Annotated in this window: 57 protein-coding genes (2 of these 57 only partly in view); 26 read left to right on the top strand and 31 right to left on the bottom strand. The window is 61.8% G+C overall.

Going from position 1 to position 55,451, the window contains the following annotated elements; all coding sequences use genetic code 11:
* Together HWE17_RS09515 and cls are read left to right on the top strand one after the other, a co-directional pair.
* Positions 1-1,849, top strand: partial view of a site-specific recombinase gene (locus tag HWE17_RS09515; RefSeq protein ID WP_035826217.1) — the 3' portion only. Its footprint begins 263 nt before the window's first position; 1,849 of the gene's 2,112 nt are visible here — the last part of the coding sequence; its start codon lies beyond the left edge, outside the window; the stop codon is at positions 1,847-1,849.
* Entirely contained in the window at positions 1,846-3,237 is a 1,392-nt protein-coding gene (gene cls, locus HWE17_RS09510) for a cardiolipin synthase (protein WP_176388609.1), read from the top strand. The genes HWE17_RS09515 and cls overlap by 4 nt, the downstream gene beginning before the upstream one ends.
* A 152-nt stretch (positions 3,238-3,389) precedes the next feature.
* On the opposite strand, the gene HWE17_RS09505 is transcribed toward cls, so the two are convergent.
* Genes HWE17_RS09505 through HWE17_RS09495 form a run of 3 tightly spaced genes read right to left on the bottom strand, consistent with a single transcriptional unit; the run spans position 3,390 to position 5,892 of the window.
* Positions 3,390-4,208, bottom strand: coding sequence for a metallophosphoesterase (locus HWE17_RS09505; RefSeq protein ID WP_035826214.1), 819 nt, complete (start codon positions 4,206-4,208; stop codon positions 3,390-3,392).
* A 4-nt stretch (positions 4,209-4,212) separates the two neighbouring features.
* Complete coding sequence (locus tag HWE17_RS09500; protein WP_176388630.1) at positions 4,213-5,121, bottom strand: diacylglycerol kinase family protein; 909 nt, start codon at positions 5,119-5,121, stop codon at positions 4,213-4,215.
* 12 nt (positions 5,122-5,133) lie between these two features.
* Positions 5,134-5,892 (bottom strand): phosphatase PAP2 family protein, encoded by a 759-nt coding sequence (locus tag HWE17_RS09495; RefSeq protein ID WP_225243621.1) that lies wholly within the window; start codon positions 5,890-5,892, stop codon positions 5,134-5,136.
* Between the two features lie 141 nt (positions 5,893-6,033).
* Here HWE17_RS09495 and HWE17_RS09490 point away from each other — a divergent pair, with 141 nt between their 5' ends.
* Positions 6,034-6,258, top strand: coding sequence for a hypothetical protein (locus tag HWE17_RS09490; protein ID WP_010396348.1), 225 nt, complete (start codon positions 6,034-6,036; stop codon positions 6,256-6,258).
* A 92-nt stretch (positions 6,259-6,350) separates the two neighbouring features.
* Here the strand turns inward: HWE17_RS09490 and HWE17_RS09485 are convergent, their stop codons facing one another.
* From HWE17_RS09485 to HWE17_RS09475, 3 genes are all read right to left on the bottom strand, one after another.
* A complete protein-coding gene (locus tag HWE17_RS09485; protein WP_176388608.1) occupies positions 6,351-7,487 on the bottom strand; it encodes an AI-2E family transporter in 1,137 nt (378 codons plus the stop codon).
* Positions 7,488-7,576: 89 nt separating this feature from the next.
* Complete coding sequence (locus HWE17_RS09480) at positions 7,577-8,761, bottom strand: DUF1501 domain-containing protein (protein WP_176388607.1); 1,185 nt, start codon at positions 8,759-8,761, stop codon at positions 7,577-7,579.
* Between the two features lie 21 nt (positions 8,762-8,782).
* Positions 8,783-10,327 carry a DUF1800 domain-containing protein gene (locus HWE17_RS09475; RefSeq protein ID WP_176388606.1) on the bottom strand — a complete coding sequence of 515 codons (1,545 nt, stop codon included), beginning with the start codon at positions 10,325-10,327 and terminating at the stop codon, positions 8,783-8,785.
* A gap of 249 nt (positions 10,328-10,576) precedes the next feature.
* On the opposite strand from HWE17_RS09475, the gene HWE17_RS09470 reads away from it, so the two are divergent.
* A complete protein-coding gene (locus tag HWE17_RS09470) occupies positions 10,577-10,954 on the top strand; it encodes a cytochrome c (RefSeq protein WP_176388605.1) in 378 nt (125 codons plus the stop codon).
* 42 nt (positions 10,955-10,996) lie between these two features.
* On the opposite strand, the gene HWE17_RS09465 is transcribed toward HWE17_RS09470, so the two are convergent.
* Positions 10,997-11,911: a LysR family transcriptional regulator gene (locus tag HWE17_RS09465; RefSeq protein WP_176388604.1), complete on the bottom strand. Its 915-nt coding sequence runs from the start codon at positions 11,909-11,911 to the stop codon at positions 10,997-10,999.
* Between the two features lie 170 nt (positions 11,912-12,081).
* Here HWE17_RS09465 and HWE17_RS09460 point away from each other — a divergent pair, with 170 nt between their 5' ends.
* Positions 12,082-13,098: a zinc-binding alcohol dehydrogenase family protein gene (locus HWE17_RS09460; RefSeq protein WP_176388603.1), complete on the top strand. Its 1,017-nt coding sequence runs from the start codon at positions 12,082-12,084 to the stop codon at positions 13,096-13,098.
* Here HWE17_RS09460 and HWE17_RS09455 read toward each other — a convergent pair whose 3' ends face one another.
* Positions 13,099-14,367, bottom strand: a complete 1,269-nt coding sequence (locus HWE17_RS09455; protein WP_176388602.1) for a glycerate kinase — start codon at positions 14,365-14,367, stop codon at positions 13,099-13,101. It abuts the gene before it with no gap.
* Between the two features lie 37 nt (positions 14,368-14,404).
* Entirely contained in the window at positions 14,405-15,736 is a 1,332-nt protein-coding gene (locus HWE17_RS09450) for an MFS transporter (RefSeq protein ID WP_176388601.1), read from the bottom strand.
* 113 nt (positions 15,737-15,849) lie between these two features.
* Between HWE17_RS09450 and HWE17_RS09445 the strand changes: the two genes are divergently transcribed.
* Together HWE17_RS09445 and HWE17_RS09440 are read left to right on the top strand one after the other, a co-directional pair.
* A complete protein-coding gene (locus tag HWE17_RS09445) occupies positions 15,850-17,091 on the top strand; it encodes a sugar diacid recognition domain-containing protein (protein WP_255206176.1) in 1,242 nt (413 codons plus the stop codon).
* Positions 17,088-17,441, top strand: a complete 354-nt coding sequence (locus HWE17_RS09440) for a YnfA family protein (protein ID WP_035826192.1) — start codon at positions 17,088-17,090, stop codon at positions 17,439-17,441. Before HWE17_RS09445 ends, HWE17_RS09440 begins: the two co-directional genes overlap by 4 nt.
* 6 nt (positions 17,442-17,447) lie before the next feature.
* Here the strand turns inward: HWE17_RS09440 and HWE17_RS09435 are convergent, their stop codons facing one another.
* Together HWE17_RS09435 and HWE17_RS09430 are read right to left on the bottom strand one after the other, a co-directional pair.
* Positions 17,448-17,849, bottom strand: coding sequence for a TerB family tellurite resistance protein (locus HWE17_RS09435; RefSeq protein WP_035826189.1), 402 nt, complete (start codon positions 17,847-17,849; stop codon positions 17,448-17,450).
* 71 nt (positions 17,850-17,920) lie between these two features.
* Positions 17,921-18,883, bottom strand: a complete 963-nt coding sequence (locus tag HWE17_RS09430) for a TerC family protein (RefSeq protein WP_303624547.1) — start codon at positions 18,881-18,883, stop codon at positions 17,921-17,923.
* Positions 18,884-19,042: 159 nt separating this feature from the next.
* Between HWE17_RS09430 and nhaR the strand changes: the two genes are divergently transcribed.
* Positions 19,043-19,942, top strand: a complete 900-nt coding sequence (gene nhaR / locus HWE17_RS09425; RefSeq protein ID WP_035826183.1) for a transcriptional activator NhaR — start codon at positions 19,043-19,045, stop codon at positions 19,940-19,942.
* A 100-nt stretch (positions 19,943-20,042) separates the two neighbouring features.
* Positions 20,043-21,377, top strand: coding sequence for a chloride channel protein (locus tag HWE17_RS09420; RefSeq protein WP_176388600.1), 1,335 nt, complete (start codon positions 20,043-20,045; stop codon positions 21,375-21,377).
* Here HWE17_RS09420 and HWE17_RS09415 read toward each other — a convergent pair.
* The 5 genes from HWE17_RS09415 to HWE17_RS09395 form a co-directional block, all read right to left on the bottom strand.
* Positions 21,367-21,861 carry a MarR family winged helix-turn-helix transcriptional regulator gene (locus HWE17_RS09415; RefSeq protein WP_176388599.1) on the bottom strand — a complete coding sequence of 165 codons (495 nt, stop codon included), beginning with the start codon at positions 21,859-21,861 and terminating at the stop codon, positions 21,367-21,369. The genes HWE17_RS09420 and HWE17_RS09415 overlap by 11 nt on opposite strands.
* Before the next feature lie 79 nt (positions 21,862-21,940).
* On the bottom strand, positions 21,941-23,068 hold the full coding sequence (locus HWE17_RS09410) for a toxin-antitoxin system YwqK family antitoxin (RefSeq protein WP_176388598.1): 1,128 nt from the start codon (positions 23,066-23,068) through the stop codon (positions 21,941-21,943).
* A gap of 143 nt (positions 23,069-23,211) precedes the next feature.
* Positions 23,212-25,047: a lipid A export permease/ATP-binding protein MsbA gene (gene msbA, locus HWE17_RS09405; protein ID WP_176388597.1), complete on the bottom strand. Its 1,836-nt coding sequence runs from the start codon at positions 25,045-25,047 to the stop codon at positions 23,212-23,214.
* 108 nt (positions 25,048-25,155) lie between these two features.
* On the bottom strand, positions 25,156-25,539 hold the full coding sequence (locus tag HWE17_RS09400) for a hypothetical protein (RefSeq protein WP_099402560.1): 384 nt from the start codon (positions 25,537-25,539) through the stop codon (positions 25,156-25,158).
* Positions 25,540-25,585: 46 nt separating this feature from the next.
* Entirely contained in the window at positions 25,586-26,548 is a 963-nt protein-coding gene (locus tag HWE17_RS09395) for a Dyp-type peroxidase (protein WP_176388596.1), read from the bottom strand.
* A gap of 171 nt (positions 26,549-26,719) precedes the next feature.
* Between HWE17_RS09395 and HWE17_RS09390 the strand changes: the two genes are divergently transcribed.
* Complete coding sequence (locus HWE17_RS09390; RefSeq protein ID WP_176388595.1) at positions 26,720-28,141, top strand: PLP-dependent aminotransferase family protein; 1,422 nt, start codon at positions 26,720-26,722, stop codon at positions 28,139-28,141.
* A 5-nt stretch (positions 28,142-28,146) separates the two neighbouring features.
* Here the strand turns inward: HWE17_RS09390 and moaA are convergent, their stop codons facing one another.
* Both moaA and HWE17_RS09380 read right to left on the bottom strand, forming a co-directional pair.
* On the bottom strand, positions 28,147-29,217 hold the full coding sequence (gene moaA, locus HWE17_RS09385; RefSeq protein WP_255206180.1) for a GTP 3',8-cyclase MoaA: 1,071 nt from the start codon (positions 29,215-29,217) through the stop codon (positions 28,147-28,149).
* Positions 29,218-29,332: 115 nt separating this feature from the next.
* Complete coding sequence (locus tag HWE17_RS09380; protein WP_369681717.1) at positions 29,333-29,671, bottom strand: helix-turn-helix domain-containing protein; 339 nt, start codon at positions 29,669-29,671, stop codon at positions 29,333-29,335.
* Positions 29,672-29,782: 111 nt separating this feature from the next.
* On the opposite strand from HWE17_RS09380, the gene HWE17_RS09375 reads away from it, so the two are divergent.
* From HWE17_RS09375 to HWE17_RS09350, 6 genes are read left to right on the top strand one after another with little or no spacing between them, the layout of a single operon-like run.
* The gene (locus HWE17_RS09375) at positions 29,783-32,095 is read left to right on the top strand and encodes an FdhF/YdeP family oxidoreductase (RefSeq protein WP_176388593.1); all 2,313 of its coding nucleotides are present in this window, start codon (positions 29,783-29,785) and stop codon (positions 32,093-32,095) included.
* Positions 32,096-32,108: 13 nt separating this feature from the next.
* Entirely contained in the window at positions 32,109-33,488 is a 1,380-nt protein-coding gene (locus HWE17_RS09370) for a cytochrome ubiquinol oxidase subunit I (protein WP_099402555.1), read from the top strand.
* Between the two features lie 30 nt (positions 33,489-33,518).
* The gene (locus tag HWE17_RS09365; protein WP_176388592.1) at positions 33,519-34,499 is read left to right on the top strand and encodes a cytochrome d ubiquinol oxidase subunit II; all 981 of its coding nucleotides are present in this window, start codon (positions 33,519-33,521) and stop codon (positions 34,497-34,499) included.
* Positions 34,500-34,526: 27 nt separating this feature from the next.
* Positions 34,527-35,447, top strand: a complete 921-nt coding sequence (locus tag HWE17_RS09360; protein WP_176388591.1) for a bestrophin family protein — start codon at positions 34,527-34,529, stop codon at positions 35,445-35,447.
* A gap of 15 nt (positions 35,448-35,462) precedes the next feature.
* Positions 35,463-36,302 carry a formate dehydrogenase accessory sulfurtransferase FdhD gene (gene fdhD / locus HWE17_RS09355; RefSeq protein ID WP_176388590.1) on the top strand — a complete coding sequence of 280 codons (840 nt, stop codon included), beginning with the start codon at positions 35,463-35,465 and terminating at the stop codon, positions 36,300-36,302.
* 38 nt (positions 36,303-36,340) lie between these two features.
* Positions 36,341-37,318, top strand: a complete 978-nt coding sequence (locus HWE17_RS09350) for a ribonuclease Z (RefSeq protein ID WP_176388589.1) — start codon at positions 36,341-36,343, stop codon at positions 37,316-37,318.
* On the opposite strand, the gene HWE17_RS09345 is transcribed toward HWE17_RS09350, so the two are convergent.
* Positions 37,305-37,961 carry a tetratricopeptide repeat protein gene (locus HWE17_RS09345; protein ID WP_176388588.1) on the bottom strand — a complete coding sequence of 219 codons (657 nt, stop codon included), beginning with the start codon at positions 37,959-37,961 and terminating at the stop codon, positions 37,305-37,307. The two genes, HWE17_RS09350 and HWE17_RS09345, sit on opposite strands and share 14 nt — an antisense overlap.
* A 177-nt stretch (positions 37,962-38,138) precedes the next feature.
* Between HWE17_RS09345 and HWE17_RS09340 the strand changes: the two genes are divergently transcribed.
* Positions 38,139-38,810: a hypothetical protein gene (locus HWE17_RS09340; RefSeq protein WP_176388587.1), complete on the top strand. Its 672-nt coding sequence runs from the start codon at positions 38,139-38,141 to the stop codon at positions 38,808-38,810.
* A 41-nt stretch (positions 38,811-38,851) separates the two neighbouring features.
* Positions 38,852-39,322, top strand: coding sequence for a GNAT family N-acetyltransferase (locus tag HWE17_RS09335; protein ID WP_176388586.1), 471 nt, complete (start codon positions 38,852-38,854; stop codon positions 39,320-39,322).
* Here HWE17_RS09335 and HWE17_RS09330 read toward each other — a convergent pair.
* Entirely contained in the window at positions 39,319-39,936 is a 618-nt protein-coding gene (locus HWE17_RS09330) for a TetR/AcrR family transcriptional regulator (RefSeq protein ID WP_176388585.1), read from the bottom strand. The two genes, HWE17_RS09335 and HWE17_RS09330, sit on opposite strands and share 4 nt — an antisense overlap.
* A 246-nt stretch (positions 39,937-40,182) precedes the next feature.
* On the opposite strand from HWE17_RS09330, the gene HWE17_RS09325 reads away from it, so the two are divergent.
* The gene (locus tag HWE17_RS09325) at positions 40,183-41,328 is read left to right on the top strand and encodes an MFS transporter (RefSeq protein WP_217916734.1); all 1,146 of its coding nucleotides are present in this window, start codon (positions 40,183-40,185) and stop codon (positions 41,326-41,328) included.
* Between the two features lie 9 nt (positions 41,329-41,337).
* On the opposite strand, the gene HWE17_RS09320 is transcribed toward HWE17_RS09325, so the two are convergent.
* The 4 genes from HWE17_RS09320 to HWE17_RS09305 form a co-directional block, all read right to left on the bottom strand.
* Entirely contained in the window at positions 41,338-41,832 is a 495-nt protein-coding gene (locus HWE17_RS09320; protein WP_176388583.1) for a prolyl-tRNA synthetase associated domain-containing protein, read from the bottom strand.
* Positions 41,833-41,903: 71 nt separating this feature from the next.
* Positions 41,904-42,104 carry a DUF3079 domain-containing protein gene (locus HWE17_RS09315; RefSeq protein ID WP_176388582.1) on the bottom strand — a complete coding sequence of 67 codons (201 nt, stop codon included), beginning with the start codon at positions 42,102-42,104 and terminating at the stop codon, positions 41,904-41,906.
* Between the two features lie 137 nt (positions 42,105-42,241).
* A complete protein-coding gene (locus HWE17_RS09310; protein WP_217916733.1) occupies positions 42,242-42,700 on the bottom strand; it encodes a hypothetical protein in 459 nt (152 codons plus the stop codon).
* Positions 42,701-42,707: 7 nt separating this feature from the next.
* Entirely contained in the window at positions 42,708-43,115 is a 408-nt protein-coding gene (locus tag HWE17_RS09305; protein WP_176388580.1) for a GNAT family N-acetyltransferase, read from the bottom strand.
* 340 nt (positions 43,116-43,455) lie between these two features.
* Here HWE17_RS09305 and HWE17_RS09300 point away from each other — a divergent pair, with 340 nt between their 5' ends.
* Positions 43,456-43,821, top strand: coding sequence for a hypothetical protein (locus HWE17_RS09300; protein ID WP_176388579.1), 366 nt, complete (start codon positions 43,456-43,458; stop codon positions 43,819-43,821).
* A gap of 111 nt (positions 43,822-43,932) precedes the next feature.
* Here the strand turns inward: HWE17_RS09300 and HWE17_RS09295 are convergent, their stop codons facing one another.
* The 4 genes from HWE17_RS09295 to HWE17_RS09280 all read right to left on the bottom strand — a co-directional run bounded on the left by HWE17_RS09295 (position 43,933) and on the right by HWE17_RS09280 (position 47,702).
* Positions 43,933-44,325 (bottom strand): GFA family protein, encoded by a 393-nt coding sequence (locus HWE17_RS09295; protein ID WP_176388578.1) that lies wholly within the window; start codon positions 44,323-44,325, stop codon positions 43,933-43,935.
* Positions 44,326-44,492: 167 nt separating this feature from the next.
* The gene (locus HWE17_RS09290) at positions 44,493-44,750 is read right to left on the bottom strand and encodes a hypothetical protein (protein WP_035826142.1); all 258 of its coding nucleotides are present in this window, start codon (positions 44,748-44,750) and stop codon (positions 44,493-44,495) included.
* A 580-nt stretch (positions 44,751-45,330) separates the two neighbouring features.
* Complete coding sequence (locus HWE17_RS09285; RefSeq protein ID WP_176388577.1) at positions 45,331-46,485, bottom strand: serine hydrolase; 1,155 nt, start codon at positions 46,483-46,485, stop codon at positions 45,331-45,333.
* A 782-nt stretch (positions 46,486-47,267) separates the two neighbouring features.
* Positions 47,268-47,702 carry a hypothetical protein gene (locus HWE17_RS09280; protein ID WP_176388576.1) on the bottom strand — a complete coding sequence of 145 codons (435 nt, stop codon included), beginning with the start codon at positions 47,700-47,702 and terminating at the stop codon, positions 47,268-47,270.
* Positions 47,703-48,401: 699 nt separating this feature from the next.
* Here HWE17_RS09280 and HWE17_RS09275 point away from each other — a divergent pair.
* Complete coding sequence (locus HWE17_RS09275) at positions 48,402-49,064, top strand: hypothetical protein (RefSeq protein WP_176388575.1); 663 nt, start codon at positions 48,402-48,404, stop codon at positions 49,062-49,064.
* On the opposite strand, the gene HWE17_RS09270 is transcribed toward HWE17_RS09275, so the two are convergent.
* From HWE17_RS09270 to HWE17_RS09260, 3 genes are read right to left on the bottom strand one after another with little or no spacing between them, the layout of a single operon-like run.
* Entirely contained in the window at positions 49,047-49,277 is a 231-nt protein-coding gene (locus tag HWE17_RS09270) for a hypothetical protein (protein ID WP_176388574.1), read from the bottom strand. The genes HWE17_RS09275 and HWE17_RS09270 overlap by 18 nt on opposite strands.
* On the bottom strand, positions 49,274-50,320 hold the full coding sequence (locus HWE17_RS09265; RefSeq protein ID WP_255206179.1) for a phage portal protein: 1,047 nt from the start codon (positions 50,318-50,320) through the stop codon (positions 49,274-49,276). The genes HWE17_RS09270 and HWE17_RS09265 overlap by 4 nt, the downstream gene beginning before the upstream one ends.
* Positions 50,321-50,334: 14 nt before the next feature.
* Positions 50,335-52,092, bottom strand: coding sequence for a terminase ATPase subunit family protein (locus HWE17_RS09260; protein WP_255206178.1), 1,758 nt, complete (start codon positions 52,090-52,092; stop codon positions 50,335-50,337).
* 190 nt (positions 52,093-52,282) lie between these two features.
* Here HWE17_RS09260 and HWE17_RS09255 point away from each other — a divergent pair, with 190 nt between their 5' ends.
* The 5 genes from HWE17_RS09255 to HWE17_RS09235 all read left to right on the top strand — a co-directional run.
* Positions 52,283-53,068, top strand: coding sequence for a GPO family capsid scaffolding protein (locus HWE17_RS09255; RefSeq protein WP_176388571.1), 786 nt, complete (start codon positions 52,283-52,285; stop codon positions 53,066-53,068).
* A 47-nt stretch (positions 53,069-53,115) separates the two neighbouring features.
* Positions 53,116-54,135: a phage major capsid protein, P2 family gene (locus HWE17_RS09250; protein ID WP_035820855.1), complete on the top strand. Its 1,020-nt coding sequence runs from the start codon at positions 53,116-53,118 to the stop codon at positions 54,133-54,135.
* Positions 54,135-54,851 (top strand): phage terminase small subunit, encoded by a 717-nt coding sequence (gene gpM, locus HWE17_RS09245; RefSeq protein WP_035825635.1) that lies wholly within the window; start codon positions 54,135-54,137, stop codon positions 54,849-54,851. Before HWE17_RS09250 ends, gpM begins: the two co-directional genes overlap by 1 nt.
* Positions 54,852-54,946: 95 nt before the next feature.
* Positions 54,947-55,450, top strand: coding sequence for a head completion/stabilization protein (locus HWE17_RS09240; protein ID WP_035825633.1), 504 nt, complete (start codon positions 54,947-54,949; stop codon positions 55,448-55,450).
* On the top strand, positions 55,450-55,451 hold a 2-nt sliver of the coding sequence (locus HWE17_RS09235) for a tail protein X (RefSeq protein ID WP_035825631.1). The gene runs 208 nt beyond the window's last position; only 2 of the gene's 210 nt are visible here; its start codon straddles the right edge of the window (only 2 of its three bases are visible, at positions 55,450-55,451); its stop codon lies beyond the right edge, outside the window. The genes HWE17_RS09240 and HWE17_RS09235 overlap by 1 nt, the downstream gene beginning before the upstream one ends.

Here is a 55,451-nt window from a genome sequence, read left to right as displayed (position 1 = left end):
ATTGAAACGCCGCATCGCCTACCGCATGCTGCCGCCCGCCCTCGGCGACGAATACCTGAACGACGCGCTCGACCAAGTGCTGTACCTGAAAACCGATTATTTGTGGATCAGCAACGTGCCCGCCACGGACTGGCTGGAACTGTTCGACGTGCTCACCAGCGACGACATCGAACTGGCCGTCGGCGATGGCAACATCATGCTGCCAGGCATGCTCGACGCCATCCGCACCCTGTCCTACCGCGTCTGCGCCATGGGTCTGGAACCGGAATTGACGCGTTTCCACAATGAAATCGAAGTATTCCAGTCACCGTTCATGGTGCAGAACACGGAAGTGAACGCCTACCTGGACGCCTACACGAATTTGCTGCAAGGCGACATCGAGCACATCGAGGATGCGCGCCATCTGCTGGTGATGCTCGACCAGTGCGACGCCGTCATCGCCAAGATCCGCAAGAAGGCGCTGTACCAGGGCACCAGCATTCCCCTCACGTATTTATTGGTGGCCTTGGCGCAAAGCATCGAGCGGCTGCGCAAGCTGCTGTTCCTGGTCGACACGAGCGGCGAGCTGCCGGCGTCGAACAACGTGGACATCGCCGCCATCACGGTCGACGCCACGCAGGATTTGCTGCACCCGCAACCGGTCAGCCGCCGCCGCGCGGGCGCCGTCGGGCTGGCGCTGGAACTGATACGCGCGCATAACCACAAGTACAAGGTCAGCGACCTGTTTTCCGACAATATCAACTTGTTGGCGCGCAATGTGACGGAAAACGCCAGCCGCACGGGCGAGCATTACATCGCGGAAAACCGCCGCGAAATGGGCGCCATGTTCCTCTCGTCCGCGGGCGCGGGCGTGATCATCGGCTTCATGGCCCTGTTCAAGATATTGATGTCGTATTTGCGCTCGGCGCCGCTGGTTGAAGCGTTCATGTTCAGCATGAATTACTCGATCGGTTTCATGTTCATCCACTTGCTGCATTTCACGGTGGCCACCAAGCAGCCGGCCATGACGGCCTCGCGCATCGCCGCCGGCCTGCACAGCAAGGATGGCCGGAACATCGACCTCGACAGCATGGCCGAACTGATCAACAAGGTCTTCCGCACGCAAAACATGGCCGTGCTGGGCAACCTGGCGACCGCCATCCCCACGGCCTGGCTGATCGCGCTCGGCTACAAGGCGATCACGGGACACAACCTGGTGACGCCGGAAAAAGCCATGCATCTGCTGCACGATATCGACCCCATCGGCAGCCCCGCCATCTTTTACGCCATGATCGCCGGCGTGTGCCTGTTCGTGGCCGGCCTGATTTCCGGCTACTATGACAACCAGGCCCTGTACACGCGCTGGGCCCAGCGCATCGCGCAATTGCGCGGCCTGGGCCGGGTGATCGGCCAGGAGCGCTTGCAGCGGCTGGGCATGTATCTGGAAAACAACCTCGGTGGCCTGATGGGTAACTTCTACTTCGGTATCCTGCTCGGCTCCATCGGCACCCTGGGTTTCCTGATCGGCTTGCCGATCGATATCCGCCACATCACCTTCTCGGCCGCCAACTTCGCCACGGCCCTGGTGGGCCTCGATCACAACATGAGCTGGCAACTGGCCGTCAAGTCGCTGTCGGGCATCTTCGCCATCGGCACGGCCAATCTGCTCGTCAGCTTCGGCCTGGCCCTGTGGGTGGCACTGCGCTCGCGCCAGGTGCGCTTCAAGCACGGCATGCAATTATTGAAGATTCTGGGCAAGCGTTTCCTGCGCTCGCCCATCGTCTTCTTCTTCGGCTCGAAAAACCCGCCACCGCTGGCGCTGGTCGACGAGTCGGCAAACCTGTCACTGACGAACAAGGCTCAAAAATGACCATCAGGCGCATGCAACCCTGCCTCACCGCCCTACTGCTGTGCTGGACCCTGGCTGCATGCGCCTCGCTGCCCAATGTCAAGAACCTCAATACCACCCTGGAACCGGTGGCCAAGCCCCAGGTGATCACGGGCAAGGGCGCCTTGCTGAACGTCAACAGCCGCGCCGCCCTGCTCAACAAGCGCTGGGCCAAGTCCGGCATGGATCTGAAGGCCCAGGCCGCGCTGGAAGAGGCGGCCACGGGCGTACCTTTGATCAAGGGCAACAAAGTGACCTTGCTGTTTGACGGCCCGCAAACCATGGCCGCCATGTTCCAGGCCATCAGCGAAGCGAAGAACAGCATCAACCTGGAAACGTATATCTTCGACCAGGATCCGCTGGGCCTCAAATTTGCCGACATGCTCATCGAAAAGCAGCAAGCGGGCGTGACGGTCAACGTCATCTACGACAGCGTGGGCACCATCGGCGTGCCGCAAGCGTTCTTTGACCGCATGCGTGCGGCCGGCGTGCACCTGGTGGCCTTCAATCCCGTCAATCCGGCCAAGCTCAAGGGCGATGACTGGAAGATCAACAACCGCGACCACCGCAAGGTGCTGATCGTCGACGGCAAGATGGCGTTTACGGGCGGCATCAATATCAGCGATACCTATGCGAAAAGCTCGCTGTTCCGCTCGAAATCGAAAGCGACCGACAAGAAGGACGTGGGCTGGCGCGACACCCACGTGAAAGTGGAAGGCCCAGCCGTGGCCGCTTTCCAGTGGCTGTTCATCCGCACCTGGGCCCAGCAAGACCAGGCCGACTTGCCGGACGCCAATTACTTCCCGGTGCTTTCCGAAGTGGGCGACAAGCTGGTGCGCGTCGTGGCCAGCGAGCCGGACGGTGGCTTCGAGATCTACAAGGCGTATATCCTGGCCATCCAGGAGGCCAAGAAATCCATCCACATCACGTCCGCCTATTTCGTGCCCGACCAGCAGACGGTCGACGCGCTAGTTGCAGCCGCGAAACGGGGCGTGGACGTGACCGTGGTGCTGCCCGGCGTGTCAGATAGCGGCCTCGTGTTCCATGCGGGACACGCGCTGTACGACCAGTTGCTGGCCGGCGGCGTCCGCATCTTTCATTTGAAACTGGCCGTGCTGCACGCCAAGACGGCCGTCATCGACGGCGCCTGGTCGACCGTCGGCTCGACCAACATCGACATGCGCAGCTTCCTGCACAACAGCGAACTGAACGTGATCGTGCTGGGCGACAGCTTCGGGCGCGAAATGGAAAACGCCTTCCAGGAAGACTTGCGCGATTCGGAAGAAATCACCAAAGCAAAATGGGAAACGCGGCCCATCTCGGACCGCATGAAGGAGTGGGCGGCGCGCTTCATGAACTACTGGCTCTAAGCCACAGAAGTGTGCCCCGGCAGGTCGGCGTAGGTCGGATTAGCGCAGCGTAATCCGACATCACCACAGCCATTACCAAAGCCATTACCAAAGCCATTACCAAAGCCAACAATATTGTCGGATTACGCGCGGCTTTGCCCCGCTAATCCGACCTACAACGGCCGCAAGCTGGCCCACACGCCGCCCTGGCGCTCGAATGCTTCCGTGCTGACTTTTTCAAAGTCGGCGCTGTCTTCATTCCAGCTGTAGCGCTCGACCCGGATGCAACTGTTTTCCACGCGCAGCACATTGAACGAGTTCGACTCGCCCCTGCCCCGCGTGGACGTGGCCGTGCCCGCTTGCACCATCAGAGCAGCGTAGCCGGCGATCTTGTAGCGCTCGGCCGTGTTGCCCGCCACGCTGGCATGCAAGTGGCCCGCCAGCAGCAAATCCACGCCGCATTCGGAAAACATTTGCAGCGCCTGCGGGGCGCGGTCGACCAGATCATCCTTGTCGAAGTTTTCCGGCAAGTCAAACGGATGATGCGTGACGATGATGCGCGTCAAGCCGGGCGGCAAACTACCCAGGCGTTGACGCAGGAAATCGATCTGTTCGTGGCTGATGCGGCCATCCTTGAAGGTCAGGGAGCGGGCCGTATTGATGCCCAGCACGGCGATTTCCTCGTCCACATATTCGGGCGACAAATCGTCCGTCACGTGGCGCCGGTACTTCACCAGCGGTGTCAAAAAGCGGGAAAAGACGTTGTACAGGGGCACGTCATGGTTGCCCGGCACCACGATCTGCGGCCCCGGCAAGCTGTCGAGAAAGTGCCGCGCTTCCTGGAACTGGGCGCTGCGGGCGCGCTGCGTCAAATCTCCCGAGACCACGACCACGTCCGGTTCCAGGCGCTCGACCAGCGCGCGCAAGGGCGCCAGCAGGTCCGCATCGACCCTGCCAAAATGCAAGTCGGACAAATGCACGATGGTACGCATGGCCTTACTCCCCAGAAAGTGCCGGCGCCGGCACGAGCACTCCCAGCGCGGCCGTGCGGATGCGGTATTGCAGCGGAGTATTCATGATCGTCACCTCGCCATCGGTGGCCACGCGCAGACGGCGGTGATGCGTGGCGATTTCCAGGTCGGTGGCCGTCAGCACATCAAAATCCTTGGCCTGCGACAACTTGCCGAACAGCGCGTGCAGGGCCAGCTTCAGCAAGCCCAATCGGCCCGGACGCTGCGCCACGTACAAGCTCAGCTGGCCGCCATCGAGCCGCTCGCGCTCGCCGATATTCAAGCCTTCCATCAGGTATTCATTATTACCGATGAAGACGAAGGGCGTGCGCCGCGCATGCACGGCGTCGTTGAGTGTCAATTGCACGCTGAGAAACGGGTAGCGGCGCAAGGCCGCCACCAACGCCCAGCTGAAGGCCAGCCACTTGCCCCGCCCCAGCCGGCGCTGCTGCTTTTCGCGGTCGCGCACGATGTCGGGATACAGGCCCAGGCTGGAATTGTTCAGGAAAATGCGGCCATTGACTTCGCCCACGTCGACCTGGTGCGGCACGCCCTGCGCCACGTTGGCGATCGCCGCATCGAGCTCGAGCGGAATATTCAAATCCTTGGCGAAATGGTTCAAGGTACCCAGCGGCAAGACGCCAAACGGCGTGCCGCTGCCGACCACGACGGAGGCGACGGCATTGATGGTGCCATCGCCGCCGCCGGCCACGACGATGGGCGCGCCATCACGCAGCGCTTGCTCGGCCGTGGCGATCATCTCGGCGCCGCTTTGCGCCAGGGTGATGGCGGCGTCGAGTCCCACGGCGGCGAATTTCGCTTCGAGCTGCTGCGCCCAGTCCGGCGCATAGCCGCAACCGGCGCCTCCGTTGATGATGACTGCAATCTTGCTCAGGATCGTTTCCCCTTATTTGGTTTGCCGGATATGCCGGCGGCGGCGCAGGGTCGACACGCCGGCGATGCAAATGGCCAGCCAGCCATAGCTTTCCGCCATGGCCGCCAGCACATCGCTCAGGTAATGCGCGCCCAGGTAAATGCGGCTGAAACCCACGAGTGACGCCATCAGGAAGGCGCCCAGCGCGATGGCGATGCGCTTGCCCCAGGCGCCCGGCGCCGTCTGGCAAATCAGGTAGGCGGCCAGCAAGCCGTACAGGGCTGTCGAGGTGGCCGTATGGCCACTCGGAAAGCTGTAGGTGCTCAAGGCCGTCTGCAGAATGGGTTCGTCAAAGCTGGGCCGCGCGCGGACAAAAATGTACTTTAGCAGCAGGTTCAAAAACATGACGCCCGGCATGGTGATGACCAGGGTAAACAGCCAGTAATCGGCGCCCTTGCGGTGCAGATACCAGCCCAGCAAGAGGGCCAGGGTGATGGCGCCGATCACGCCATGCATGTGCGTGACGACCAGCAGGCAACTGGTGATCCACGGCACGGCATGCTGATTGAACCAGTGCGCCACCTGCAAGTCGATCACGGTGATCTGCTCCATGCCCATCACGGCTTCGGCGATCTCGTGGAAGACCACGATGGCCACCAGCATCAGGGCCACGCCCACCGTCATATGCAGGCCCAGCTCGCCTTCGGGCGACAGGCGCGCTTCGACGAAGCGGCGCAGTTTCGTGGTCCAGCCCGTGGTCATGCCCATGTCATTTTTCTCTTGCAAACTCATCTCTCTTTCATGTCCCCGGTGATGATCAAAAAAACCACACCAGTAAAAAAATACTGTTTATTCATACAGTAGCTGTGTATTCATACAGTAGTTATGCTATTCTGATGACTCGTTCAACACATCTCCCTCAAAGGAATTGTCATGGCAACATTGAATAGCGGTTTTGGCTCACGGTTCGGCCTGGAATACGCCCCAAGCTCTTTCCTCGTCCGCATGGGCAAGCGCGAAATCCTCGTCTGCCGCGACTTCCGCAAGCGCTACTACACCGTCAATCCCTTGATCGAGTGCGGTACGGGCATCGAGCCGGGCTATGTTGAAGTGCTGCTGATGCGCCGTTGGTTGTTGATCTTATCTAAAGCGCATTAAGTTCACCTTAACCGCGTAGCGGTCCAGGTGCTCCGTCCGGCCACGCCGGGAACGCCTCAGTACCGGCCAGCGGCACGCTGGCCGACCCCTCACTACTGTGTGCGTTCCGGCGCGGCCGGGCTGGCAGGTGTTTCAGCAGCTGCGCCGGCAAGCGCGTTGGCAGCTACGTTGGCAGGCGGTACGCGGTCAGACACATTCGCTTCGTACCACAAGGTAACGAACAGCACCATCACGACGGGGCCGATGAACAGGCCCACGAGGCCCAGGGTTTCCACGCCGCCCAGAATGCCGAACAACACGGCAAGGAAGGGCAAGCGGGTGGCGTTGCCGATCATGCCGGGGCGCACGAAGTGGTCGGCGACGAACAGCACGATGGTGCCCCACGCGGCCACGCCAATGGCGGCGCCCACATTGCCCTGGAAGACCAGCAAGGCGGCCGCGCACAGGTACGCGAGCGGCGCGCCGAACGGGATAATGGCCAGGATGCCCGTGGCAAAAGCCCACAGGGCCGGCGACGGCAAGCCGGCGATGGCGTAGGCGATGCCGATCAGCACGCCTTCGGCCAGGCCCACCAGCACCAGGCCGTTGACGGTGGCGCGGATGGCGGTCGGGATTTTTTGCGCATAGCGGCCCCACCGTTCGGGGCGCAGGAAATGGCTGCCGACGGCCGTGATCTGGCGCGTCAGCGCTTCGCCATCCTTGTAAAAGAAAAACAGGCACAAGAAGGCCAAACCAAAGTCGACCAGGCGGTGGAACACGTCCGCGCCCAGCACCTTGAGCATGTCGCGCGCGGAATGAAAGCCGCCCACGGCGCTGCCCGCAAAGAAGTGGCCGAGGCCGTGAGGCTGGCTCAGGGTGGCTTGCCACCAGTCGCCGATGGCGCTGCCGGCCAGGGGAATATGCGCCACCCAGTGCGGCACGGGCAAGCCGTCGGCATTCGCATGCACGATGAAATCGGCCAGCACGGGCACTTCGCGCGCCGCCTGCGCCACGCCAGACAGCACGGGTATGATGAAGATGCAGGCAAACGCCAGGGTCAGCACGGCTGCCGCGATGATGGGTCGCTGCCCCAGCGCCGCGCGCACGCGCAGGTACAGGGGCCAGGTGGCCACGCACAGGATGCCGGCCCACACGAGCGGCAAAAAGAAACGCTGCATGACGAACGCCGTCACGGCGATCAAGGCCAGGGAAAAGCCTGCGCTGACAATGTCGCGCTGGGTATCGTTCATGCCACTCCATTCGTGCCCGGCGCCACAGGCCACCAGTATTCGCTACGCGCCAATTGCGCAGGCATAGCGTAACACGGAGGTTCGCTGCATCACACCAGCCCCAGCTCTACCGGTTTCACGCCGGCAAACACATGGTCGAGCTGCGCCGGGGTCAAGCCGAAGGTGCGGCGCAGCAAGCCGCCCAGCACGGCCCGGTATTCATTCAGCACGGGCATGTCGCGGTTCTGGAACAGCGTCGCCTGCGAAATCGCCACCTGCTCGCCCGCCACCTGCTTGCCTTTGATCCCGCCGCCCAGCACCCAGAACACGCTGCCGTGGCCGTGATCCGTGCCACGGTTGCCGTTTTCGCGGAAGGTGCGGCCAAATTCGCTGACCACCACCACCACGGTATGGCGCCAGGCGCTGCCCATTTCCTGCGAAAACGCGGCCAGGCCCCGCCCCAGCTCCTCGAAGCGCCCCGCCAGGTAGCCGCTGGCGCCGCCCTGCCCCACGTGCGTATCCCAGCCGCCCACGTCGACGAAACCAATGTTGTATTTATCCTTCATCAAGCGGGCGATGCGCTGCGCTTCCAGTTCAAAACCCTTGGTACTGATGGCGTTGCGGTTGGCCGCCTGCATCTCTCCCGTCAATTCCTTCGTCACATCGTCGCGCACGGCAAAGCCCGCGCTGACCGGTTGCTGCAGGGGCGTGCCCTTGTACATGGCGGCGATGACCTGGCTTTGACGCGCATCAATGCCTGCCTTGCCCACGGAGCGCAGCCCCATGTTCGGCACTTGCACGCCGCCCTGGAAGATCAGGGGCAACTGGTCGGTGAAAGAAATGGCGTGGTTGCTGCTATTGAGGCTTTGCGCCAGCCGGTTCAGGAAGCCCGAGCGGAAATCGCGGCGCCCGCCGATCTCCTGTCCCAGTTCGATACTGTCCTGCGTTTCGAAATGGCTGCGCGTCAAATCCGTCGTGCCCGCGAACGGAATGAAGGCCGCCTCGCCGCCCGTGAACATGGGATAGATGGTCTCGCGCAAGGCCGGATGCAGTGCCCAGTCCGCGTTCAAGGCCAGCGCGCCGTTGTCCTCGCCCGATTTCGCGATGGCGATATTCGGCCGCGAGGTATAGTAAAAATCACTGCCGACGGGCACCAGCAGGTTGTTCGCGTCATAGCCGCCGCGCAGGAAGACGAACAGCAGCTTCGCATCCGTGGCGGGCGCGGCCAGCAGACTGCCCGCGTGGGTGAACAAGGGCGCGGCGGCCAGGGCTTTCAGCAAGTCACGACGATTCATGGCGATTCCTTCAGTTTCAACTTAGCGGTGCATCATTTCTGGTGACGAGAGCAGGAAAGTATTCCACTCCTGCGGCGAGGCGGCCTGTTCCAGCGCCTGGCGCGTGGCCGGACTCAAGCCTGGCTGCAGCGACTGGTAATACAAGGCGCTGGCCAGTTGCGGGAACGCCACCTTTTCCTGCGGCTGCGGGCCATCCGTCTTGAACAGGCCGGCGCTGCCCGAACCGATGGTGCGGGCGATATCGAAACGCGTCGTCATCTGGCCGGGACTGGCCCAGGAGGCGTCCGTCAGCGGATAGCCATCGGGGGTCTGGCGTCCGTACAGGGGCTGGCCCATGCGCGAAAGCCAGCTCAGCATGGGACCCGCGTTCAGGATGGGCTTGTCGTCATAGCTGAGGCGCACGGCCGACACCACGTAATGCATCGGGTCCTTGAATTTCTTGCCCAGCGATTGCTTGAACTCGGGGCTGCTGAACATGGTTTGCAGCACGTCGGCGATCATGCCGTCGCTGTGCTGGAAGGTGGCCGCCATGCGCGCCACCAGCGCTTCGGGCGGATTGTCGCCGACGAAATACTGGGCCAGCTTGCCGCTGATAAAGTGCGCCGTGGCGGGACTGCGGCTCAGGCGATCCAGCGCTTCATCAAGCTCGGCCAGCCCCCGGCCCTTCACCGTTTTCCCGAGGAATTGTTTATCGCCGTAATCGTGGCGGTTCGGGTTGAACTCGAACAAGCCCTTGCGCACATATTGCGACTGCAGCGCCGGTTTCACCTTCGGCGTGTCCGCTCCCAGATTCACGCCCACCCCGGTCAGGATGCGCGCCAGCTCCTGCACGTCAGCCTGGCTGTAGCCGCCGTTCACCCCCAGGGTATGCAGCTCCATCAGCTCGCGCGCATAGTTTTCATTGATGCGCTTGGCGGCGTTGGCTTCATTGTCCAGGTAGCGCAGCATGGCCGGATGGTGGACGGTCGCGCCCAGCAAGTCACGGAATTTCCCCAGTGCATGTGGTGCGATAGCATTCGCCTCGTAATCGCCCACCATGGCGCGCAAGTTGTGCTTGCCCTGGTGCACGCTGAAATGGTTGAGCCAAAACCAGCTCAGTTGCTGCTGCAACTGGTTAGGCGAATACACGTCCAGCAACAGCGAGCGCGTGGCCGCCTCGCGTGCCAGGCGATTCAGTTCCTGCTGGTAATCCTTTTGCGCCTGCTGCTTTGCCATGTCGTCCATCACGCCGGCCGCATCCTTGCGCTTTTGCTCCATAGAAACCACCAATTGATCGAGCGGCACCTGGCTGATGGTCATGGCGTCGATTTGCGCCTGCACGGCGGGCGGCAAGCTGGCTTTGCCTGGGTGCAACTGCGCCTGCAGCCAGGCGTTCCAGCCTTTGTCCTGCACCTGGCGCACGCTGCCCCCGTTCACGCCCCAGCTGACCCGTTCGAGCATGGCGATGTCCTGTGTGGAACTAGTCTGCGCGCGATGATCGGACTGGACGGCAGGTCCGGTCGCGGCGCAGCCGGCCAGCAAGAGCAGGGAAATCAAGGTCGGCGGCAAGAATCGGTGTGGGGTCATGGCAGTCCTTCGAGCGGTTTCATGCAGAATGCTTGAGGGTACGCCCAGGTTGACCTGCGCATGATTGCCATTTGCAACGAGTTGTAATCAAGCAGGATTGTTCACCAGCCCAGCGCTCGCGGGTACGGGCGCATTATGATGAATAATCTCGGATAAAATGTTATCGGGAGAATTGCGTATTGCAAGGGCAGTTGCGTATGTTCTCTCGAACCAGACATTATCCATACAATACGTCCACATTTAAAAGAAATGAAAATATTATTTATCGCTGCATTAGGAATGTTATCGCTAATTCAAACGCCGTCAGCCCTGGCGGAGAATCTGAATGGGAAAACGCTGTATGTGCAGCGCTGTGCCGTGTGCCATGGCGCGGAGATCAAGGGCACCGGGCCATTGGCGAATAAAAGCACGCCTCCCACGCCTGACCTGACAAGCGCCGCGTTCAAAAAACGCCTGAAGGATTATCCGGGCGTAATCGTATCGTCGGTCATACTGCGTCCGAATGGCGATTTGATTCCAAAGACCTTGAAAGAGAATGGCGTCAAGATCGCGCCATATGCCTGGCGGGTGAAGGATTTTCGCGATTTGAATCAATACATGAGTGAGGTGATTTTAAAAAATCGATGATGGATAGCTGCGGCGGGCAGCCCGCGAAGGAAGCATCCGCGGTCAATCATGCTGCTTCAATAGCTGCGCGCATTGATCGCGCAGGAAATCGCGCAGCTGCAGCACCAGCGGCGTCACCTGCGCCCGGTGCGTGCAGACCAGGTGCAAGGGCGTCGCCTCGCCCGCCACCTCGGGCAACAGCGCTTGCAAACGGCCGGCTGCCAGGTCGCCAGCCACGTCGAGCCGCGATTTGTAAGCGATGCCCAGGCCAGCCACGGCCCAGCGGCGCACCAGGTCGGCGTCGTCTGCGCTGCGGTTGCCGCTCACGGACACCGTCACTTGCTCGCGCTGGGGCAGGCGGTAAAAAGTCCAGCGGTCATGCAAGCCGTCTTCCAGCGCGAAGCGCAGGCAATTGCGCTGCGACAAGTCTTCCAGCGCCAGCAGGGGGCCGTATTCGCGCAGGTAGGCGGGAGACGCCACCAGCACCCGGTCGTTGGCGGGCGCGATCGGCATGGCGATCAGGCTCGAATCGTCTTGCTGGCCATAGCGGATGGCCACGTCGACTTGCTGGCGCACCATGTCGGCCACCCGGTCGCTGACGCTGAGCTGGTAGTGCAGTTTCGGATGGCGCAGCTGGAATTCGTCGAGCCAGCCCAGCATCAGGTTGCGGCCCAGATCCGAGGGCATGGCAATTTTCAAGGTTCCGCCGAAACTGTCCTTGCCTGCCAGCAGCGCATCGTGGCCTGCGCGCAGCAGGCGCAAGGCTTCCCGCGCGTGTTCCAGGTATTGCGTGCCTTCTGGCGTCAGGCTCAGCGAACGGGTCGTGCGGGCCAGCAGGCGCAAGCCCAGTTCCCCTTCCAGGCGCTTGACGGCGGCGCTGGCCAGCGCGGGCGAAATGCCGAGCTCGCGCGCGGCCGCCGACAAACTGCCGCGGTCGGCCGTGCGCACAAATACCTGCAAGTCATCGAGTCGCAGCAATTTTCAGCATTCCTTTGAAAGTGTTTCGGTACGCGCCCACTTTTACCTTGGCGAGAAAATGGCCATGATACGTCAAGCCCGTATGGCCACGCCAACAATGGTGTCGGATTACGGTCCTTCGGACCTATTCCGACCTACGCCTAACCCACACTGTTTCCCCAAGGAAGAACATGAAAGCCATCGCCTACCACCACAGCCTGCCCATCACGGATGCCAGCGCCCTGCTCGACATCGAGCTGCCCGTACCCGCCGCCACGGGACGCGACCTGCTCGTCGCCGTGCACGCCATCTCCGTCAATCCCGTCGACACCAAGGTGCGCAAGAATCGCGCGCCGAAAGAGGGCCAGCCGGAAGTGCTGGGCTGGGATGCGGCCGGCGTCGTCACCGCCGTCGGCCCCGACGTGACCCTGTTCCAGGTGGGAGATAAAGTCTGGTACGCGGGCGCCATCAACCGCCCCGGCAGCAATAGCGAATTCCAGTTGGTCGACGAGCGCATCGTCGGCCACATGCCGGCCAGCCTGGACTTTGCGCCGGCCGCCGCCCTGCCGCTCACGGCGATCACGGCCTGGGAATTGCTGTTCGACCGCCTGCAGATCAGCCGCGACAAGAGCCTGACGGGCAAGTCGCTGCTGGTGATCGGCGCGGCAGGCGGCGTCGGTTCCGTGCTCGTGCAACTGGCGCGGCAATTGACAGGTGTCACCATCATCGGCACGGCCTCGCGCGCGGAAACGGCCGACTGGGTGAAGGAACTGGGCGCCCACCACGTGATCGACCACAGCCTGCCGCTGGCACAGGAAATCACGCGCCTGGGTTTACCGCCCGTCGATTACGTGATCAGCCTGAACCAGACCGACAAGCATTTCGAGCAAATTGTCGAACTCATCGCGCCGCAGGGCAAGTTCGCCCTGATCGACGATCCCGAGCACATCGACGTGCGCAAGTTCAAGGGCAAGAGCGTGTCGCTGCACTGGGAACTGATGTTTACCCGTTCGCTGTTCCAGACGGCCGACATGGTCAAGCAGCATGAATTGCTCGATGAATTGGCGCAGCTGGTGGATGCGGGTGTCATCAAGACCACCCTGGCCGAGCGCTTCGGCACGATCAATGCGGCGAATCTGAAACGCGCGCATGCCCTGTTGGAAAGCAATACGGCGAAGGGAAAGATCGTGCTGGAAGGGTTTAATTAATCAGATAATCAGGATGGCCCGGAAATCATTGACATTCGTCAATGTCGGGCCCGTGATCACGGCGTCTCCCAGCGCCTGGAAGAAGCCGTGGCCATCGTTGTTGTCGAGGCTATCGCGGGGTTTGATGCCCAGCGCCCAGGCCCGTTGCAGGGTGTCGGGCGCCAGCACCGCGCCGGCGATGTCTTCCTGGCCATCGACGCCATCCGTGTCGCCGGCCAGCGCGTGGATGCCCTCGTGGCCATCGAGCGCGATGCCCAGCGCCAGCAGGAATTCCACGTTGCGCCCGCCGCGGCCATTGCCGCGCACGGTGACCGTCGTTTCGCCGCCCGACAGCAGCACGCACGGAGCGGGAAACGGCTGGCCCCTAACGGCCGTTTGCAGCGCGATGCCGGCCATCACCTTGCCCACGTCGCGCGCCTCGCCTTCCAGGCTATCGCCCAATATATATGGCGTGACGCCGGCCGCGCGCGCCACCGCTGCGGCCGCTTCCAGCGCCATCTGCGGCGTGGCGATCAGGGTCGTGCGCGTGCGGGCCAGGCGCGGGTCATCGGGTTTCACGGATTCGCCGCGCCCGCTTTCCAGCGTTTTTCTTATGCTGTCCGGCAAATCCATGCCATAGCGGCGCACGATGGCCAGCGCATCCTCGCACGTCGTCGCGTCGCCCACCGTGGGGCCGGATGCGATGTCGCCCAGCTTGTCGCCAGGCACGTCGGAAATGGCCAAAGTGATGACTTGCGCCGGATGGCAGGCGGCCGCCAGTCTGCCCCCCTTGATGGCGGACAAATGGCGGCGCACGCAATTCATTTCGCCGATGGTGGCGCCCGACGCCAGCAATGCGCGGTTCAATGCCTGCTTGTCGGCCAAAGTAATGCCGTCCAGGGGCAAGGCCAGCAGCGACGAGCCCCCGCCCGAAATCAGACACAGCACCGTATCGTCGGCTTGCAAATTGCCGACCAGCTCGAGCATGCGCCGCGCCGCGTCCATGCCGGCCTGGTCGGGAACGGGGTGCGACGCTTCGACGATCTCGATGCGCTCGCACGGCACGGCATAGCCGTAGCGCGTGACGACGAGGCCGGACAGCGGCCCCGGCCAGTGCTGCTCCACGGCTTGCGCCATGGCGGCCGACGCCTTGCCGGCGCCGATGACGATCAGCCGGCCCTTGGGCGCTGGCGGCAAATGGGGCGGGATGCAGTGCGATGGCTGGGCCGCAGCGATGGCGGCCTGGAACATGGCTTGCAGCAAGGCGCGCGGCGGTGGGGTCGTCGTCATGGTCAATTCCTCCGGTTCGATGGCATCAGCGGTTCACTCAACGATTCACAATCCGCGCGGGAACGCGCAGCACCAGTATGGCGCCCAGCAGCATGACTGCGGAAAGAATATACAGGGCCACGTCGGTGCCGCCCGTCGCATCCTTGATCCAGCCGACGAGGAAGGGGCTGACGAAGCCCGCCACCTGGCCCAGCGAGTTGATCAGCGCCAGGCCGCCGGCCGCCGCCGCGCTGCCGAGAAACGCCGTCGGCAAAGGCCAGAACATGGGCAGGCCGGACAGCGCGCCCATGGTCGCCAGCGACAGGCCGATCAGGGCGACGACCACGTTGCCGTGCGCCTGGGTGGCCAGCAGCAAGCCGCACAGCGCCATCAGCAGGGGGCCGCTCAAATGCCAGCGGCGTTCCTTGTGCTTGTCGGCCGAACGGCCCACCCAGATCATGAAGATGCTGGCGCACAGATAAGGAATGGCGCTGATCCAGCCCACGGCGACGGGGCTGGCGAAACCCAGCGACTTGACGATGGTGGGCAGCCAGAAGTTGATCGCATACACGCCCATCTGGATGCAGAAATACACGAGGCCCAGCATCCATACGTGCTTGTTACGCAGCACGCTGGCAAAGGTGTCGGCCGTATTCGCGCTGTTGCGGCGCTGGCGTTCGTCCTCGTCGAGGTCGGCGCGCAGCAGCTGCTTTTCTTCGGCATTGAGCCACTTCGCCTGGGCGATGCCGTCATTGAGCAGCACATACACGAGAAAGCCCAGCAGCACGGTGGGTATTCCCTGCAGCAGGAACATCCATTGCCAGCCGGCCAGGCCGCCGTGGCCCGCGAACGACTGCATCATCCAGCCCGACAAGGGGCTGCCCAGCAAGCCGGAAATGGGAATGGCCGACATGAACAGGCCCATGATGCGGCCCCGGCGCGAAGCGGGATACCAGTTCGTAAAGTACAGCACGATGCCGGGGAAGAAGCCCGCCTCGAACACGCCCGTGATGAAGCGCAGCGAGTAGAACGCGGCCGGCGTGGTGACGAACATCAGGCAGGCCGAGGCGATGCCCCAGGCAATCATCAGGGTGCCGATGACCTTGCGCGCGCCCAGGCGGTGCAGCAACAAATTGCTGGGCACGCCGCTGGCCACGTAGCCGATGAAGAAAATGCCGGCGCCCAGGCCGTACACGCTTTCGCTCCATTGCAGCGCATCGAGCATTTGCAGCTTGGCAAAGCCGACATTTACCCGGTCCAGGTAATTGAACAGGTAGCAGATGAAGATGAAAGGGATCAAATGCAAGGTGACCTTGCGGTAGGCGCCTTCGCGCACGCGGTCCTGCGCGGGCGCGCCGGTGGACAGGCTGGCGCCTGGTTGGGTGGTCATGGGTGTCTCCTGACTATTTTTTATGGGATGCGACCAGCCCATCGTACAATCGACGGCAGAAACAGTCATCGTGCGGATGCATGAAGAAGCTCAGTGCCGAATACGATGATTCCATGCAAATGCACAAAACGGACCACCCCATGCCGAACATCGACCTTCCCCTGGCGCAAGACATCGTGCGGCGCACCATGCACATCATTCCCTTCAGCGTGAACGTCATCGATGCGCGCGGCGTGATCCTGGCCAGCGGCGACCCGCAGCGCGTGGGCGACCTGCATCCGGGCGCGCAACTGGCGCTGGCCCGGCGCGCCAGCGTGGAAATCGGCGCGGCCGACATGGCCCGGCTGCCCGGCACGCGGGCCGGCATCAACCTGCCCCTGACGGTGCGCGGCGAGATTTGCGGCGTGCTGGGCCTGACGGGCGAGCCCGATGCCGTGCGCCAGTTCGGCGAACTGGTGCGCGCCATGGCGGAAATGATGCTGGAGCAGGCGCGGCTGGTCAGCGAGTTGCAGCACGAAAAGCGCTACCGCGAGGAATTCGTGTTCCAGCTCGTCTACCGCACCGGCATTTCGGACGCCAGCATGCAAGCGTGGGCGGCGCGCCTGGCCGTCGACCTGCGCGTGCCGCGCGCCATGTTCGTGCTAGAAATACCCGCTGCAGGAGATGGCCCGGGCGAGCGGCTCGACCAGGTGCTGACGCAGCTGCAGCAAGTACAGTCCGACCTGTCGGCCCGCTGGCCGTCCCTGCTGATGGCCGTCGTCTCGCCGGGCGAACTGGTGCTGCTCGACGCCTTTCCCGCCAGCGGCCCGCAGCAGGCGCGCGCGGCGCAAGCCAGGCAGCGCCTGCTCGAACTGCACCAGGTGGCGCAGCAGGCGCTCACGCCGCCCGCCACCCTGTCCATGGGCGTGGCCTTGCCAGGCCTCGATGGCGCGACGGCCTCGTATGAATCGGCGAAGCAGACGGCGCGCGTGGGGCGCGCCCGCGATGCCGGGCAAGCTACTTTTTCCTATCTGGAACTGAGCCTGCCCGTGCTGCTGTCCGGCCTGCAAGCCGGTTGGCAGGCGGAGCAATTGCGCCAGACCCTGGCGCGCCTGCAGGCGCACGACCGCAAGTCGGGCACCCTGATGCGCACCCTGGCCGCCTGGTTCCGCCACCACAGCCACCCGATGGCCACGGCCAGGGCCCTGCACATCCACCGCAACACGCTCGATTACCGGCTGCAAAAGATCGCCGAACTGACGGGGCTGGACCTGGATGAGACGGATGACCGTTTGCTGCTGTATGTTGCCCTGCAGCTCAATGAAGGTGCGCCCGTCTACAATGGCGGCTCGACTGAAAAAACAGGAATGCAATGAACGACGCCATTGAATGGACAGGACTGGCCCGCACCTTCGGGCTGTTTACCGTCACGGCCGTGGCCGAACTGCTGGGCTGCTACCTGCCCATGCTGTGGCTGAGCAACAAGGGCAGCGCCTGGCTGCTGTTGCCGGCCGCCATCAGCTTGCTGGCCTTCGTGTGGCTGCTGACCTTGCATCCTGCCGCCAGCGGCCGGGTGTATGCCACATATGGCGCCATCTATATCGCCACGGCGCTGGGATGGCTGTGGCTGGTGGACGGCGTCACGCCGGCCTGGACCGACATCGCCGGCGTGGGCATGGCCCTGGCCGGCGCCGCCGTCATTGCCATGGGGCACAAGACGGCTTGATGTGCCTCAGGCGGCGTGCATGCGGAAATTCGTTTCCGCCGACCATGCCGCGCTGGCGCGGGCCAGCAACACGGCTTCGCCATCGGCCAGCCAGTCGTCCGCGTCGGCGATTTTCCACATGGCTTGCAGCAGCTTGCGGCGCAAGTCCGGGTCGGCGATTTCGTCGAGCAGGCTGTCGATCACGCCATTGGCCAATTGCACGGCGCCATGCACGGTCGAGGTCAGCATGTCGTCGCACAAGTCTTGCAGCAGTTGCTGGAAGGCAGCTGGTTCCAGGTCGATATGTTCGAGGATCTTGCTGCGGTGCATTGCTTGCAGCTCGGCGCTGGCCAGGTTGCCATCGACCACCATCATCAGGGCCAGGATACGTCCCGCTGCCTGGGGACTATTTACTTCATACGTACGCATGATTTTCTACTCTTTCTATTAGTCAATTAAAAGGCGCGCCACCGCCAGGCGGGGCGCGCCGTACTGCCGTATTACTTTTTGTCACTGCGGGTGATGAACACGCTGGCCACGCAGCTCGACACAATCAATACCGCCACCACCAGCAACGACGCTTCCACCGGCACGTGGTACCACGGCATGATCAGCATCTTGGCGCCGATGAACACCAGCACCATGGCCAGGCCATACTTGAGCATGTGGAAGCGGTCAGCCACGTCCACCAGCAGGAAGTACAGGGCCCGCAATCCCATGATGGCGAACAGGTTCGACGTGAAGACGATGAACGGATCCGTCGTGATGGCGAAAATCGCCGGGATCGAGTCGACCGCAAACACCAGATCCGTCACCTCGATCAGGATCAGCACCAGGAACAGCGGCGTGACATAGCGCAAACCGCCCTTTGCCACGAAGAAACGCTCACCGTGGTCGCCGTCCGCCACCCGCAAGTGACGGCGGGCAAAACGCAGCACCGGGTTGTTCGCCACGTCCGGCTCCGCATCGGCCGCCACCAGCATGCGCATGCCGGTAATCAACAGGAAGGCGCCGAACAGGTACAACACCCAGCTGAACTCGCTCACCACCCACGCACCGGCCATGATCATCACGGCGCGCATGACGATCGCGCCCAGCACGCCATAAATCAACACGCGGCGCTGGTACTGGATCGGCACCCGGAAGGCGCTGAAGATCAGCAGGAAGACGAACACGTTATCGACCGACAGGGCTTTCTCGATCAGGTAGCCGGAGAAAAACTCCAGCGCCTTCTGGTTGGCGATCTCGGGACCGGCCGTGCCGTTCAGATACCACCACAGGCCGCCGTTGAACAGCAGGGCCAGGCTGACCCACACGAGCGACCACGTGGCCGCTTCCTTGACGCTGACCTTGTGCGCCTTGTTGCCGCCGAAGACGAACAAGTCCAGCGCCAGCATCACCAGAACAAAGGCGATGAAGCCGGCCCACATGGGCGCCGTAGCAATACTTTCCAGGCCGTTCATCGGCGGCCTCCGCAATGATCTGTTTGTATCCTGAAGTCCATGGCACTCTCCTTGCATGAATTGAGCAGCCATCATAGTCCGAATATAAACATCGAACAAATCGAATATAATTTAAGAATACATCGAAAAAATCGATGAATTAATCTATCGGAAAAGCCCATGTCGACACTCAACTTCAAACACTTGCGCTATTTCTGGATGGTGGCCAAGACGGGCAGCATCGCGCGCGCGGCCGAGCAGTTGCACCTGACGCCGCAATCGATTTCCGGGCAGCTCAGCGAGTTTGCCGACACCCTGGGCGTGGAACTGTTCCGCCGCAGCGGGCGCCAGCTGGAATTGACGGACACGGGCAGGCGCATCCTCAGCCATGCCGAAAGCATCTTCAGCACGGGCGATGAATTGCTGGAAATCGTGCGCGACCAGTCGCGCACCACGACGACGACGTTTCGCGTGGGCTGCGCCGATTCCGTGTCGAAACTGATCGCTTGCCGCCTCGTCGCGCCGGCGCTGGGACTGGCCGAGCCGCTGCGCATCATTTGCCGCGAAGGCAGGCTGGCCAGCCTGCTGGCGGACCTGGCCGTGCACCGGCTCGACCTGATCATGGCGGACCGCCCCATGCCGGCCCACTTGAGCGTGCGCGGCTTTAACCATTTGCTCGGTGAAAGCGGCATGACCCTGTTCGGCACACAAGCGCTGGCCGCCACCCTGACGGGGGACTTTCCGCAATGCCTGGACGGCGCGCCGCTGCTGCTGCCCGGCGAAGACTTCGCCATTTACGGGCGCTTGCTGCAGTGGCTGGGCGACAACAATCTGCACCCGCGCATCGTCGGCGAGTTCGACGACAGCGCCATGATGAAAGCCTTCGGCCAGTCCGGCGCCGGCCTGTTCTTCGCCCCCACCGTCATCGCGCCCCAGGTCTGCGAACAATACGCCGTCGTGGCGCTGGGCCGGGTCGACAGCCTCGTCGAGCAGGTGTATGCGATCACCACGGAACGGCGTTTGAGCCACCCGGCCACCATCGCCATCAGCCAGAGCGCGCGGCATGAGCTGTTTGTGTAACAGCTGCAAAACTGCAAGCCATAAATACATTCGAACAAATACATCTATATAATGGCAAGTCTTCCCGACGCCCTGCGCGCCCCTTCCTGGACTTGCCGCGATGAAGCACTTGCACGATATTCCCTCTGCCTTCAAGCATGAATTTGCCAACCCGCGCCTGTGGTGGTCGCGCGCCGTCGTCGTCGGCATGGCCGCCATCGCGGGCCTCGTCGTCGTCGGTTTTACGTGGCTGGCGGAGGAAGCGCTGGACCTGTTCCTGTTTTTTAACGGCAAAGCCTGGTGGTTCGCCCTGCTGTGGACGCCGGCCTGCGCCGCCCTGCTGGTCTGGCTGACGCGCCGCTATGCGATGGGCGCGGCCGGCTCCGGCATCCCGCAAGTAATGGCGACACTGGATCCGGCCGTGGCGCCCGAGCAGCGCTCATTGTTTGTCTCGTTGAAACTCAGTGCCGCGAAAATCGTCCTGACGGCGGGCGGCTTGCTAGGGGGATTGTCGCTGGGGCGCGAAGGCCCGTCCGTGCAAATCGCCGCCGGCGTGATGCTGGCAGCGCGCCGGGCGCTGCCGCGCCACTCGCAAGTGAGCGCCCATTCGCTGCTGGTGGCCGGCGGCGCGGCCGGCATCGCGGCCGCCTTCAACACGCCGCTGGCCGGCGTCATGTTTGCCATCGAGGAACTCTCACGCTCGCCCGAGCAGCGCAACAGCGGCCTCATCGTGGCCGGCATCGTGCTGGCCGGCATGATGGCCGTGTCCATCCACGGCAACGCCACCCACTTCGGCATCATCCACCCCGGCCCCATCGGCCTGGCGCTGGCCTTGCCGGGTTTACTCGTCACCCTGATCGCGGGCGTGGCGGGCGGCCTGTTTGCGCGGCTGCTGCTGGCGTCCGCGAGGGGCAATCCGCTGGGAAAAATGTCCGCGTGGAGAAAGGGCCGGCCCGTGCTGTTCGCCGCCGTCTGCGGTGTGCTGGTGGCGGCCATCGGCATCGCCAGCCACGGCGCCACGTTCGGCAGCGGCACCGTGGCCACGCGCGCCATGCTGGAAGGCTCGTCCGACGTGGCGCCCGCTTTTGTCGCCTTCAAATATGTAGCGACGTGGCTGACTGTCTGGTCGGGCGTGCCGGCCGGCATTTTCGCGCCGTCCCTGGCCATCGGCGCCGGCATCGGCCACGATATCGCCGTGCTGCTGCACTACCCGCACGCGCCGGCCCTGATCGCGCTGGGCATGGTGGGTTTCCTGGCCGCCGCCACGCAGGCGCCATTGACGGCTTTTATTATTGTCATGGAAATGGTCGATGGCCACGGCATGGTGCTGAGCCTGATGGCCTGCGCCGTGGTGGCCAGCACGGTTTCGCGCGTACTGAGCGAACCGCTGTACGGGGCGCTGGCGCAGCTGCAATTGCAGCGGCTGCCGCAGGCCAGCAGGGAAACTACATCGTAAACGGAAACGGCTGCATGCCCGCCTGCCTGTCATCGGGAGCGACGACGGCCAGCAAGGCGCTCAAGCCCTGGTTCAGGTGCGCCAGGCTGTCGGGGTCCAGCTGAGCCAGCGCACTGGGCAGCAAGCCGCGCGCCGGCTGTGGCGCGCCAGCGATCACGGCCTGCCCCTCCGCCGTCAGGGTCAGGGTGACCACGCGCTGATCGGGCTGGTCGCGCGCCTTGCGCACATAGGCTTTCTTGACCAACGCCTCGACCAGGTTGCTGGCCGTCGTCTGGTGGATCGACATCTTGCTGGCCAGCTCGCCCATGCGCAGGCCCGGCCGCTCCAGCAATTCCTGCATCACCCACAATTGCGCGCCCGACACGCCGCATTGTTTCTCGATCTGCGCCGAGTGGCGCTGCGCCGCGCGCATGACGACACGCATGTTTTGCAAGGCCATGCCTTGCGCCCTGGCCAACGCCGAAACTTCCGCTTCCACCACCATTGCCTCCAGTTATCCCACCGGCTTCGCGCCTGCTGGCGGGCCGGAATCCCTGCATGATACCTGCAATGGCGGCGCGGAACTAACTGCTTGTTACGGGCTGACCGTCACGCCATACCTGCTCCAGCACCTGCTTGCCGGTCTGGTCCCACTGGCGCTCGATACCGTGCTTCTTGCCGTGCTCATACGGCACGATCTGCCGCAGGCTGCCATCGCTGTACCAGGTTTGCAGCAAGCCGTGGCGCTGGCCTTTGACGAATGGGGTCACGCTGGCGCGCACGCCGTTGGCATGCCAGTCCGTCGTATCGCCATGGTCGCGCCCCTGCGCGTCTTTCTGCCACGCAAACACGGGCCGGCCACTCGGTCCCCACGTTTGCAAGCTGAGCACGACACCTTTCTGGTACAGCGTTTTGTTCGACATGACGCCATTGCCATGGCTTTCAAACGACCAGCCATCGGGCTTGCCGTGCACCCACACGGTCCTGGCCAGCACACTGCCGTCCTCGGCATACGTGACAAACTCGCCCTCGCGCTTGCCATCGACGAACTGTCCCCGTTGGAACAGCTTGCCATCGGCATAAAACGATTCCTGCACGCCCTCCATCTGGCCATTGCGTTGATACGAGCGGCTGCTGACGGCCCCATTCGCGGCATACGACACATGCTCGCCATCGGCCATCTCGTCGCCGTGATACAAGGTGCGGCTCATCAGCTGGCCATTCTCGTGATACGTTTCCGAGATGCTGTCGCGCCCGTTCGGCAAGGCCGTCACCTTTTGCTTGACCTGGCCGTTTTCAAAGTACACGCAGCCGCCGAGCAACTCCTCCCCCTGGGCATTGAAGTAGGTTTCGCGCAGCAACTGGCCATTCTCGTAGTAATACTTGCGGAAACGCACGAACCTGACCTGGCTCAGGTCGAGGTCCGTGGTGTAGGTTTCAAAGGCCAGCACGCCCGGCGTGTCGGGAAATTCGAGCCGCACGTGCCAGGCGCCCAGCGCCTCGTCGCGTACGGGCGGCGTGCGCAGCGCATACACGGCGCGGCGTTGGTTGCTCGGCATGAAATTTTCATCCAGATACATGGCCTGGTCTTCCTCCTGTCGTGTGGGCGTTGGTTTTGGCGCCGCGGACTGCTCCTGTGCCGCCAGTGGCAGGGCTGCACCCATGCCCAGCGCGGCGGCCAGCAGCCAGCGCATCGTCTGTTGATTCTTCATGTTGCTCCATTGATCATATTGCTTTGCGGCCACCATCATAAAGGCAAGCGCCGTTCGCCATGGGCACGATTGCCGCCCCATGAAAAAAGGCCGGGACGAACCTGCTGATCCGGCTCCGGCCTGGCGGGTGCGCGTGCGCAGTTTCAGCCCAAGCCATCCTTGATGGGAGATAGCTGGCTCGCATGCAGGCGCGCATACGCGCCGCCCTGCCGCAGCAAGTCCGTGTGGCTGCCCGCTTCCACCAGGCGGCCACCCTGCATGACGACGATGCGGTCGGCACTTTCGATGGTCGACAGCCTGTGGGCGATGACGATGGTGGTGCGGTTGCGCATCAGCACTTCCAGCGCCGCCTGCACGGAACGCTCCGACTCCGTGTCCAGCGCGCTGGTCGCTTCGTCCAGCAGCAAAATCGGCGCGTCCTTGTACAGGGCGCGGGCGATCGCCAGGCGCTGGCGTTGTCCGCCCGACAGGCGCGAACCATTCTGCCCCGCCTGGGTGGCGTAGCCCTGCGGCAACTGCATGATGAAGTCGTGCGCATAGGCGGCGCGCGCCGATGCTTCGATTCTGTCCTGGTCCGGGGCCGGGTCGCCATACGCGATATTCGCCGCCATCGTGTCGTTGAACAAAATCACGTCCTGGCTGACGAGGGCGAACTGGCGCCGCAGGGCCAGCAGCGCGTAGTCGCGCAGGTCGACGCCGTCTAGCAGGATCTGGCCGCCGCTGACGTCGTAGAAGCGCGGCAGCAAGCCCAGCAAGGTTGTCTTGCCGCCGCCCGAGCCGCCCACCAGGGCCACCGTTTCGCCGGCGCGGATGTCGAGCGTGATGTCGTTCAAGGCCGTGGGCGCATCGGGATCGTCGCTGTTGTAGCGGAAGTGCACGTTCTGCAAGGACAGATTGCCCTGCACCGTGACGGGCGCGATGGCGCCCGGGTCCGGTTCCAGCGGCGTGTCGATCAGGCCGAAGACGGACTCGGCCGCCGCCAGGCCACGCTGCAGCGGTTCATTGATCTTCGTCAGATTCTTGATCGGCGACTGCATCGCCATCAGCGCGCCCATGAAGGCGACGAAGGCGCCCGGCGTGATGGCGCCGCTTTGCGCACGCAGCATGGCGAAATAAATCACGGACGAGAGGGTGATGCCGACGAGCATCATGATGAAGCCGGAATTCATGGCCGAGGTGGCCGCGTGCTTGACGGCCAGCTGGCGGTTGCGCTTGACCACGTCGACGAAGCGCGCCTGCTCATAATCCTGGCCGCCGAAGATTTTCACGACGCGCTGGCCGCCGATGCTTTCGTCGAGCACGGAGGTCAGCTCGCCCACGGCTTGCTGCGAACTCTTGCTCAGGTGGCGCATGCGGCGTCCCGCCAGGGTCACGACGATGGCCACGATGGGCATCGAGGCCATGCAGAACAGGGCCAGTTTCACGTCGATGCTGAACAGTAAAATCAAGTAGCCGACGGTGGCAACGGAATCGCGCACCATCACATTGAGCACGTTCAAGCCCGCCTGCGACACCTGGCTGGCGTCGAAGGCCACGCGCGACTGCGTCAGGCTGGTGGTGGTGGTATCGAAAAAGCGGCTGGGCAGGCGCATGATGGTGGCGAACATTTTTTCGCGCAAATCGGCCTGCACCCGGCTCGATAGCCACACGGAACCATAATCGCCGGCAAAGCTCGACATCATGCGCAGCACGGCCAGGCCCAGGATGGTGGCGGGAATCACCCACAAGTCCACCTGCCCCGCCTGTGCCGGCAAGAAACGGTCGACCCAGCCCTGCAGCATGCCCATCACGCCGGACGCGGGCGCCACCTGCGTGCTGGCCGTCGCGCGCATGGCGTCGACGACGTTTTGCAACTGACGGATTAACAACACATCGGTGGCGGACGCCACGCCCACGGCCAGCAAGGTGGCAGCAACGATGGCGCCATAGCGGCGAAACTGGCCGGCCAGGCGGAAGAACAGGAGGCGACTTTGCTGCATGCAGGTGAGAAAAGTGAGGGTAAAGCGTGATTCTAACCGCTGCCAGACTTACCTAGAGGAAAGTCGCACCTTGCCGGCACAGAACCGGCAAGGGAACTGCACGGGCAATCAGCTCTTCGCCACTTTCCACGCGCTCGTGCCAGCCTTGCAGACCTTCAGCTTGAGCGTCTGTTCCTGGCCCTTGGCGCTCAAGGCCACCTGCACCTTGCGGCAGGTTTGCGCCTCCGTCTTTTGCGTATCGCTGGCCGTGATCTCGGCGGCGATGCGCACGGAATTGCGCAAGCCTTCATTGCTCCACTGTACGGCTTCGCCATCTTGCTTGTCATTGAGCACGTCGGTGACGGCCTTGACGAAGACGGGCTTGTCGTTCTTGTTCAGATAGGCCATCGGCGTATCGGCCAGGAAACCCAGGCCGACGGCGGAAGCGGAAGCGCTGAAGACGACGCTGCCGAAGATCAGGGCGGACAGCAAGGTGGCGGGACGAATACGCATGAAAAACTCCTAGTGAAAGTAAAAATCGGAACCGCCGGGGCGGCCCTTAGCCGGGATCCGCCGGCGAAATACCCACGGCCAGCAAGGCGTCGATGCTGGGCACAAAATAGATCGCCGACGACAGCGCCGTGGAAAAATCCAGCAACCTGTCCGTCTTGGTGACGCCATCATAGCCTACGCCGTACATTTGCCGCAGCATGCCCATGGTCACCGTGATGTCCTTGCAGAAACCGACAAACATGACGCCCGCCTCGCCGGCATTGGCGTAATTGGCATTGCGGCGCACGATATCGACTTCCTCGCCATCGCGGATGAACTGGTTGCGGCCCACGTGGGAATCGACGGGCAGCGGCGACAATTCATGGCTGCCGGCCTTGGTGCGGCCCCATACCTGCTCGGCCGCGTGCACGGGCAAGGCGCGCAGGCGCTCCACGTCCATGCGCCATTTTTGCAGCAGCACGGTCGAACCGCCCGCGCCCGCCTCGCCGTCCGGAATGATGGCCACGCCGTTGGCGCGAAACGGATTCGGATTGGCGACGCCGTCGGCAAAGCCGTCGAAGGTCACATTATTATGATACGGAAAACACACCTGCTCGCTGGCCAGCTCGGCGAAGGGACTCAAAAGCGTGAGCGTCGTGCGCATGCTGTCGTACAGGGTGGCCGCGTTCGACTGCGTGATCCAGACCCAGAAATCGTGCTGCGTGGCCGGCGCCGTCTTGCCGCTGGCGCCCACCAGGTCCTGCGCAAACGATGCCATATTGTCCGGCACGCAGCCGGGGCAAGCGGCGCGCCACAGCTCGGGCTTGAATCCCAGCACCACATTGGCAGTGCCGCCCGTCAACTGATGGTGGCGGTTCAGCGTGGGATCGAGGATGCCCGTGACTTCGGATTCCCACAGCTTGCCCAGCAACTTGAACAACTGCCGCATATCGACGCCGGCCTTTACCTTGAACTGCAAATGCACTTCGTCGCGCGCGACGATCGACAACATGCTTTGTGGAATTGCCATAACCAATGTTCCTCTTTTTGTTTTCTATGTGGATCTTAAACCAGAAGTGCCGGATGGTAGTTTCATTTAGGCAACATGCTTTAGGCACATGCGATAACTGTAACTATAGGTAGTCATGAATTGGACGATAATGCAATGACGTAGAGCAAGAATAAGAATGGATACCATTGCATGAAATTGTATGAAAAGCTTGTCAGCGACATCGAGCAACTGGTGGACAAGGGCGTGCTCCTGCCAGGCGAACGCATTCCCTCGGTGCGCCAGACCAGCCAGCAGCACAAGCTGAGCATCACCACGGTGCTGCGCGCCTACGTCAAGCTGGAAGGCATGGGCGTGATCGAAAGCCGGCCCCAGTCCGGCTACTTCGTGCGTCCGCGCGCCAGCGATGCACAGAACGCCGGCCTGTGCATGCAGGCGTCGCACCCCAGCCCCGTGCCGGCGGAAGTGCACGTCAGCCGCCTGGTGCTGTCGACCTTGCGCTCGATCGGCTTGCATGACGCCATACCGCTGGGCTCGCCCTACCCCGACCCTTCGCTGTTTCCCTGGGAACGCATCAACCAGTATGCGGGCGCCGTGGCGCGCCGCAACCGCGTGTGGAACATGACGGATGACCTGCCGCCAGGCAACCCGCAGCTGATCCGCGAAATCGCCCGCCGCTACATGGAAAACGGTCTGGCCGTCGATCCCGATGAAATCATCGTCACCGTGGGCGCCACGGAAGCCATCAACCTGTGCCTGCAAGCCGTGGCCAAGCCGGGCGACACCATCGCCGTCGAGTCGCCCACCTTCTATGCCATGCTGATGGCCGTCGAACGGCTGGGCATGAAGGTGGTGGAAGTGTCCACCGATCCGTACGATGGCATCAGCATCGAAGCGCTGGCCGACATCATGGCCCAGCAACCGATCGCCGCCGTCATGGTGATGCCGAACTTCCAGAATCCGCTGGGTTTTCAAATGTCCGACCAGCGCAAGCGGGCCCTGGTACAACTGCTGGAACAGCACGACGTGCCCGCCATCGAAAACGGCGTCTACAACGAACTGTATTACGGCGACGCCCACCCGTCCTCGCTCAAGTCCTATGACCGCAAGGGCATGGTGCTGCACTGTTCCTCGTTTTCCAAGAGCCTCAGTTCCGCGCAGCGCGTGGGCTGGGCCCTGGCCGGGCGCTACCGGGGCAAGGTCGAGGAACTCAAATTCCTCAACACGCTGGCCACCTCCTCGTTTCCGCAGCTGGCCATCGCCGAATACCTGCAAAACGATGGCTACGAACAGCATCTGCGCCGCACCCGCAAGGCCTATGCCCAGCAAGCGCGCATCATGGCCGCCGCCGTGCAGCGCTTCTTTCCTGCTGGCACGAAAATCTCGCACCCGCAGGGCGGCTACGTGCTGTGGGTGGAATTGCCCGGCGACATAGACTCCATGCAGCTGTACCGGCGCGCGCTGGAATGCAAGATCACGGTGGGTCCGGGGCGCATGTTTTCCGTCAGCCAGGCCTACAAGCATTGCATCCGCCTCAACTACAGCTATCCGTGGAGCGTGGGTGTAGAACAGGCGATCATTCTGCTCGGCAAACTCATCACCGAATTTTTGTAGACCATTCACCCGCCCACCAGCGACATGCGCACGGTGGGATACTGCTTGCGCCCGCCAAGCTGGGCCAGTGCACCGCGCACTTCCGAGTAACGGTCGCCACGCCGCTGCCAGTGCTGGCGCAGCAGGGTTTCCAGCCCTTGCGCCGAGTCAAGCCGGGGCCGCAGGTCGAGGCCGTCGTGGGCGAACAAACAAGTAAACAGCTTGCCATCGGACGACACGCGCACCCTGCTGCAGTCGCCGCAGAACGGCTGCGACACGCTGGAAATGAAACCCACTTCGCCGCCGCCATCCAGGTAACTATAACGGCTGGCCGTCTCGTGCAGGACAGGCTTGCCTTCGCCCAGCGACACGAGGGGGAATTCGGCGGCGATCAGCGCGCGCGCCGCCTCGGACGTGACTACGTGCGTGCGCGACCAGGCGCCGATGCCGCCCACGTCCATGAATTCGATCAGGCGCAGGATCACGCCCGTGTGGCGGAAATGGCGCGCCAGCGGCACGATCTGACTGTCGTTGACGCCTTTCTGCACGACCATGTTGACCTTTACGGGGTGCAAGCCCACAGCTTGCGCCACCGCTATGCCGTGCAGCACTTTCTCTACGGGAAAGTCGACACCATTCATGCGCTGGAAAATGCCGTTATCGAGACTGTCGAGGCTGACGGTGACGCGGTCCAGGCCTGCATCCTTCAGCGAGCGCGCCTTGGCCGCCAGCAAGCTGCCATTCGTCGTCAGCGCGATGCTCACGGCGCGCCCGTCCGGCGTGGTGAGCTTCGCCAGCGTCTCGATCAGCTGCTCCAGGTTCTTGCGCAGCAGCGGCTCGCCGCCCGTGATGCGGATTTTATCCACGCCCAGACGCACGAAGGCGCGCGCCAGCGTTTCGATCTGCGCGAAGGACAGGCGCTCGCTGGAGGGAAGAAACGGGTAATCGCTGGGGTACAGCTCGGCCGGCATGCAATAGGTGCAGCGGAAGTTGCACTGGTCGATGACGGAAATGCGCAAGTCCGTCAGGGGGCGGCCCAGCATGTCCACGCAGGGTTCACTATAGTCTGGCTGCCAGGTGGCTGGCTGCGGATACATGATGGTGTTCATTGTGCTTCCCCCTTGATTGCGTTCGTCTGGAAGTAGCATAGGACGAATGCAGACACTCAATGAGGTACAGTCCGGCGCCAGCCGATAGAGTACAGATTCGGCTTTACTCTGCTGGCGGTGGTGCGAACATGCTGGCGCACAGCTCGGCGCCCGCCGCGCTGAGCAGCGCGCTGCCACCGCCGTTCTCCGCCGTGGCAACTGTCACCAGTCCCGCGCTCGACAGCGCATTGAGCTGGCGCAGCAAAGTGCTCATCTGTACTCCTGCCCGCTTGGCCAGCTTGGCCAGCGACCACGGTTTGCCGGGCGCCTCCTGCCGCGCTTGCCACAGCAGCGCCAACAGCGCGATCAGCGCCGCGTCGACTCCCACTTCCTTGTCTTCCTTGTGCATGTTTTTCTCCTTGTCCACATCATAAATCACGGCCGGCGCCAGCGCGACCGGCATCGTCGTCTTGCCATCTGTACTCTGTTTTTTTAGCCGGAACTGTGCGCCTACGGGGCAAGCCGCCGCCCCTACCATGTGATTGTCCCATCGCATATCACCAGGAGAGTCATCATGAGCAAGCCAAAGTCCGACGCGCGCATCGCGCCCTACACCCATGCCGCGGCCGGTTGGGGTGCCCTCAAGTACGTGGCCATCAATCTGTTCAAGGAAAAAGTCAGCGCGGGCAATTACCGCTCGCTGTTCGAGCAAAACCAGCCCGACGGTTTCGACTGTCCCGGCTGCGCCTGGCCCGACCGCGAACACGCGTCGACGTTCGAATTCTGCGAAAACGGCGTCAAGGCCGTGGCCGCCGAATCGACGAGCAAGCGCGTGCGCCCCGAGTTTTTCCAGGAACACACGGTCACCGAATTGATGGAGCAGTCGGACTATGATCTGGAACAACATGGCCGTTTGACGGACCCCATGGTGTACGACTCTGCCAGCGACAAATACCAGGCCATTTCCTGGGACGACGCCTTCGCCCTCGTGGCGCACCACTTGCACGCGCTGGACGACCCGAACCAGGCCGCCTTCTATACGTCTGGCCGCGCCAGCAACGAAGCCGCCTTCCTGTATCAGCTGTTCGTGCGCGCCTACGGCACCAACAATTTCCCCGATTGCTCCAACCTGTGCCACGAAGCGACCAGCCGCGGCTTGCCGGAAACGGTCGGCATCGGCAAGGGCACGGTGCTGCTGGACGACTTCGAACATGCGGACACCCTGCTGCTGTTCGGCCAGAACCCGGCCACCAACCACCCGCGCATGCTGGGAGAATTGCGCGAAGCGTCGCGCCGTGGCGCCACCATCGTCTCCATCAACCCATTGCACGAACGGGGCCTGGAGCGCTTCACGAGCCCGCAGCATCCGCTGGAAATGCTCACGGGCGGCAGCACCAACATCTGTTCGCTGTTCATCTGCCCCACTCTGGGCGGCGACTTCGCGCTGATCAAGGCCATGGCCAAGCGCGTCGTCGAGCTCGATGACGAGGCCATCACCCACGGCCAGGAGCGCGTGCTCGACTGCGCCTTCATCGCCGAACACACGGCAGGCTTCGAGGCCTTCGCCGCCGACCTGCGCGCCGAAAGCTGGGACTTGCTGCTGGCCGAATCGGGCGTGGCGCGCGACAAGATCGAGGAACTGACGCAGATCTATGTGAAGGGCAAGGCCGTCATCGCCACCTGGGGCATGGGCGTGACGCAGCACAAGAATTCGCTGGCCACCGTGCAAATCCTGTCGAACTTGATGATGATGCGCGGCAATATCGGCAAGCGCGGCGCGGGCCTGTGTCCCGTGCGCGGCCACTCGAACGTGCAGGGCGACCGCACCATGGGCATCGAGGAACAGCCGACCAAGGAATTCCTCGACCGCCTGGGTCTGGTCTTCAACTTCGAGCCGCCGCGCCACCACGGCTATGACGCCGTCGGCACGATAGCAGCCATGCTGGAAAAGAAAGTCAAAGTGTTTGTCGCGCTCGGTGGCAATTTCTCGATGGCCACGCCGGACACGCCGCGCACCTGGGGCGCGCTGCGCTCGTGCGACCTGACCGTGCACATCGCCACCAAACTCAACCGCAGCCATCTGGTACATGGCAAGGATGCGCTGATCCTGCCGACCCTGGGACGCACGGAAATCGACGTGCAGCAAGGCGTGGCGCAAGGCGTGACGGTGGAAGATTCGATGAGCATGGTGCACATCTCGTTCGGCATGAACCAGCCCGCCTCGCCCAATCTGCGTTCGGAAATCGCCATCGTGGCCGGCATGGCGCAAGCGACCGTGGGCAGCGAAAAGATCGACTGGCTGCGCTTTTCCGGCAACTATGCGCTGCTGCGCGATTCCATCGAGCAAGTTTTTGACGACTTTTTCGACTACAACTTGCGCATAGCCAAGCCGGGCGGCTTCCACCTGAAAATCGCCTCGCGCGAACGCGTGTGGAAGACGGAAAGCGGCAAGGCGCAATTCCTCGTCAACGCCGTGGAACTGGACACGCCGATCCACCGTGCGCGCCAGCAATATGGCGAGCGCCTGATGGTGCTGATGACCACGCGTTCGCACGACCAGTACAACACGACGATCTACGCCATGGACGACCGCTACCGTGGCGTGTTCGGCCAGCGCCGCGTGGTCTTCATCAACAAGAATGACCTGGCCATGCTGGGCTTTGCGGCCGGCGACTGGGTCGACCTGATCGGCGTATGGCATGACGGCATCGAACGCCGCGCCGACCGCTTCCTGCTGGTCGAGTACGACATCCCGCGCGGCTGTATCGGCGCCTACTACCCGGAAACCAATCCGCTGGTGCCGCTCGACAGCGTGGGCGAAGGCTCGCGCACGCCGACCTTCAAATCCATCCCCGTGCTGCTGTCACCTTCCGCCGCCCTCAGCTGATCAGGAGAACGCCATGTTCGGTTTCGATACCCTGGACCTGTCGCGCGCGCAATTTGCGATGACGGCCATCTTCCACATCCTGTGGCCCATATTGACGATCAGCCTGTCGCTGTTCCTGTTTGTCGTCGAGGCGCTGTGGCTGCGCACCAGCGACCCCGTCTACTACCGCCACGCGCGCTTCTGGAGCAAGCTGCTGGTGCTGAACTTTGCCGTCGGCGTCGTCAGCGGCATTCCCCTGGAATTCCAGTTCGGCACCAACTGGGCGCCGTTCTCGCACCATTCCGGCCAGTTTATCGGCAACATCCTCGGCTTCGAAGGCGCCATGGCCTTCATGCTGGAAGCGGGCTTCATCGGCGTCATGATGTTCGGCTGGGGCCGCGTACCGAAAGGCGTGCACCTGTTTGCCACCGGCATGGTGGCGCTCGGTTCCAGCATTTCCTCGTTCTGGATCATGGTCGCCAATTCCTGGATGCAGACGCCGGCCGGCGTGCGCGTGGTCGACGGCAAGATCATCGTCACCGATTACGTGGCCGCCATCTTCAATCCCGACATGGCCTGGGCCGTGGGCCACATGTGGGTGGCCGCCGTGGAAACGGGCCTGTTCGTCATCGCCGGCATTTCCGCCTGGTATATGTTCAAGCGCCGCGAGCCGGCCTTCTTCGCCCGCTCATTCAAGCTGGCGCTGATGCTGCTGCTGGTCATTGCACCGTTGCAAGTGTGGCTCGGCGATTCGAGCGGCGTCGACGTCTTCAAGACCCAGCCCGCCAAGGGCGCGGCCATCGAAGGCCACTGGCACACGAATCCCGATGGCGAAGGCGCGGCCTGGTCCCTGCTGGCCTGGCCCAACCAGGCGGAGCAAAAGAATGACTGGTCCATCGAAGTGCCCGGCATGCTCAGCGTGATCGCCACGCATAGCGCCACGGGCAAGATCACGGGCCTGGCCGACATCGCCCGCGAAGACCAGCCGCCCATGCTGCCGCTGCTGTACTACGCCTTCCGCGCCATGGCCGGCATCGGCATGTGGTTCGTGCTGCTGTCGTTCTGGACCTTCGTGGCCTGGCGCAAGGTAGGCGGCCGGGTGGAAGAGTTCGTGCGCAATCGCAAGTTGCTGCTGGCCTGGGTGCTGACGATACCGTTGCCCTATATCGCCGTCGAGTGCGGCTGGATCGTGCGCGAAGTGGGACGCCAGCCGTGGGTCGTGTACGGCTTGCTGCGCACGCGCGACGCCGTCTCCGACGTGGCGGCCCATGCCGTGGCCGGCAGCATGCTGATGTTCTTCGTGTTTTACATCGTGCTGTTTGTCACTTTCTTTGTATTTGCCAAGAAATGGCTGCAACAAGGCCCGGATGTGGCGCTGCCGCTGCCGGACGCTGCCCATGCCGCGGGGTACTGAAGTGCGCCCCTACCAATCAAGGAGTTTGTAATGGATATCAATTCGCATGCCATGCTGGGCAATGCCTGGTTCGGCCTGATCGGCCTGATGCTGATCTTTTACGTGGTCACGGACGGCTTCGACCTGGGCGTGGGCATCCTCAGCCTGTTCACCCGCCGCGAGCAGGAACGCAACCTGATCTTCCAGTCCATCGAGCACGTGTGGGACGCCAACGAAACCTGGCTGGTGGTGGTGGGCGGCGCCCTGTTCGGCGCCTTCCCCAGCGCCTACGCCACCTTGCTGGAACAGCTGTACATTCCCATCATGCTGCTGATCGCCAGCCTGATCATGCGCGGCGCCTCGATCGAGTTCCGCCATGCGGCCGGCAACAAGCGCCTGTGGGACCTGATCTTCGGCGTGGGCAGCCTGCTGGCCGCCGTGGCGCAAGGCGTGGTGCTGGGCGAGGTCATCACGGGCTTGCAGCCGGGCCCGCTGAGTGCGGTCTTCACGGCCTGCACGGCACTGGGCGTGGTCGCCGGCTATTGCCTCCTGGGCAGCACTTACCTGATCAAGAAGACGGGCGGCCAGCTGGAAGCGGCGGCGCGCCGCTATGCGACGGCCAGCGTGCTGGCGACGGTCGCGGCCGCCATCGTGCTGTCGGCCGGCACCATGGTCTTCAGCGCCATCGGCCACGACCGCTGGGCGCAGCCGGGCGTGTTCGGCGTGCTGCTGGCCCTGGCCGCCATCGCCGCCAGCGCTTTTATTTACATCCTGTGGGCCGTGCACGTGAACGGCGTGCGCGGACCGTTCCGCGGCGCCATCGTGCTGTTCCTGGCCTCGTTCGCGGGCCTGGCCATCAGCTTCTTCCCCGACCTCGTGCCGGGCAAGCTGAGCATCGCGGCGGCCGCCTCGGATGAGCCGACCCTGATCTTCATGCTGATCGGCATGGGTTCCATGCTGCCGATCATGATCGGCTACAACCTGTTCCAATACTACGTCTTCGAGGGCAAAGTCGTGCCCCGGAAACATTAACCGGCACCACGGCATGCGTCTTCCATCATGATTATCCGCCCCACCACCAACTGGTTCCGCATGCTGTTCGTCTGGGATGGCTCGGTGCTGCAAGCCATCATCCCGCAATTGCTGCTGATGCTGGTCGTCAGTTCGCTGGCCCTGCTGACGGATGGCCGTATCTTCGGCGTCAAGATTCCGCTCGATACGGCGCCGTTTCCCATGGTCGGCATCAGCCTGGCGATCTTCCTCGGCTTTCGCAACAATGCCAGCTATGCGCGCTTTGTCGAGGCGCGGCATATCTGGGGGCAATTGCTGATCGCCGCGCGGGCCCTCGCTTCGCAGGCGCTCACGTATCTGCCGCAGGAGACGAACGGCCTCGATCACCAGTTGCTGCTGCGCCGCCTGATCGCCTTCGTGTATGCGCTCAAGCACCAGCTGCGCCAGACGGACCCGCAGCAAGATCTGGCGCGCTACCTGCCGGCCGAGGACATGCAGCGCTTGCAGGGCGTCAACTTCAAGCCCGTCGCCGTGCTCCATTCGGTACGCGCCATGCTGTACGACGCCGTGCAGCGCCAGCCGGGCCAGACCCAGCTGCTGTGGATGCTCGACACCCAGCTCAACGACCTGGCCGCCACCGTGGCCGGCTGCGAGCGCATCAAGAACACGCCGATTCCGTATCCGTATGGCGTGCTGGTGCACCGCACCGTCTACATGTACTGTTTTTTACTGCCGCTGGGCCTGGTGGACGCCATCGGCGTGGCCACGCCCCTCATTTCCGTCTTTGTCGCCTACACCCTGTTCGCGCTGGAAGCCATCGCGCAGCAGATCGCCGAACCGTTCGGCCTCGCGCCCAACTGCCTGGCCCTGAACGCCATGACGCGGGAAACGGAACGCTCGCTGCTGGAATTGAACGGCGACCCGCTGCCGCCTTCGATACGGCCCTGCCCGCGCTATCAGATCGATTAACCGGAGGAAAAAATCATGAAATGCGATATCGACGTCACCACCATCGAACGCGACGGTTACCTGGAAGTTCCCATGGTGCGCCACCAGGCCGGCGTGGCCACGGCGGCCCACGACATGGTGGCCGAGGAGTATCCCGTAGCCCTTGTCTATAACGGCATCGCCCACGCGGTGATGATGGCCACGCCGCGCGACCTCGAGGAATTCGCCGTCGGCTTTACCTTGACCGAAGGCATCGTCGGCAGCGTGCGCGACATCTACGACCTCGATGTGTGTTGCGGCGCGGACAGCGCGGAAGTGCGGCTGACCATCGCCCAGCCGGACTTGATCAAGCTCAAGGCCCGCCGCCGCGCGCTGACCGGACGCACGGGCTGCGGCGTGTGCGGCATCGAAAGCCTGGCCCTGCTGGACCTGGTGCCGGAAAAAATCACGCGCCCCTTGCCGCCGCTGGTCGCCAGCAGCGCCATCCTCGGCCGCGCCGCGCGCGAACTGCTGCCCTACCAGGAGCTGATGCACAAGACGGGCGGCGTGCATGCGGCCGCCTGGTGCACGGCCGAGGGCGCCATCGTGAAAGTGTTCGAGGACGTGGGTCGGCATAACGGCCTCGATAAACTGATCGGCTACCTGGCGCTGCACCGCATCGCCATGCACGACGGTTTCGTCTTCCTGTCCAGCCGCGCCAGCTATGAACTGGTGCGCAAGTCGGCGCGCATGCATATCGGGCTCGTCGCCACCATCTCGGCGCCCACCTCGCTGGCGATCCGCATCGCGCGCCAGGCCGGCATGCAACTGGCCAGCTTTTGCCGCCGCGACGGCTTTGTCGATTACACGGCAGACGAGGTGCCACCGGTGGGCTGAACATTGGCAAGCGGGCACGCCTGCCGCATAATGCGCCCATGTTCAAACTGACTTTTCTCGGCACGTCTTCCGGCGTGCCCACGCGCCACCGCAACGTCACGTCGCTGGCCCTGCAAACCACGCACAACCGCGACTGGTGGATGATCGATTGCGGCGAAGCGACGCAGCACCGGCTGCAGCGCATCCCCCTGTCCGTGCACGACCTGGTGGGCATTTGCATCACCCATGTGCATGGCGACCACAGCTATGGGTTGCCGGGCCTGCTGGCCAGCGCCTCCATGACGGGGCGCAAGAAGCCCTTGCTGCTGATCGCCCCGGCCGCCATCAAGGCCTGGATCGACGCCACCCTGCTGCACACGGAACTGTTCCTGACGTATCCGCTGATCCACATCGACGTGGACAGCGCGCCAGTCGTGCATGAGGAAGCGGGCTTGACCATCTCACGCCATGCGCTGTCGCACCGAGCGCCGAGCGTGGGCTACCGTTTTGCGCTGGAAACGAGCCGATGGAAGCTGGACAAACCGGCCTTGCTGGCGGCCGGCGTGCCGCCCGGCCCCGCCTGGGGACAGTTGCAAGCGGGCCAGGATGCGATCCTCGACGATGGCACGGTACTCGCGGCCGGCGCTTTCCGCCAGACGGACACGCAGCGCGCCACGGTAGTGATCGGCGGCGACAACGACACGCCAGCGTTGCTGACGGACGCCTGTGCCGGCGCGCAATTGCTCGTGCATGAAGCCACCTACACGGAAGCGATGCTGCAGAAAGTGGGTCCCGGCCCCACGCACAGTTCCGTACAGCGCGTGGCGCAGTTCGCCGAAGCGGTGCGCTTGCCGAACCTGATCCTCACCCACTTCAGCGCCCGCTATCACCATGCGGAAGGCATGGCGGAGCTGGAAGCTGAAGCCCGGCTGCATTACTCGGGTGAACTATTCCTCGCGCGCGATTTCGACAGCTATGAACTCGATGCGGCAGGTGTGCTGAGCAAGCTGCCGGCAAAGAAATCTAGTGGGGATTGACGCCATATTGCTCCGCATATTCAGCGGCCAGCGCGCGCGCCGCTTGCTGCTGTGACGGCGTGAGGATTTCCAGCAACTGATCGCGGTTCTTGATCGATTGCGCGCTGCCCGCCTCGGCCGGCATGGCGATCCACGCATACGCCTGCACGTAATCGAGCTCCACGCCCTGCCCTTGCGCGTACAGCAAGCCGTACTCATTCTGCGCCGACAGGGAACCGGCCTCGGCCGCCTGCTTGTACCAGAACGCCGCCTCGGCAAAGTCTTGCGGCACGCCATCGCCCTTGCGGTAAGCCTGCGCCAGGTTGAATTGCGACTGGCCATCGCCCGCCTCGGCCGCCTGGCGGCCATACGCGAGCGCTTGCGCCGTATCTTGCGCGACGCCATCGCCGCTCGCATACATCAGGGCCAGATTGGCCAGCGATGGCGGAAAGCCCGCCTGCGCGGCGGCCGTGAACAATTCCACCGCTTTCGGCAAGTCTTGCGTCACGCCATGGCCCTGGTAATACAGGCTGGCCAATAAATGCTGGCCGGCCGGATCGCCGGTGCGCGCGGCCGCGTCGAATTGCCTGAACGCCTCGGTGTAATTATGATCGTTATACGCAAGGATGCCCGCTTCATTCAAAGTTTCAGGAGAGGATGTCATCAGAATTCCTTATTCGGGGATTTTTGGGCATTGTACACAGCACTGTTCCGCGCAGAATGCACGATAGGAAACGGGGTGGCGCATTGCCCAAATCATGCGTTATCATCATTCTCCGCCTGATGCAATCGGGGCATTGTGCCCCACATTGGCTCCCAGTACCCGCCCAAGAATATCGCCATGAAATTGACTGTCTTGTCCTTATCGCTGCTTTTATCCGTGATTTCCACCTCGGCTTATTGCGGCACCTTGCACCTGGACAAAGCCGCCACAGGCAAAGTGCGGCAAGCGGCCGATATCCGTTATGCGAATCACGATGAAAAACAAACGTACCAGCTGAAAGTCGGCAGGCAGTGGATACATGGCAGTTGCAGCACCAGCGGCACGGGCAATTTGCACGCGCTGCTGGTCGACATGAATTTCGACGGCCATGCCGACCTGTGGGTGACCGGTTACACGGATAGCCAGGGGCGCATCCGCTGTTCCGATGTGTGGCTATGGGATGCGCCGGCGAAGCAATACCGTTTCAATCAACCCTTGTCAGCGATTCCGAATCTGGATATCAGCATGGCTGATCAAGGAATCAAAGGCGGCATCCCCAATTGCGGCTGCGCAGCGCAATGCTTTTATGAAGACAGCTATGCGTGGCGGGCTGACAAATTAATCGCCACCGCCCGGCGCGAACAGGATTGCGAGCGCTATCGGGAATATCGTTTGAATGAAAAAGACGCCTTGATCATCGTCAAGGATGAAATCATCGACAGCGGCAATCCCGGCCAGCAGGCCATTGACAACGTAAAAGCATATGACTGGCAGCGCCACGCGAAAATCATGCGCAAACCCTGGGAATGATATTTACCCTGCCATCCGACACCATTGAATAAATAAAACACATGACGACACATCCAGCATCGATTACTTTTCATGCCGCCAAGGCGGAAGATACGCCCGCGTTCATCACATTGCGCGGCAAGACGCGGCAAAACGCCATCCCAAAAGAACGTCTGGCGGAAGTGGGCATCACGGCCGCCACCTGGGCGGAAATGATGCGCTCGGGCAGCTTGCCTGGCCAGGTCTGCCATCACGACGGCCAGCTGGTCGGCTACTGCTTTGGCGAGCGCGACACGGGCGAAATCATCGTCCTGGCCCTGCTGCCGGAATTCGAAGGCCTCGGTATCGGCAAAACCTTGCTGGAACTGGTGATGACGGAACTGCGCGCGCAGGGTCACCAGCGGCTATTCCTCGGCTGTTCCAGCGATCCCGCCTCGCGCTCCTACGGCTTTTACCGTTACCTGGGCTGGACGGCGACGGGCGAGACGGACAAGTATGGCGACGATGTGCTGGAGTTTCGCTTTACGGCCTAGGCTGTCAAACGGTGGGCATCCCACACGCGCATGATGTGCGTGATGGCAGCGTCAAACACGGCGTAGCCAACGCCATCGCGGGCCTGAATCGACACGCCCGATAAAAAGCTGTCGAAGACGGACGCCAGCGCCGCTGCATCCGTATCTGCGGGCAATTCGCCGCTGGCCATGCCCCGCTCCACGCAGCACACGAAGCCGGCGCGGGTGCGGGCGCGCGAAGCCGTCAGCGGTGCAGCCACGGCCGCATGCTCGGCCGTCGGCGCGCTCATGCAGCCAAGCGCCACCATGCAGCCGGGCGGATGGCCCGGCTCGGACTGCATGCGGGCCGACTGGCGCAAGGCCAGCTCGATGGCCGCGCGCGGCGCCAGGCCATCGTCCCACAAGCATTCCGTCACGCGGGCAAACGTGTCCAGATAGCATTGCGCCGCCTCACAGAACAGCGCTTCTTTCGAACCGAACGCCGCATAAAAGCTGGGCGCGGAAATGCCGCCGCCCAGACTCGCCTTGAGCTGGCTCAAGGACGTCGATTCATACCCCTGCTGCCAGAATAAAAACATGGCCTGCTCGACCGCTGCCTGCCGGTCGAACGTGCGCGGCCGTCCCATTTGCGCCATCCATCGCTCCTTCTCATCTGCTCATACGCTACTTACATACTACTCGATACAGAAGTCGTTGACAACGCGGCACGCCATCGCCTATATTTATACCGATCGATACATATGTACCGCTATAACGGTCGGGGGATTTCTGCGCCCGATTACTTGACAAGGATGTTTGCCGTGAATCACGCTACGCTCACCACCGGAACCAGCCCTGCGCTGGCCGACCGCCTCCCCGTCGCCGGCCTCCTGGCCCTGGCCATGACGGGTTTTATCTGCATCGTTACTGAAACCTTGCCCGCCGGCTTGCTGCCGCAGATCAGCGCGGGCCTCGGCGTCAGCGCCGCGCTGGCCGGGCAAATGGTCACGGCCTACGCGCTCGGCTCCCTGCTGGCAGCCATTCCGCTCACCATCGCCACGCGCGGCTGGCGCCGCCGCAACGTGCTGCTGCTGACCATCATTGGCTTTCTCGTGTTCAATACCGTCACGGCCCTGTCGTCCCACTACTGGCTGACCCTGGCGGCCCGCTTCTTTGCCGGCATGGCGGCCGGACTGGCGTGGAGCTTGCTGGCCGGCTACGCGCGACGCATGGTGGCGCCCCATCAGCAAGGCCGCGCCCTGGCGCTGGCCATGGTGGGTGCGCCCGTCGCCCTGTCCCTGGGCGTACCGCTGGGCACCTTGCTCGGCTCCCTGGTCGGCTGGCGCGCCGCGTTCTGGATCATTTCCGCCCTGACATTGATCCTGATCGCCTGGGTGCTGGCGAAGGTGCCCGACTACCCGGGCCAGTCCGTGCATGAACGCCTGCCCCTGCGCCGCGTCTTCACGACGCTGGGCGTGCGCCCCGTGCTGGCCGTCGTCATCGCCTGGATGCTGGCGCACAACATTCTCTACACCTACATCGCCCCGTTCGTAGCGCCGGCAGGATTGACGCAGCGAATCGACCTGGTGCTGCTCGTCTTCGGCGCCGCCGCCATGGCCGGCATCTGGATCACGGGCCGGCTAGTCGAGCACCACTTGCGCGCCACCGTGCTGGCCAGCCTGACCGTGTTCGCCGCCACGGCCCTCGTGCTGGGCCTCGCAGCGCACCTCCCCTTTGTGATCTACCTGGGCATGGCCGTCTGGGGCCTGAGCTTCGGTGGCGCGGCCACCCTGCTGCAAACGGCACTGGCGGACACGGCCGGCAGCGGCGCCGACGTGGCCTTGTCGATGAATGTGGTGGCGTGGAATGGCGCGATTGCCGCCGCGGGCGTGGTGGGCGGCGCCCTGCTGGAAACCTGGGGCGTGGGCGCTTTCCCGTGGGCGATGGTGAGCTTGCTACTGCTGGGGTTCCTTGTCGCCTGGTCGGCCCGCGAACACGGTTTCCGGCCGGGACGGCGCAGCGGCGGCACGCCCGTGGCCGGGCATTAAACAAGGCGTTTAATCAGCCGCCGGGACGTTCAGAATGCGGGGCACGTGGCCCGTATGCGCGAGGAAATTGACCAGCGTGGCATGCGACAGCGCCACTGTCGCCGTGTTGCGTAGCGGATGGGCTTGCACTGAATCAGCTTCCCATACGGCCTGGTCGAGCACCAGTTCCACCGACTGCGCGTTGTCGTGGATCAGCGTAAACAGGCTGACGGAACCAGGCATGATGCCCAGGTGCTGCAGCAAGCGTTCGGGCGAGGCCATGCTCAGCTTACTGGCTGGCAAAAGCCGCCCCAGCGCCGCCAGGTTGATGCGCTTGTCGAAGGGCACGATGACGAGGAAATGCCGGCGGCCCTTTTCATCGCGCACAAACAGATTCTTGACCATCAGGCCAGGCATGGCCGGCACGTGGACCAGTGCTTCATCGATCGTGTGCACGGCCGGGTGCTCGACGAATGGGCAATCGCCGGCGCTGCTTGCCAGCCAGCGGGACAGTATCTCTTGCATGGGTATTTGCTCAGCTCCGATGAATGGGCGATGAGGCGATTGTAGCGGTGCGCCGCGTGGTGCGCTTGCCGTCAAGACTTGTTCTCGTCCTGGTCGGCCTTGTCGGCCGCCGCCAGTCCCCAGTCATTCCAGCCTTCGCCAAACAGCTCGATCGGATGCTGCGTGCGTTCGGAGCCATTGCCGCAGCGCATGGCGTCCGGCGGACAATACTTGTCGCAGCCCCAGCAGATGCGTTCGGGGTTCTTGGGATTCAAGGGAAAGGGCTTGGCCATGGGAGGCGATCGTGATCGGTTGAGGGTTCCTTGTTGACTCTAGACCTGGCGCGGGGGGCGGTCAAACGAATTTCTGTTGGGAACTTGTCCAATGTCAAGCTTGTACAGATAGTGGAGCGTCGGCATGGCGCCGCCCCCTATTCCGGATCTTTCCTGACGGATATGGCCACTTCCAGCACGGTTCTCGCGTAATTGACACCGCCGTCGACAGCCGGCTGTGCCTTCAGCTCATCCAGCACGTAGACCATCGTCACCATGGCGCCAGGCACGAACAGTCTGGTGTCCTGCTTGTGATTCGTGTAGATGCTATCGTCGACTGTCGAGCCATCCGCCAGGCGCAAGGTGAAGCTGTCGACCTGATCGCCACGGCGGCTGTCCTGGCCCGCGAAATACGTTCGTTCGATGCTGCCCGTCACGATTTGCGTCTGGAGGCGCCTGGCCTCGATGCTTTCCCACCAGGCTTCGGAAGCGAACAGGCCGTGACCGCCTTTCAGGCCCATGTAGGGTCTGGAACTGTCGCGGGTGAGGGACTGGGTTTTGGCGACGCGGCTGGGGTCTTTCGCCAGGGCTTCGGCAAGGGTGTAGACGGGTTTCATAGGGCGCTCAATATTTGCGCCGGATGACGTAGGCATTGCCGGCAGGCTCAAAACCGAGCGTCGGATAGTAAGACATGGCATCCGGGGCGGAGAGCAGTATCAAGGAGACTTCGTCGCCGATGATGGCCTGGGTGCGCTTGACAAGTTCCTTGCCGATACCCAGGCCCTGGTACTGCTTGTTGACGGCCAGATCCGACAGATAGCAGCAGTAGGCATAGTCCGTCAGTGACCGGGCCAGACCCACAAGCTCATTATCCACCCAGGCCGACAGCAAAAGGCAAGGCGCGGCGAACATGCGTGCGATTCTCGGGAGATTGTCGGTAGGACGCTTGATTCCGGATTGATCGAAGACACGCACGACATCAAGCGGATCGAGGGGGAAGTTGTGACGATATTCTACGCTGATGTTTTTCATGGGTTCAAAGGTGGCAGGTAATTGGGCGCAGCTTGTTTCTGCAAACATTGCTCATATCGGCATATGCATTGAATAGTATGCCAGTTGCGACGGAGAAAGGCTGTCCCCGTCCCCGCCACGCATCTGGCGCTCAGTCAAATGCCCGGAACTTCAGAAAACGCTGGCCTTCATACGCCACCTCGCAATCAGATAGGAATCCTGCCAACAAACGAACGAGCTGCGGTAGCTTGTGTGACAATGCACACACTGGACATGTGGAACCTTCCATATCTCTATCTGATATCAAACCGACTTGGCAAGGATTGTAAAAATGTGGGTACCGTTACGATTGAATAAGCGCATGTACACCTCCTTTGTTGCCGCCCTTTTTCTTGTTGCTGGTGCCTCATCAGCACTCGCTGGCACGCTTGACGAAGACCGGACACGCGGTGACATCCATGGCTTGTTTGAGATCAGGGATGCCGCAGTACAGTTCATGGCAGCTGAAAATGCAAAAAATGGCACAAACTGGCAAGTCCTGGAGCCGAACCGGAAGATTCTGGTAACGAAATGCGCGGTAGCGTTGCGTGTGCAATGGGTTCCGAAAAGCCATGGCCTGTCCGGACCGAATGTTGCTGTGAGTTGCGCCAAGACCGTCAAACCCACGATACAAGATAAATGGAAAGTATTTGTGCCGATCGCCAAGGGGCCGGTGGCGCATAAATGATCAGCTCGCGAGGGTATGGCTGGAGGAGCCATCCTGACAGCAACCGATCATCGGAATTCTTCGGAGTGTCATGAATGCGATAAAAAACCAGTCAGATGACTGGTTTTTTTATTATGTCGGCCTTTCTTGAAACTGTTTGGCATTATCACAAATTTCATACCATGCAGGCTTGGAGCCAACATGCACATGAAATTGTATTCTTACCTCAGGGTCATCATCCAGGCAGTTAAGCGATATTGGAAATGAATCGCTCTCTGAGCCAATCTCCCCCAAAGAAGTCCCGCATTTCTTGCAAAAAGTTCTAGCGTATTTAAAAGGAGCCTCTGGCTCATATCGTTGAATAAATTCCCGCCCCTCCAGCAAGGTAAATGCATTTTTATCCACGAAGGCCAGGGCACTCGCTCCGGCCTTCCGGCAACGCGAACAGTGACACATGCCCATCATGCCTGGGGGTGAGGCCAATTCAAACTTTACTGAGCCACAGCAGCAACTGCCTTTGATCATGAGGTGTCCTTTTTGAACGTTGATACTGTATTTTTACACAGTACTTCTGCACAAACAAGACACATCGGGAGGAATTTTTCAGCACCGAAGCGAGTGGCAGTTCCCCCACGAGCCGCATCGGGGAATTGCTGCCGTACCACTGGATCTCGGCCGACTATTCTTTGCCATCAAGGGAGGGTCAAGTCCAACTCCAGACCGCCCATCCTGATAAGGAAGAAGGTGGCGATCCCCAGGCCCACGAGCAATAGCACGAAGACTGTGACCACCTTGCCGCTTGCGCGCAGCACCGCGCGATTCTGCTTCGCCTTATCCTTGTCCTTCTTCCCTTGATCGTAATGCCACTTGATGGCGAAGAACATGCCCGTGCCGAGCACGAGAGCCTTGAACGTCACGAAGACTATAGGGGTCCAATCCAAATCCGTCATTTTGAGTATTTCCAGTCTATTACTTGACACTATCTATCGTGAGGAGCACCACCTCAAAACGCTGCATCAGCAGCTGCTGTTCCAACCATCTCCCAGGCACCCTGTTTGACTCTGTCATTATAGCTACCGATGAAATAACAATGGCATCGGGCGCAGTGATTTGCCATATGCAGATGAGAGAGGCGAAAACGTCAGCGACTGCCATACAAGGACGGTGTTGCTGCACGCTCTGATGCATACTACTTGAAAACAATATCCATACATTGGGACAAAATGTCCTAGTTGAAAACCATGCAAGATGAGAATTTTGCCATTTGTTTGCCACGCTTTGCAGAGAATAAAAGGCCACGTTTTTGGCGGATTGCGCATGCGTTGCAGGCGGCGGTGGCGGACGCATCCTTCACACCGGGTGACCGCCTGCCTTCGCAGCGCCAGGCCGAGTAGACGAAGCGGGCCAGGTTCTATGCTGTGCCTTCGTCGCCAACGAAAGCCGTACCTACTAACCTACCTACACAAAGGCATCGGTACAAAAAGGCTTTGCGTACTCCTCAAATACATTTCCTTCGAGCAGAGGCGCCATCTAGTCCGAAAAAACATGGCCAACTGCGATACTCGCCGCCTTCAACGCGATCATTTCGGCCCCCGGAAGGCCCCTGTCGGCATTGCTCAGCACCGCCACATACAATTGTTTCTCGGGCAGACGCAAAGCGTAAGTAGAAAAGCCGGGAATGCCGCCGCCATGTGACTGCATTGGCATACCGCGCATCTCGCGCACGTTCCATCCGTAGCCATAGGGGACACTTTTGCCGTCGGCCAGGACATAGGCGGTAAACGCTTTCTGCTGAGTGGAAGGCTGAAGCAGTTTGCCTGCGCTGACGGCGGCATCCCAGCGCGCCAGGTCGTCCACTGTGGACACGAGTGCGCCGGCCGCATACGGCAACGTCATGCTGACCGCCTTGCCTGGTTCGAAGCCAGCGCCGGCACTGCTGCGCGTATAGCCCTGGGCGCGCATCGCGTTGCCACGTTCATGGCCATCGTAAGCGCTGTTGACCATACCGAGCGGCACGAAGATGCGCTGTTCGACGAACTTTGCATACGATACCCCGGATACCTTTTCGATAATCGCACCCAGCAAAAAGTAACCTGAATTGCTGTACGCGTAGCGGGTACCCGGTTCGAACTGGAGCGTATCGTTCTTGAAGCTGTCTATCATCTGACTCACGGTCAGATCCGTGTTCATTCCCGCCTCAAAGCCCGGCTTGTTCGTATAGTTGGCGATGCCCGACGTATGGGTCAGCAGATGTTCGATCGTAATGCGCTGGCCTCCGCTGGGGTAGTCGGGAAAGAACTTGTGGATGTCGTCGCCCAGGGCCAGCTTGCCTTCATCGACCAGCATCAAGATGCCGGTGGCAGTGAACTGTTTGGTGATTGAGGCGATGCGCATCACCGTGTCCGGGGTCATGGGCAAGCCCTTGGCCACATCGGCCATGCCATAGGCCCTGCGAAACACGGTCAGGCCATCCCGCGTGACAATGATCGTCGCGCCAGGCTCGTTGGCCTTGAACAGGGGCGCGATCTCGCTGTTGATGCGTGCGGCCAGCGCTTCTTCTTCGCCAAGTGCGGAAGCAGCGGTGGCGGTGGAGACGGAGTCAGCCTGGCTGGCAGGAGCTTGCAGTAGTAAAAGCAGTGTCAGCAGCAGCGGTGAGGCGAGGCGACGCGTGTGAAGTTTCAGCATGTGGACATCCCCGTTGAAAGGCTCGGCAGCGCGACCGTTCGCGCCAGCTCAACAAGGAAGATAACGAGGATGGCGACAAAGAACTAACAGCTTGCGACGAACTGCGCTTTCGGCGGACCAGCGGGAGAAAAGCGTCGTTTAGTGGTGAGCGAAATAAAAACCACTGGAGTGAACTGAACCCCAAAAGTTGGACACCAACTTTTGGGGTTCAGTTCAGAAGGCGGTTTCTCTATTTCTTGGCGGAAGCGGTGCTATTCGAATTCACGAACAGTTTAACCCGTCGCTAGTTTTCAAGTCTTCAAAATACTTCATACATTTCAAATACTTACGCGTAATTTCGTTCCGCACGCAATGTTTTTCCATCACCTTGCAACGTACTGTTCTCACCGCCCCACACAGACGATGCGGAAACGTTTTTTTGTGCAAGAGTGGTCTGTACAGCCACCGCTTAAGCAGTGGATCGACCAGGTTCGCAATATCCATGATGCGGGTTCGATTCCCGCCGTCCCCACCACTGAATTGTTTAGAATCAAGTAGTTAGCAAGAAGAAGGCTGTCATTATTTGGGTTGTTTTTGGGCTGTTTTAGCCTAGGAATGACAACAAAATGACAGCCTTTTTTTGGGCAATTTCTCTTCAGCCTGAATCGCCACCAGCTTAAAGCATCCACACTCTGGTTCTTTTTTCACAGGCGGCGGAGCGGTGTAATACGGATAGCAATGAATACACTGCATTCAGAGCACAAGACGAAAACTGTACCTACACAAAAAAAATCTAAATTTATTTACTTCTTTGCACTATTACCACAAAGCTTATTAAAAAGGACGAATAAATTATTGTGTGCCCCATCAAACCTCAGATCATCAATACTCTCTGATGAAGGTTTTTCACGACCGTCAAGGTAAGAAATTTTTTTACCAGCATGGTCGTAGAACTGGACGAACATTTCATATGTACGCCGTTTTTGGCAGTTCATTACATGGGAGTAATCGATGTACGCTCCTGGTTGCAAATTTTTACTTATCATCCCTCCCCAACTTGCCAAGCGATCCTTAGGTATGTATTGGCGTTCAATTACGTGATAGTTTCCTTTTTCGTTTATCACACTTTGCACATCGTAAAATGTGCCTTCCTTCCCGCCAGGAAGTGGCTGCCATTCGGCAGCGGCGACATTGCCGAAAATCAACACTGTTCCGGTTGCAACTGCTAAAAATCTCAAGAAATTCAAATTCAGCCCCTTGTATACAATGATATAAAGATTAATTTTTCACAATTTCCGCTTATAGGGGAAGTAATAATAGTATCCCAGAAGCAATATTTTTTCTATACCCCTATTTGGTTACATTATTAAGTTTACCGAATTGAACTGTAGTGCGAACGAGCCGCATACGGCTACATTTTTTGCTGGCACTGAATAGAGGCAGCAAGACCGTGATACAGCCACGCAGCGAGGCAAAAAACGTATTTACCAAGTCACATCCCTTCCGTACAGAAATGCGCTCAAAGTGCGTCAAAATGCGTCAGATCGCGCTCCCCCTCTTCGCCCCGCCGCGCCAGTCCACATGCGCCTTCGGCCATGGCGCAAATTTGAGTCAAAAGAGCCCTATATAGCGGGCAGGTGTGGAGGGGGGACAACTGCGCGCGCCGGGCCGAAATGGGGCTTTTTCTTACTTCCATGGCAATACCAATCGTCGGGACGTAAAAAAGCCGCCTCATGGGCGGCTTGCACAGTGGGAGGAGAACTCCGGCGTGGAGGAAGTGTGCGGGGCCACGCTCTGCCGACTATGGCGGCGTGGCGGCCATCCTGGTGCGGAAGGAACGAGTTGCGGAGTGGCGGGCCAGCGTACAATTGGAGGCCAACAATGATAACCTCTCGACAACTCCTCCTTGCATACAGCGATATACCCTGAGACACCTTATGAAAAAAATGACGGCGACAGAAAAGAAGGCGATTACTCAAGACTGGAAAGAAGCGATTGGTGCGTATGAAATATATAAGCCACTTCACTTATTGAAGCGTAACGGCCCTCTACTGACTGGCATTTATCTACAACCCGTGTATGGCGAGGAACACTATGTTCCCGTGTTCCACACGCACTCACTGATGACGCCGTTTCCTGTGGTTTCGCTGGCCACACCGAGTCCTTTACTGAATGGTAAAGGCGTAGATGAGTCAATAAGTCCCTCGCGCCACTCAACCAAGTTCGATGAACTAGTTGAACGGTTTGAATTGCAATGCCCTACTGCATTTCTCAACACACTTACCTGCTCCACGCTGGACACCTTGTATCAAGATGCTGTAGCAAGTGCGCATAACTTCCCGATACAAGCCATGACCGACAATGTCTTGTTGCTGGCTTGGTGCAAAAAGGAGGCAAGGGTCGCCGAACGTATTGCGTATTACAAACTCATCTTGCAGGGATGGCCGGAAGGTGTAACTCAACACGTAGGGGGAGCTACAGGCTGGGAGCGTGAAATCAAGATGTTATTAGAACCTCAACGTCTTGTAGAGTCCGTCACACAAGAATTGAAAAAATTCAAGTTGAGTCACTTCCCAGATCACTCACTGGCATGTGATTAATCCTGTGCGGCCGGCGCGCACCTTGGCCGCTTGCTCCTTGTCGTAGTCGTCGCGGCAGTCCACATTGCAGAACAGCAGCGCGGGCGCCAGCGCCTCGTCGCAGTAGTGGCAGCAGCCGTGCGCCACCAGGGCGGGCCGACGCCGCACAGCAGCCAGGCCGCGCGCCACCTCGGCAAAGATGATCTTGTCGGTGTTGTCGACGTGGTCGCTCATTGCGCGCCCTCCCCGCCCGTGGCCAGGTCATACGGGGCGAACTTCACCACTTCCACGCCGGCCCACTCGTTGATCGCTTCGAACTGCGCCTGCAGCGGCACCAGCTCGTTACGGGCGAAGACGCGCGCGGCAGGCTCGACAGCGCCAAAGCCGCCGGCATTGTTCGGCAGGATGCCCATGAGCTGCGGCGGCACGCGGTGCGCGGCAAGCTGGTCGTCGCGCGTGACGCTCTTGATGTTGAAAAACTCGTCCTTGGCGGCCACGTCCGATACCGGCAGGATCTGGATACCGTCCTTCTTGCCGTTCGGCGCGTACATGAACAGGTTGCGGAAGTTGCCCGGCCCCTTGCTGTCGCGCATGGCCTGGCGCAGGTTGTCCACGTCCTGGGTGTTGGCGGCGGCGTCCGTCATGTAGAACACAAAACCGGCGTGCGAACCGTTCTTGTAATACTTGCGGCGGAACAGCGTGGCCGCCTCGTTGAGCCAGGCCGATTGCAGGGCGCTCAGGTACTGCGGCACGCCGTACAGCTCCTGATTCACGTCCGGCTCCATCAGGTGAAACACCCGGCCCTTGTCGAACTGGTGCACGGCCTGGTAGCCGTTCACGAAAAAGTAGGTATCCAGATCGATGCCGCGCCGCATGTACTTGGCCAGCGCATGCTGGTACGTCAACGCCTTGCCGCTGCGGCTGGGCCGGTCTTCCAGGTAGGCATTGCCGAAGGTCAGATAGTCCAGGGCCATGCGCTTGAAACCATCGCGCGACAGGTATTTCGTCGGCATCAAGGTGGACGTCAGCACGTTGGCCTTGAAGTGGATGGCGCTGCTGTGGTGCACGCCTGCATTGAAGGACTTGGCCAGGCCGGCCAGGTTGACGGGCGGCTCATACCAGTGGCCATTCTTCCAGCATTCGAAGCAGTCGAGGATATCGGCGTGCTCCAGCACGGGCGTCGGGTCGCCGAAGGAAAACGCCTCGATGCCGGCGGCGGCCGGCGCCGTGGCCGCTGGTGATGGTGCGCCCTGGGCCTGCTGGCCACGCGCGCGCAAGTGTCGTGCTTTGCTCAAGAATAAATCTCCATGAATGATTGGTGGTTGTCGGTGGTGCCTTCGAATGGCTCGTGGTCGAGGGCGTGCATGCAGGCCCACGCCAGATCGGCGTGGCCGGTTTCGTCGCTGCGGCCGGCGACATAGGTCACGTGCCGCCCGCTGGGGGTGAGGGTCTTGTGGATGGCCATAAACGATTGCGCGATGTCGGTCCAGCCGGCGTCGAATTCCAACCGGCCCTTGCTGATGATGTTTTTTGCCTTCAAGACCATGCGCGTTTTGACTTCGGGCGAGTAGTTCAGCGCCGTGACCGCCGGGAAGAAGCCGCGCACGATGGGCAGCACGCCGATGCCCATGCCCGTGGTGTCGATGCCGATGTATTCGACGTTGTAGCGCTGGGTCATCTGGCGGATGGCGTCGGCGTGATCCTCGAAGCTCTGCCCGCGCCACTGGTGGCGCTCCAGGATGCGGAACTTGCCGCCGGCTGTCATCGGTGGCGCCAGCACCACGCAGCCGGCGCTGTCGCCGTTCAAGGCCGGGTCGTAGCCGATCCACACGGGCCGGTTGCCGAACGGGCGCAGGCCCAGCAACGGCTTGTAGTCGTCCCACTCCACCCAGGAATCGACCATGCAGCGCTGCAGCTCGGCCAGCGGGAACACCGAGGCCGAGTCGTCAATAAAATTGCACATCAGCAGGTTGTCGAACTGGTCGGGGCTGTATTCGAAGTTGCGCAGCTCGTCGATGTCGAACAGGTTGCAGCCGCCACGCTCGGCGTCGAGGATGGTGACGATCTGGCGCCAGATCTTGTCCTCGCCCGTAAAACCCGACGAGAGGCGGCTGTGGCTGACGTCGATATTGACCTGGTCCGCCTTGGCGCGGCGCTTGTTGAACAGCTCGCCCGTCCAGAATGGATAGGCCTGGTGCGTGGTCGAGGATGGCGTGGAAAAGTAGGTCTTGCGCCATTTCTTGTGAATGGCCATGCCCGAGGCCACCTTGTTCAGCTCCTGGAAGTTCTGTGTCCAGAAAAATTCATCGAAGTAGAAATTGCCGTGGTAGCCCTGCGCCGTGCGCGCATTGGTGCCCAGGAAGTACAGATGCGCCCCGTTCGGCAAGACGATGGGGTCTCCCGTCAGCTCGATGCCGGCCGCCTCGCGCGCGAATTGCACGATGTATTGCTTGAAGACGTGGGCCTGCGACTTCGAAGCGGACAGGAAAATCTGATTGCGCCCCGTCTGCATGGCGTCGGCCAGCGCCTCGCGGGCGAAGTACCAGGTGGCGCCAATCTGGCGGCTTTTGAGGATGGCGCGCGTGCGCTGGTCGCCATTGCGATACCAAACTTTCTGGTAATCGAACAGCGAATCCTGGAAGGCGTCAAGCAGCTGGATTTTCTGTTCTTCGCTGAAGTCGTTGCGCGTCGGCTTCTTCTTCGGCCCGGCGTTGCGGTTCGCCAGCTTGGGATTGAGATCGACCTCGTTGCCGCCCGGCTGCTCATAGCGGCGCACGCGCGCCATCTGCACGATGGTGCGCGCCAACAGGTCAATTTCTTTGTAATCGCTGCCGCTCTTGACCTCTTTTTCGATCAGCTTCACCAGCCGCAGCTCGGCCGACGCCTCGACGTGCTCGATGGCCTGGGCCTTGTCCCACTCGTCGCGCTCTTTCCAGCTGTTGATGGTGCTGCGCTTGATCCCCAGGTGGCGGGCGATGGACGAAATACGCCAGCCCTTCCAGTACAGGGCGCGCGCGGCACGGCGCGGCTCAGATTCGGGCACGGCCATTTCACCGATGATTTGGTCGGTGGTTTGTTCGCTTGTTTTCTCGATTGTCAGCATGCCGCCAGCGTAGGCCGCGCGCGCGCGGAGCGGGGGAAGGCAGAAGTCGCTATGGCCCATAGCAACCCGCACCGCATTGAATCGCAGCGCCAAGACGTTGACCATGGCGTTATCCGATCAACCGAGACACGCCACCATGCCTAAATCCCAATTCTTCCGCGTCGCCACCGAAGGCGCCACCACGGACGGCCGCAACATCGACCGCGCCACCATCGAGCAGATCGCCGCCACCTACAACCCGAAAACCTACGGCGCGCGCATCTGGCTGGAACACATTCGCGGCATCCTGCCCGACAGCCAGTTCAAGGCTTACGGCGACGTGATCGCCGTGAAAGCCGAAGAGGTGGACACCGACAGCGGCAAGAAACTGGCCCTGTTCGCGCAGATCGAGCCTACGCCGGAACTGGTGGCCATCAACAAGGCTAAACAGAAGCTGTACACCAGCCTGGAAATTCAGCCCGACTTTGCCGACTCATCGCAGCCCTACCTGGTCGGCCTGGGCGTCACCGACAGTCCGGCCAGCCTGGGCACCGAGGCGCTGAAGTTCTCCGCCAGCCGCAAACAGCAAAGCGCCAACCTGTTCACGTCCGCCGTCGAGGTGACACTGGAGTTTGAAGAGCAGGGCATCAAGCTGGCCGACGCCGTGAAAAACCTGCTGTCGCGCTTCTCCAATAAATCCGGCACCGACGCCGCGCAGTTCGCCGACATCAGCGAAGCCGTGCAGGCGCTGGCTGGCCACGTCGTCACCGCCAACGACAACTACGCCGAAGCCGCGAAGCGCATCGACGCGGCCGAAACGGCATTGCAGACCACGCAGGACGAGCTGGCCGCCTTCAAGGCGCAGATGGACGCGGCGCCCGGCAACGGCCCGCGCCGCCCTGCCGCCACCGGCAATGACGGCGCCGTGCAGACCGAGTTTTAAGCGCCCGCGCCCTTTCTTTCCCCCATTCAACAACGGAGCAATGATTCATGAAAAAGCAAACGCGCCAGGTATTTTCCCAATATGAAACCCGCCTGGGCCAACTGAACGACACGGACAACGTGGCCAAGACCTTCAGCGTCACGCCCAGCGTGCAGCAAAAGCTGGAAAACAAGATGCAGGAATCGAGCGAGTTCCTGTCGAAAGTGAACATCATCGGCGTGGGCGAGCAGGAGGGCGAAAAGCTGGGCCTGGGCGTGTCCGGCCCGATTGCCAGCCGCACCAACACCAAGGATAAGGAACGCGAAACGCGCGACCTGTCCACCATGGACAGCACGAAGTACCGCTGCGAACAAACCAACTTCGACACGCATTTGAGCTATGCCAAGCTGGACGCCTGGGCCAAGTTTCAGGACTTTCAATCGCGCGTGGCCAATGCCATCCTGACGCGCCAGGCGCTGGACCGCATCGTCATCGGTTTCAATGGCGTGAAAGTCATGGCCACCACCGACCTGGCCGCCAATCCGCTGCTGCAAGACGTCAATAAAGGCTGGCTGCAGCACCTGCGCGAACAGGCGCCCGAGCGCGTGCTGGGCCTGGTGGCCGCTGGCATGCCGGGCAAGGTCATCATCGGCGACGTGGACGGCGCAGACTATGCCAACCTGGACGCGGCCGTGACGGACGCCGTCAACCTGCTGGACCCGTGGTATCAGGAAGACACCAACCTGGTGGCCATCGTCGGGCGCAAGCTGTTGAATGACAAGTATTTCCCATTGGTCAACACCAAGCAGGCGCCCACGGAAACCTTGGCGGCCGACATCATCATCAGCCAGAAACGCATTGGCGGCTTGCCGGCCGCGCGCGTGCCCTACTTCCCAGACAACGCGATCCTCATCACGCGCTTCGACAATCTGTCGATCTACTTCCAGGACGGCGCGCGCCGCCGCCGCGTGTTCGACGAACCCAAGCGCGACCGCATCGAGAACTACGAGTCATCGAATGACGCCTACGTGATCGAAGACCTGGGCCTGGCCGCGCTGGTGGAAAACATCGAGCTGAAAGACAAGTGATGAGTAATCAATCACCTGCCCTGCGCCACCGCGCGCGCATGCTGGCCGAGCGCACGGCCGGCGCCGCCGCGCCGCAGGGTGTGACCACCGGCACAGCCTACGAAATGATGCTCTACAAGCTGGCCGACGACAGGCGCCGCCTGAAAGCCATCCAGTCGGTGGAACGCAAGATCGAGGTCAAGGCCACCTTGTTGCCGGATTACGCGCAATGGATTGACGGCGTGCTGGCCGGAGGCAAGGGCGCCCAGGATGACGTGTTCGCCACCTTGCTGGTATGGCACATCGACACGGGCGAGTACGCGCGCGCCCTGGTCATGGCCGAATACGCGCTGGCGCACAAGTTCACCTTGCCCGATACCTATAGCCGCGACATCGCCACCCTGATGCTGGACGAATTTGCCGAGGGCTTCCTGCACGGCAAGCTGGCCAGCGATCCGCAGCACGCGGCCCAGGTGCTGGGCACCGTCGAACAGTTGACGGCCGCCAGCGACGCGCCGGACCAGGCGCGCGCCAAGCTGCACAAGGCCATCGGCCTGGCCATGATCACCGTGCTGGACCAGGCCGACGACACGGACATCGCCCCGGCGCTGGTGGCGCAGGCGGAAACGGCCATGGGCCAGCTGAAACGTGCCCGCGCCCTGTCCGAGTCGTGCGGCGTCAAGAAAGATATGGAAAAGCTGGAACGGCGCATTAAGCGCGCGGCCGGTTCCACGTAAAGCGCATCCCCCGCAGCACGGCGGCACGGGGGAATTCTGGCTAATCCATCAGCCTGATGAACCCCGTCCACCGCCCCATTTTTGAAAGCGCCCGTATGTCCTTCATGGCCCTGCCCCCGTCAACCCAGCCTGGCACCGCCCCGGCGCCGCCGGCGCCTGCCGCCGGCATCATCGAGAACGACGGCTGGTTTCCCGACATCCTGCTTACCGATATGCGCGACGCCATGCGCCTCGATGGCACCGTCACCGACGCGCGCCTGGTGCAAGCCGTGGTCGATGCCATTTTGCACGTCAACCGCGAGCTGGCCGACTGGCAGGGCAAGCAGGCCGCAGCCGGTATTGCCGCCCTGGTCGACGTGCCGGCCACGCGCATCAACCGCGAATCCCGCCTGGTGGCGCAGTACCGGCGCGCCGTCTACAGCACGGCCAAAGCCGATCTGATCGAACGTTACCGCGACTACGACAGCACGGCCACCTCCGTCAGCGACAAGAAAAGCATGGAATGGCTGGACGAGGCGCCCGGCGCGCAGCGTCGCAACGCGCAATGGGCCATCGCCGATATGGTCGGCCGCACGCACCTCACCGTGGAATTGATCTGAT

Source organism: Janthinobacterium sp. BJB401, from assembly GCF_013372745.1.
Taxonomy (GTDB): Bacteria; Pseudomonadota; Gammaproteobacteria; order Burkholderiales; family Burkholderiaceae_D; genus Janthinobacterium; species Janthinobacterium rivuli.
Note: the sequence above shows the minus strand (reverse complement) of the source record. Positions and strands in the feature narration are given on the sequence as shown.

Bases quoted from the DNA above. Each gene is read 5' to 3' on its own strand.
- cls (WP_176388609.1), top strand. From the start codon at position 1,846: ATGACCATCAGGCGCATGCAACCCTGCCTCACCGCCCTACTGCTGTGC.
- HWE17_RS09505 (WP_035826214.1), bottom strand. From the start codon at position 4,208: ATGCGTACCATCGTGCATTTGTCCGACTTGCATTTTGGCAGGGTCGAT.
- HWE17_RS09495 (WP_225243621.1), bottom strand. From the start codon at position 5,892: ATGAGTTTGCAAGAGAAAAATGACATGGGCATGACCACGGGCTGGACC.
- HWE17_RS09490 (WP_010396348.1), top strand. From the start codon at position 6,034: ATGGCAACATTGAATAGCGGTTTTGGCTCACGGTTCGGCCTGGAATAC.
- HWE17_RS09485 (WP_176388608.1), bottom strand. From the start codon at position 7,487: ATGAACGATACCCAGCGCGACATTGTCAGCGCAGGCTTTTCCCTGGCC.
- HWE17_RS09480 (WP_176388607.1), bottom strand. From the start codon at position 8,761: ATGAATCGTCGTGACTTGCTGAAAGCCCTGGCCGCCGCGCCCTTGTTC.
- HWE17_RS09475 (WP_176388606.1), bottom strand. From the start codon at position 10,327: ATGACCCCACACCGATTCTTGCCGCCGACCTTGATTTCCCTGCTCTTG.
- HWE17_RS09470 (WP_176388605.1), top strand. From the start codon at position 10,577: ATGAAAATATTATTTATCGCTGCATTAGGAATGTTATCGCTAATTCAA.
- HWE17_RS09460 (WP_176388603.1), top strand. From the start codon at position 12,082: ATGAAAGCCATCGCCTACCACCACAGCCTGCCCATCACGGATGCCAGC.
- HWE17_RS09455 (WP_176388602.1), bottom strand. From the start codon at position 14,367: ATGACGACGACCCCACCGCCGCGCGCCTTGCTGCAAGCCATGTTCCAG.
- HWE17_RS09450 (WP_176388601.1), bottom strand. From the start codon at position 15,736: ATGACCACCCAACCAGGCGCCAGCCTGTCCACCGGCGCGCCCGCGCAG.
- HWE17_RS09445 (WP_255206176.1), top strand. From the start codon at position 15,850: ATGCAAATGCACAAAACGGACCACCCCATGCCGAACATCGACCTTCCC.
- HWE17_RS09440 (WP_035826192.1), top strand. From the start codon at position 17,088: ATGAACGACGCCATTGAATGGACAGGACTGGCCCGCACCTTCGGGCTG.
- HWE17_RS09435 (WP_035826189.1), bottom strand. From the start codon at position 17,849: ATGCGTACGTATGAAGTAAATAGTCCCCAGGCAGCGGGACGTATCCTG.
- HWE17_RS09430 (WP_303624547.1), bottom strand. From the start codon at position 18,883: ATGAACGGCCTGGAAAGTATTGCTACGGCGCCCATGTGGGCCGGCTTC.
- nhaR (WP_035826183.1), top strand. From the start codon at position 19,043: ATGTCGACACTCAACTTCAAACACTTGCGCTATTTCTGGATGGTGGCC.
- HWE17_RS09420 (WP_176388600.1), top strand. From the start codon at position 20,043: ATGAAGCACTTGCACGATATTCCCTCTGCCTTCAAGCATGAATTTGCC.
- HWE17_RS09415 (WP_176388599.1), bottom strand. From the start codon at position 21,861: ATGGTGGTGGAAGCGGAAGTTTCGGCGTTGGCCAGGGCGCAAGGCATG.
- HWE17_RS09410 (WP_176388598.1), bottom strand. From the start codon at position 23,068: ATGAAGAATCAACAGACGATGCGCTGGCTGCTGGCCGCCGCGCTGGGC.
- msbA (WP_176388597.1), bottom strand. From the start codon at position 25,047: ATGCAGCAAAGTCGCCTCCTGTTCTTCCGCCTGGCCGGCCAGTTTCGC.
- HWE17_RS09400 (WP_099402560.1), bottom strand. From the start codon at position 25,539: ATGCGTATTCGTCCCGCCACCTTGCTGTCCGCCCTGATCTTCGGCAGC.
- HWE17_RS09395 (WP_176388596.1), bottom strand. From the start codon at position 26,548: ATGGCAATTCCACAAAGCATGTTGTCGATCGTCGCGCGCGACGAAGTG.
- HWE17_RS09390 (WP_176388595.1), top strand. From the start codon at position 26,720: ATGAAATTGTATGAAAAGCTTGTCAGCGACATCGAGCAACTGGTGGAC.
- moaA (WP_255206180.1), bottom strand. From the start codon at position 29,217: ATGTATCCGCAGCCAGCCACCTGGCAGCCAGACTATAGTGAACCCTGC.
- HWE17_RS09380 (WP_369681717.1), bottom strand. From the start codon at position 29,671: ATGCCGGTCGCGCTGGCGCCGGCCGTGATTTATGATGTGGACAAGGAG.
- HWE17_RS09375 (WP_176388593.1), top strand. From the start codon at position 29,783: ATGAGCAAGCCAAAGTCCGACGCGCGCATCGCGCCCTACACCCATGCC.
- HWE17_RS09370 (WP_099402555.1), top strand. From the start codon at position 32,109: ATGTTCGGTTTCGATACCCTGGACCTGTCGCGCGCGCAATTTGCGATG.
- HWE17_RS09365 (WP_176388592.1), top strand. From the start codon at position 33,519: ATGGATATCAATTCGCATGCCATGCTGGGCAATGCCTGGTTCGGCCTG.
- HWE17_RS09360 (WP_176388591.1), top strand. From the start codon at position 34,527: ATGATTATCCGCCCCACCACCAACTGGTTCCGCATGCTGTTCGTCTGG.
- fdhD (WP_176388590.1), top strand. From the start codon at position 35,463: ATGAAATGCGATATCGACGTCACCACCATCGAACGCGACGGTTACCTG.
- HWE17_RS09350 (WP_176388589.1), top strand. From the start codon at position 36,341: ATGTTCAAACTGACTTTTCTCGGCACGTCTTCCGGCGTGCCCACGCGC.
- HWE17_RS09345 (WP_176388588.1), bottom strand. From the start codon at position 37,961: ATGACATCCTCTCCTGAAACTTTGAATGAAGCGGGCATCCTTGCGTAT.
- HWE17_RS09340 (WP_176388587.1), top strand. From the start codon at position 38,139: ATGAAATTGACTGTCTTGTCCTTATCGCTGCTTTTATCCGTGATTTCC.
- HWE17_RS09335 (WP_176388586.1), top strand. From the start codon at position 38,852: ATGACGACACATCCAGCATCGATTACTTTTCATGCCGCCAAGGCGGAA.
- HWE17_RS09330 (WP_176388585.1), bottom strand. From the start codon at position 39,936: ATGGCGCAAATGGGACGGCCGCGCACGTTCGACCGGCAGGCAGCGGTC.
- HWE17_RS09325 (WP_217916734.1), top strand. From the start codon at position 40,183: ATGACGGGTTTTATCTGCATCGTTACTGAAACCTTGCCCGCCGGCTTG.
- HWE17_RS09320 (WP_176388583.1), bottom strand. From the start codon at position 41,832: ATGCAAGAGATACTGTCCCGCTGGCTGGCAAGCAGCGCCGGCGATTGC.
- HWE17_RS09315 (WP_176388582.1), bottom strand. From the start codon at position 42,104: ATGGCCAAGCCCTTTCCCTTGAATCCCAAGAACCCCGAACGCATCTGC.
- HWE17_RS09310 (WP_217916733.1), bottom strand. From the start codon at position 42,700: ATGAAACCCGTCTACACCCTTGCCGAAGCCCTGGCGAAAGACCCCAGC.
- HWE17_RS09305 (WP_176388580.1), bottom strand. From the start codon at position 43,115: ATGAAAAACATCAGCGTAGAATATCGTCACAACTTCCCCCTCGATCCG.
- HWE17_RS09300 (WP_176388579.1), top strand. From the start codon at position 43,456: ATGTACACCTCCTTTGTTGCCGCCCTTTTTCTTGTTGCTGGTGCCTCA.
- HWE17_RS09295 (WP_176388578.1), bottom strand. From the start codon at position 44,325: ATGATCAAAGGCAGTTGCTGCTGTGGCTCAGTAAAGTTTGAATTGGCC.
- HWE17_RS09290 (WP_035826142.1), bottom strand. From the start codon at position 44,750: ATGACGGATTTGGATTGGACCCCTATAGTCTTCGTGACGTTCAAGGCT.
- HWE17_RS09285 (WP_176388577.1), bottom strand. From the start codon at position 46,485: ATGCTGAAACTTCACACGCGTCGCCTCGCCTCACCGCTGCTGCTGACA.
- HWE17_RS09275 (WP_176388575.1), top strand. From the start codon at position 48,402: ATGAAAAAAATGACGGCGACAGAAAAGAAGGCGATTACTCAAGACTGG.
- HWE17_RS09270 (WP_176388574.1), bottom strand. From the start codon at position 49,277: ATGAGCGACCACGTCGACAACACCGACAAGATCATCTTTGCCGAGGTG.
- HWE17_RS09260 (WP_255206178.1), bottom strand. From the start codon at position 52,092: ATGGCCGTGCCCGAATCTGAGCCGCGCCGTGCCGCGCGCGCCCTGTAC.
- HWE17_RS09255 (WP_176388571.1), top strand. From the start codon at position 52,283: ATGCCTAAATCCCAATTCTTCCGCGTCGCCACCGAAGGCGCCACCACG.
- HWE17_RS09250 (WP_035820855.1), top strand. From the start codon at position 53,116: ATGAAAAAGCAAACGCGCCAGGTATTTTCCCAATATGAAACCCGCCTG.
- gpM (WP_035825635.1), top strand. From the start codon at position 54,135: ATGAGTAATCAATCACCTGCCCTGCGCCACCGCGCGCGCATGCTGGCC.
- HWE17_RS09240 (WP_035825633.1), top strand. From the start codon at position 54,947: ATGTCCTTCATGGCCCTGCCCCCGTCAACCCAGCCTGGCACCGCCCCG.